The sequence below is a fragment of the Gulosibacter sp. genome (assembly GCF_052090685.1).
Lineage (GTDB): Bacteria > Actinomycetota > Actinomycetes > Actinomycetales > Microbacteriaceae > Gulosibacter.
In genome coordinates this window covers 1-57,671 of the sequence record NZ_JBQDBE010000015.1, presented here as the reverse complement: position 1 = coordinate 57,671, position 57,671 = coordinate 1, and the positions used below count along the sequence as shown (strand labels likewise).

The following is a 57,671-nucleotide window of genomic DNA, read 5'->3' as shown; positions in this document are numbered from 1 at the left end:
GGTCCGGACGCTTATGTTGCGAGTACCACACGGCATTCGACCCGGCCCACTCGCAAATGACAATGTCGGCCCAGTCAAGACATTCTTGTGATGCGGCAGCGTCGTGACGGTGCAGTGCTTCCCAGTGGTCAAAGCGCAGCTCAACGCCGCGCAGTCGCTGCAGAATTGTCACGAGCTCGCCAGCAAATTTAAGGTCGTGGCTCGCCAAGAGCACTCGCAGCGGCCGATTAGACCGGCGGAGGCGCTCGGGCAGCTCAACTGCATCCGAGAAACCTTGGTCGTTCGCGACAATGCCGATTCGGCGCAGGTAGCGCATGAGGTCACTGACGCGGCTCGCCATCCGGTACTGCTCGGTCGCGACATGGACTCGCTCTGATAGCCCGTGCAGTTCAGGCAGCGCATCTCGAATCCGGGATGCGATGTCTGCCACAGAATCGGCACGTGCATCGACCAAGAGCGGGTAGTCCTCGCCCAGGAGGTTCTGGTGCATTGGCGTGCGATTAATGATCGATGGGACGCCAAGTCCACTCGCTTCGAGTACCTTGGTCGACATCTCGAGGCTGAGGTCGAGCTGAGTGCTTCGCCAGCTCAGCGCAATGTGAGAATTCGACACCATCTCGAGGCTCGTTGCTCGATCTTTCCCGCCCGCCCAGTGAACTCGTGGCTGCTTGCGGTTGATCAAAGCGTTCATCCGCAAGGCCCAATTCGGGTCGCTTCGCTCGTTGTGCACCTTGTCGCCGACCATCGTGAGTTCGGCAATGACGCCGAGTTTCTCAAGCTCGGGAACGAGCTCGGGCATCAAATCCGTTCGCCAGTCCTTGGCGAACTTGCCGGTGTAGATAAGGCGAAGTGGATTCTCAGCGGTACCGAGGGCCTCTTGCGCAGCAACTTTTGGCGTCAACGTATCCGGGATCATCGGCCCCAATAGCAGCGCCTTCCCCGCCGCCTCCGGAATCAACGATTCGAGTACCGAACGTGCCTCATCGGTCTGTGCCAGCACGAAGCGCGCGCGGCCAGCGAGCTCACTAAAAATACGCTGGCGATCTTCGTCGAAACTTTCCGAACCATAGGCGTACTCGGTGACATATGCCCAAAGCTTGCTTGCGAGTGATGGCTGCTCGGAAAGCGCCCGACACACTTGCAGGCCGCGAGCCATAACGACGTCATACGGCGCTTGTGCATCACGAGCTTCGGCAATGGCTACGACTTCAGCGTGTGTCAGTGCATCGGCCGATTCTGGAGTGGCATCGAGCACCGTGACACCGGGAATCTTGCGTAGAGGTCCCGACAAGAGCGCGCGCGTCTCGGGAGCCTTGAGCTGCACGTCGACTTGTGCGCCCGTGCCCGCCCAAACCTGTGCCATCGATTGCAGCCAGATTGCGGAGCCGTCGATGATGTTGAGATTGACATCACCGTAGAGAAAAACTCGGACGACCCGCGTCATGCTGCGACCTCCAATGATCGGATGATGTCAACGATTCCCACGGGTGCGTTACCCGGGTTCTCCGTGAAATGAGTTTGTTCGGTTGATTGCTGGCCCGGCAAAAGCGGCTGCAAAAGTGTCGACTCTTGCAACAGAATTGCACCGTGATAGTGCGGCTGATCGCCTCGAACGACGAGCCAGCAGGTAACCCCGCGATAGCGTGCGGCTTCAACGGCGTCGGTCACTTCACGAATCAAGCTCACGCCGGTCGGTTCAAGGGCGCCATCCCAGACACCGGTGAACCCGGCGAGGTCGATCACGAGGACTTCAGCGCTGTCGGCAAGCGCACCGGTAATCCCTGGCACGAACTCACTGACTTCGTGGCCCGCAGTGCAGAGTGCGTCGCGCAAGTCGCTTGCGAAAATACCGGCAACAGGCCTGCCGCCTTGCGCGGTGCGAGCGGGTGCCGCGTGACCGAACATGGCTCGCCCCAGTCGAGCCGAAGCCTCGGGGTCCAGCGTAGTGCCAGCTGCCGCACGACCTGCGATTGGCTGTTGTCTGCCCTTGTCCGAAGCACCGGTTGGCTGTGCTGCAAGGCTCAGCGGATCAAGTGGAGGCTGTGCCTGTGCATTAGACGTTGAATCGGAGACCGGGGCGACGGTTGATTGCGCACGTTGCGGCAGTACTTTTTTCGCGACGCGCTTGACGCCCTTCCGAATGCGAGTAGGGAGGGCCTTGCCAATCGTTCGAACGAATTTCTTTGGTTTCGACATGTCCTCGCTCAATTTAGCCCCGGTCGCCATTGGTAGCGATCAGATTACGCCATAGCCTCTTGGAACCTCGCGAGCCAACTTCCGCTCACTGCGAATTGGGAGGCCTCATGCAATTGCATTCGAAGGTTTGATATCGCTGCGGCGGCGCTCGAATCTTACCGTGTATCCATCACCGTTGCGGCTGAGTCCGATCGCGTAAAGCGGGGCCACGACGAGCACTGAGGCGCCGATCTTCTCTACGAGTTCTTCAACGTGATACGTGAGGTAGTACGCGGTTGAGTTTCGACCAAAGTCCATCAGCATCGGGAACGCTTCGATTGCGATTGCGCCGAACAAGAGCACCGCGATGCCTATCATGAACGCTCGTGAAGACTCCTTCGGAAGTTGCCGTGCACAAAGCCAGATGAACAACACGAGCAGGATCGCGAGCGGTACGCCGATAATGAACCACCCGAATGAACTGAGCGGGTTCTCCCCGACGAATTTCTCCCACACCAGTCCGAGAAGCTGGTGAAATCCCGCGAACTCATCCAGCGACATTGCTCCAAGCATGGCTGAAAGTCCACCCCATGGAAGCCATCCAAGCTTGCCGTCAAATTTTGCAACGACCCGAGCAAGCCCGACGGCAGCGGTGGTTGATCCCGCGATTAACAGGAGTCCCGCGTTCCACCAGGTAGGGAGGTTCCGTTCATCCGACACATCGAAAAACTCCCGGATCGGTGACGTGTAGGAAACGCCGAGCACGGACATCATCAGCGAAGCGAGCACGAGCAGCACACTCACCGCGATGAGCACGATAAGAATCTGATGTTGCCAGCGAACTCGACCTCGAGCGTTCTTCATACCTCGAGTAAACGCAAGGTAAATGAGACGTAAATGAGGAACTCACGGCGTGTCGCCTACTCGACGTGGATTAGCGCACTCCACAATCGTTCGACCTCTTTCTCATCGAAGTTTTCGGCAACTCTGCGAGCGAGAGACCGATACCGCGCCAGCCGCGAAACGTCATCGACTGAATCCAGAACGAATTTTGCAGCCTCATCATTATTTGCGACTACGAAATCATCTCCAAAAATATCCCGCACACCGGGTCGATCCCAGAGCAGTGGAACCGCTCCAGAGGCCATTCCCTCCGCTGGCGCGAGGTGAAAACTCTCAACCGTCGACGGTGAAAGAACCCAGCCAATCTTCCGATACCAGTTGCCCATGTCCGCACCAAATGGCTCAAAGGCAATCGACTCGTTGAGGTCAGAACCGCCAATTTTCGAGAACAAATCCATATAACTCTCGCGCTGGCGAGCCTTTCGCCACTCGTGCGGGTGTTCCCATGGCATCTTGCCTCGCACGTGCAAGGTAAAGCGATCGTCGTGAGCACGCAGCCTCCGCAAGAGCGCCACCGCACGATCGAGTCGCTTGCGCAGCGGCACGATTCCGACGATCCCCAGGCGGAACTCGCGTCCTTCGATTGGCTCGCGATCAAGATCGGCAATGCTGATGGCGTTCGGGATAACCCTGACACGCTCGGGTTCCGCGCCGAGTTCATCGATGATGTACTGCCGATAGTGCTCTGAGACAGCGATGAACTGATCGACCTGATCGACCGCAATCTGCGGGAGCCAGTGCCCTCGCAACTCGAACATATGGAGCCGGACGAACAGGCGCTGTCCCGGCCGTTTGTGCTGGGAGTACCACACGGAATTAGCGCCGGCCCACTCACAGATCACTACATCGGCCCAATCGACGAGCCGCTGCGAAGCCAATTCATCGTGCTTGTGCAAGCCTGCCCATTTGTCGATGCGCAACTCGATGGCGGAATCACGACGGAGCATCTCAATGAGCTCGCCAGCGAATTTGAGGTCATGCCCCGCGAGTCCCACTTTCAGCGTCTTTGCGGTCGCCAGTGATGTTAGCCCAGCAGTAGAGGAAGATGTTGGCGCTGTTTCGGCTCGAGCCTCCCCACTTTCTATTCGGCGCCCTTGCGTACCCCAACGAGAGAGGTACCGCTGAAGATCTTCTGCCCGTCGACTCAGTCGGTAGGGGTCCGATACCGCGCGTACCCGCGCCGATAGCGTCTCGAGTTGCGGCAGTGCTTCCGCAATTTTCCTCGCAATATCGGCAGCTGAGTCCTGGCGAGCGTCGACAAAAAGCGGGTAGTCACCGCCAAGCAGTTCTTCGTGCATCGTGGTGCGGTTGACGATGGATGCGACCCCGACTGCCGAGCTTTCGAGCACCTTTGTGGAGATTTCAAGGCTGAGGTCGAGGTCGTCGGTGCGCCACCCCAGTGCCAGATCCGACTGCGAGACCAGTCGTAAACTTTCCTCGCGACTCTTCGCCCCAGCCCATTTCACGGCAGCATCACCCTTGGCCATAACCGCACGCATGTTTGCGGCCCATCCCGGATGCTGAGGCTCGTTGTGAACCTTGTCGCCAATCATTGTGAGGTGCGCGGGAACACCCAGCGAAGCCAGTTCCGCAACAATGTCTGGCATCAAATCGGTGCGCCAAGCGCGGGCAAATTTACCCGCGTATACGAGTTCGAGCGGCTTATTTCCGCGGGTGCCGTCGGCATTCGGTTCCAGCTCGTCCGGAATCATCGGCCCAAGGATTTCAGTACGGCCGGCCGCTTCGGGCACGCGTGCCTCGAGCACGGATCGTGCCGCAGCCGTTTGCGCGAGCATCACGCGGCTGCCGCGCGCAATGGTTGCGATCTGCGTGCGCTGCACGGCGTCGAACGTCTCACTGGCGTAGCCGAATTCGGTGACATATGACCACAGTTTGTCACTCAGCACGCCCTTATTCGTGAGGGCAAGACACGCATTAATCCCGCGGACCATCACGACGTCGAAGTGATGTTGTGCATCCAACTCAATAAGCCGGTCCGATAAATCGGTCGGTTGCAGCGCAGATTGTGACCGCGGCGGATTCGCCTCGAGCACCGTGACGTTGGGCAGTGCCCGGAGCGGGCCCGTAAGCAGGTCCCGTTTTTCCACGGCCTTGAGTTGCACGTGCACCTCGGAACCCGCTTTCGACCACGCTTCGGCGATCGCGGGTAACCAAATCGCTGACCCGTCGATCACGTTGAGATCGACATCGCCGTACAGCAGCACCTTCGTCTTGCTCATTGTGCACCCCCCAAACTCCGCAAGATGTCGATGATTCCCTCCGGCGCATCCGCACCGGCATCTTCGGTAAAGTGTTCGCGTTCGCGTTCATTGGTGGGGTCAACCACCTCGACCGACTCCAAGCGTCGGAGCTGGAGTGCGCCGAGGCGATGCAGATCGTCACCGCGAAGAACGACCCAGGTCGTAATGCCTTTCTGTACTGCAGTGGTAATCGCATCTTCCAACTCGTCGTACAACGCAACTCCAGCGGCATCCAATGCGCCGGACCACGGGCCGTTGAAGGCCGCCAAATCGACTATCACGACTTCGGCGATCGCGGCGGCAGCCCGTGCCGTGCCAGGTATCAGCGGAACGACGCGGTGTGAACTCTCTTCGAGCACACTGCGGAGATCACGGCCGAGAATTCCCGCAACGGGGCGCCCTCCGGCTTCGGTTCGGGCCGGTGCGGTGGCTCCGAATAGAGCACGATGCAATCGCTCCGGCGCGTCGTGTCGGGATGCGCTGCCCGCCCCGGCCGCGCGCCCCGCGACAGCTGTCTTCCGTGTCGTTGTTTTCTTCTTACGTGCCTTAGTGGACTTCTGTTGCGGTTCTTCGCGCACCTCGAGATCGAGCGGGTCAGCTGGTCCGAGCACGCGAACAGTACCCTTACGTCCAAACGCCGTCCGGACCTGTGATTCGAGCCCGTCGGGCATTGCATCCAGCGCGGCTTTACCGACGGCTTTTGCTCGATTGCGAAGCTTCGTCGGCACGAGCCCTGTTGCTTTGTTCACGACCTTGCGAAATCGTGCCATCGTATCCGTCCTACCTCGTCAATTCGCGGTACACATGTTCGTATGTGAGGGCATTCGCTGACCACGTGCGACCGTCCTTGACCCATTCTCGAGCGGCAGCGCCCATCTTTGCCCGCCGCTCAGGGTCGGCAAGTAGTGATGAGAGTGCGTCAGCGAGCGCGTCGACGTTTTCGGCTTCGAAGAGCAGCCCCGTTTCATCATCGACCACGAGCTCTTGCAACGCGGGCAGGTTGGATGCGACTACGGGCCGACCCACTGCCGAAGCCTCAACCGATTTCATTGGTGTCACGCTCCGCGTCACGCTGAGATCGCGCCGCGGCACGACGAACAGGTCCAGGGCCGCGTGGTGCCAAATGGCTTCGGGACGCTGCACGCGGCCCGGGAACTCGCAAATGTTTGCGATGCCGAGCCGCTCGGCAAGTACTTTGAGTCCCGGCAACGCGACACCGTCACCCGCAATGTGCAACCGCAGTTTCGGGTTCGTCGGCGCCAGTTTCGCGACCGCTCGCACGAGGAGGTCAAGCCCCTCATAGTCGACGATGCTCGAGACTGTGCCGACGACCTGCGCATCCGGCTGAATACCCAAGCGGGCGCGCGCATCCGCCTGCCCTGGTGGGTCATCGGTGAAGGGCACACCGACCGCGTTCGGACACACCGAGATATTGATTTCGGGGACTCCGCCGTCGATGAGCCGCTGTTTCATCATGGCGCCAAGCGTGACGACGTGATCGGCCGCTTTCGCGGCATCGAGCTCGCGTGCTTGGAACTCACGGTAGCGTTGCGACTCCAGCGCTTCCGGCCCGCGAGTGGATGCCCACGTGTCGGCAAGTTGGCCGCGCACTTCGTACACGAACGGGATACCGAATGCGCGCGCCACCGCGCCGACCGCGAGTGCATTCGTGAAGTGCGTCGTAGTGTGCAACACGGCCGGGCGAAACTTTCGGACCTCTTCCGCAAGGAGGCGCGCATGTTGGTCAACGCGCTCCTTCAACCCTTGCCCGAGCGTCGCTGGCAATAACCTGATGTATCGAATGTCCTCAACCACATCCTCACCAGCCGCCCACGGCACCCCAACCTGGACCGGATACCCGGGTCGAGTGACTGCGGCAACCTCGTGACCGAGTTGCTGCACGGATTTCAGGATTGAATGGCTGCGCTGCGCATACCCACTCGAGGTATGCGGTGCCGAGTTCGTGAGGACGTGTAAAACGCTGCCCGGGCGGGGAATGTAGCTCGATTCGGCAGGGAGTTCGGGGACATAACCCGCGAACACCTGCTGTTCCCCGAACATCCGTTTCGCGAGCGATTCGTTCCGGGGGTGTCGGGACGCGAACTCGACGGCACCGCCGTGGTCGCCCCGGTACAGGGCAATGCGGGAAGCGACCGCGAACCACACAGACTTTCGCTCAGCCCTCGGAACGGATGCGAGCATCTCTTGCGCCCGGTCAGGTTGCCCCAACGACAATGCCACATCCGCAAGGTGAGCGATACGACGCGAAGCCCTTGCCCTGCGATCAGTGACGTCAACGTTCACCGCATCGTCGAGTGTTTGGTTGGCTCGCTCACGGTCGCCAGCGATTGCATGGCCAATGGTTTCGAGAACTCCGCCACCTCGATTGGTGATCTTGGCGAGGCCATTGCCGAGCGCGCTGCGAGCTTGCACGGGCAGTCGCCGGGAGATCTGCAGTGCAAGCTGTACCGGGTCATCAACGATGTGTTCACGGACGGTTTGGGCCGTGAGCGCTGCATTCTGCGCCCAGGGTCGACGGAGCTTCATCGCGATTCCTCTCGTTGCGACTCGTTTTCACCGTGAACAACGCGTTCGAGGACTTCCAGGTACGACGCCGCGAGGTCGTCGAACTGCACATTGTTCGTCACCCAAACACGGCCAGAGTCGCCGACTTCCAACCGGTCGCGGTGAGTCGCGAGGTCGCGCCACAGTTCAATGAGTTGTTGTTCATTGCCGGGCGCGACAACGTCACCGCCTCCGGCTTCAAAGAGTAATTCGGCGCTTTCGCCGCTGAGGATGCCGGTGACGTGACGCCCGGTGGACAAGAGCTCATACAGCTTGGAAGGAACCGTCCAGGTGAAAGGCTCCCAGTCACGCAATGACGCGATCGTCGTGTCCGCCCACGCATAGTGTTGCGCAACCTCGTCGCGTGGGACGGCGTCGAGAATTGTCACGGGATTGCCGAGTGACTTGTTCAGATCGACGAGACCCTCACGATCGTGCCCCTCCCCTACGAGTCTTACGTCGACCGGGACGCCTTGTCGATTAAGCTTTGCCGTCGCGCGCACGATCATCTCGAGGCCTTGGCTCCGGCCCATGGTGCCGATATAGAGCGCCCGCAATTCCGTGTGATTATCGGATGCAGACGGCATCGCCCGCATCGCGCGGGCATCCGAGCCATTGCGCACCACCGCGACGTTTCGTATCCCACGGCTTTCGAGCACGCCCGCGAATGTCTTCGTCGTTGACACGACCCGGTCGGCGGAACGCTGCAGCCAGGTCACTCCCGAGTGAATCGCACGCTTCGCAAACGACACCGCGACGTTACTCGTTCCCATGCCTTCGACGTGCGTAATGAGATCGGGCCACGCATCCCGCATCTCGACCACATAGGGAATGCGAAACCGCTTGGCGAGCCACTGTCCGGCAAGCAGTGTGGGTACCGCCGGCGCCGTCGCGATGATCACATCCGGGCGCACCCGGCCTGTACGAATGAGCCTGCCGCCGCGTGTAATCATGCGCTGCGCGGCAAAGAGGTGGTCGAGGGAGCGGGTGACAATATCGCCGCCGTGGCGAAGCAAGCCGACGCGATACACCGCCGCACCGTTATCTGCTCGGTCGGAGGATCCCGGCGCATAATAGCGGTGGAATCGTTCTTCGACCCGGCCATTTGGGTGGTGAGGCGGTGGGCACAGCACTGCTACCTCGTGCCCGGCAGCCACGAATTCGCGGATGAGCGCATCCCATCGCTTTTGCGGGGCCCCCGTCTCGGGAACAAAGTAGTGAGTGAGCAGTAGAACTCGCACCGACGGCCTTTCGAATCATGGCACATGGAAACAGCGCTTAGCCTACTAGGGCGCGATCAGGCACCCTGAGTAGCATTCGCTGTTTACCCCGCAGGACCCGTCAGGAGCAGAATAAGTGGATCGTAAGAGTCAGCGTCGGATGTTTCGCGGCGGGTTGGTCCCTACCCCTGCGAAGTACAATATTGATCCATTCCCGTGGCAGGGCGGCATCGATTACGACGAGTTCGCGGACGCCCCCGAGTCGTTTAAATGGTGGATGGCTTGCTTGGGATTCGTGAGAATCGTCTGCGTTTCAAATCCACTGAGCGAATCTGATGAGGCCGTCGTCACCGAGATTCTCACGGACTGGTTCGAGCACAATCCGCAAGAGAACCCAAAGAACTCTCGTGCCTGGGATGCACACGCGGTAGCGCTTCGCACCGAAGTCTTGGTGACCGCGGCCGAGCGCGTTTCGGACGACACGTGGCTGCGACCCCACCTGCGAGAACACCTCGAGTTCTTGGCCGCCGAAGAAAACTACGCCGGAAACTGGAACCACGGCGTGGACCAGGACAAGGCGCTCATTAGTGTGGGTCGATATCTCGACGACGAAGAGGCCGCTCGACTCGGCCTCAAGCGGCTGGAAGTGTCAATCCTCAGCACCGTGGATGACGAAGGGGTGACCGTCGAGCAGGCCGTTCACTATCACCACTTCAATTTTGTGCAGATACAAAAATACCTCCCGTTTTTGGGTGACGGTGAGCTCTCGGATGCCATCAAGGCGCGACTCAATGCTCGCCTCGAGGCAATGCCGACGTTTTTGGCGCACGCAACCCGCCCCGACGGCACGTGGTTCGAAATAGGCGACACTCCTCATCAACCGGCGAAATCCATCCTTAGAACCGTTGCCGAGTACGCCGCGACGGCAGGTGAGTCTGGGCCGAAGCCCCAGGAGTTGTTCAAGTCGTACACCAATGGCTATGCGTTCGGCCGTTCGGGATGGGGCGATGATCGACCGTTCAATGAGGAGTCTGCATATTCACTGCGGTTCGGACAACCGCGTCAGATTCACGGCCACCTCGATCACCTCTCTATTCGCTTCGTCACAGGCGGTGTCGAGATGATCAAAGACGGTGGATTTCACGGCTACACCGATGATGATAATCGGATGTGGCTGCGCTCCCCCTCGGCGCACAGCACCTTCATCGCGCATACGCGTCGGAAAAAGAGCACCGGTCACCCCAGTACGTTGACGTATGAGGACTGCTCCGCGGATTGGCGGTCATACACAATGACCGCCAACCCGGTCGAGGGCACGTATCTGACCCGAAGCGTAAGCTTCGAATTCGGTCCCGACATCATGGTGGTTTGGGACCGGGTGCAGTCGGAAGGGCAGACCGAAATTGAGCAGCGCTGGCTTCTCCCTGGCGAAACGCGACTCGACGCAACCGGCCAGCTGATCCGCGGCGACGGGCCAGTGGCGTTTAACGCAGTGAATCTCATCCCGACGAGTTCGATGACCGTGATTAATGCCGATCAAGAGGGAGCGCCGCTTGGCGCAACGGAAACCATGTACGAAATGGCTCCCAATGCATCAATCCAATACATGGATCACGGTCCCGACGGCGAATTCGTCACGGTGTTCAAGTTCGGTGTCGGCACCAATGATTCAACGCCGGCGTTGTTGAAGCGCGGTCCCCTGTGGAATCGCAACACTCGGGTCATTACCGGCGCCTCAAGGCTCGGGAAGCTGCTGCTCGACCCGGAGCGCGGGATCGTCCTGAAGCGCTAGACGGGGCTACCGAGTTCGCCCAAACCTATTCGCTATCGATATCATCCCCGACCGCATCGATCCCGTCGACCGGTTCCCGAGTAAGCACCCGTGAGTAAATCTCGGCATAGGTCTTCGCGTTCGCCGCCCACGTGCGAGTTTCGAGCGCCCATTCGCGGGCAGCTGCACCGAGACGGTCGCGCAGTGCTTCATCGCGCAGAATCTCGGCGAGCGCCTCGGTCAAGGAATCAATGTTCTCAGCTTCAAAGAGCATCCCGGTCTCACGGTGGATCACGAGTTCTTCGAGCGCTGGTAAGCGGGATGCGACCACGGGTCGCGCAACTGCCGAGGCTTCGATGGTCTTCATCGGTGTGACGTTACGAGTAACGAGACGGTCGAGTCTCGGGGCAACGAACACGTCGAGGGCCGCGTGATTCCAGATCGCCTGGGAGTGGTCCACTCGTCCGGGGAACTCGCAAATATCCGAGATCCCGAGGCGCTCGGCGAGTAGCTGCAACCCCGGTAATGACACACCATCACCAGCGATGCGCACTCGGAGTTTCGGAAACTCGGGTGCAAGACGCGCGGCAGCCTCAAGCAGGTACTCGATACCCTCGTATTCGACGAGGCTCGATACGGTGCCGATATACAGCGCGTCCTGGACAATACCGAGGGCCTTGCGCGCGGCGTTGCGGGTCGGCGCGGGTGCCAAGAATGCGCCGTCGACGGCGTTCGGGCTCAGCGAGATTTTATCGGCGTCGATGCCCGCTTTCACAAGCCGTTGGACCATGTTGAAACCCAGCGTGACCACAGCATCCGCGTCTTTGGCGACTTCGAGCTCTCGTGCGACGAAGCGCTGGTAGCGCTGCGACCTCGTTGCAGCTGCGCCACGGTTCGACGCCCAGGTGTCGGCGAGCAGTCCACGTATTTCATAGACCCAAGGAATCCCGAAGGCTTCCGCGACCGCGCGCACCGCCAGCGCGTTCGTGAAGTGCGTTGTCGTGTGCAGCACCTCGGGTCGGAACTCGCGTACCTGTTCGGCGAGCATCTCGGCATGCTGTTGCACCTTGTTGTCGAGCCCTGTCGCGAGTCGGCGCGGCGTGAGCCTGACATACGGAATCCCGTCAATCTGGTCGACGCATTTCGACCACAGCACGCCGACCTGCGCGGGGTACCCGGGGCGTGTGACGGCGCGCACTTCGCGATCTTGGCTGACGAGCGAACGCAGGATCGATTGGGTTCGCTGCGCATAACCGCTTTTGGTGTGCGGCAGTGAGTTCGTGAGAACGTGTAGCACCCGGCCAGGATGCGGAGTGTAACCATGCTCGCGGGGCACGGTCGGCACGAAGTCGCTAAACGCTTCTCGTTCGCCGATCATCCGTCGCGCGAGCGAATCATTGACCGGGTGCCGTGAGGCGATCGACACTGCCGCGTCGAGGTCGCCGGTGTCGAGTGCGAGGCGGGATGCCGTGGCGTACCAGGATGCGCCACGGCGCGTTTTCGGGACGGCCTCGAGCAAACGCTCGGCAATATCCAGCTGACCGATCGATATCGCTACATCGGCAACGTACGGCACATAGCGCGTTCGTGCGCGAGGAATATCGCGATCGAGGATTCGCCGCGCCAGGATTCGGAGCACCGTGCGGGCTTCTTCGTGGTTCCCAACGAGTTCGTAGCCGAGCGCGTTCACGCCGCGAGGGCCGCGCACTCGAAAGGACGTGAGTGCCCGGCCCAATACCAGGCGTGCCCCGCCTGGTAGTCGCCGGGCTAGTTGAAAGGAAAGTAGGAAGGGGTCATCGACGATGTGGCCGGACAACGACTGCACGATCAGCGAAAGGTTCGCCGACCAGGGTCTCCGCAGTGTGATTGCCACGACTCAGAGTCTAATTCAGTGCTCCGTTATCGCCAGACACCCTTGGTGTCCACAATGATCTTCTCCTTGAGCAGGTCACGGTCGAGCCCTTTGAATTCATCGTGGTCGACGAGCAGGAGCACGATGTCGGCATCCTGGACCGCCTCGACAACGCCCTGCTTGCGGATGTTCGAGTGTCGGGTCAGCTGCTCGGGTAGTTCGTCCACGTTTGGTTCGACAACGCGAATGTCGACATCCTTCACGTGGTCGGCGAGTTGGTCGACGATGTTGAGCGAGGGTGACTCGCGTAGGTCATCGATGTTCGCTTTGAACGCGATGCCGAGTGCAGCAACCACCGGTGCTTTGAATCGACCGGCAAGTGCTTCAACTTTGTCGAGGACGTGTACCGGTTTGCCGTCATTCACTTCGCGTGCGGTACGAATCAGGCGTGCTTCTTCCGGGGCCGCATTCACAATGAACCATGGGTCGACAGCGATGCAGTGACCACCCACGCCGGGGCCCGGCTGCAGAATGTTCACGCGCGGGTGGTGGTTGGCAAGCTCGATGAGCTCCCACACATCAATATCGAGGCGCTCAGCAATGATCGACAGTTCGTTGGCAAAGGCGATATTCACGTCCCGGAAGGAGTTCTCGGTGAGCTTGGCCATTTCCGCAGTGCGGGCATTCGTCAGCAGCAGCTCGCCGTCGCAGAACGTTGCGTACAGGTCGCGAGCAAGCTCGGCGGCTCGCGGTGTGACCCCACCGATTACGCGGTCGTTGGCCGACATTTCTGCCATGATGCGACCGGGGAGCACACGCTCCGGGCAGTGCGCGAAGTGCACTGTGTTGTCGTGCCCTTGTTCCAGGGTGAGATCGGGGCGCTCTGCCAAAACGAGCTCTGCGAGCTTCTCGGTGGTTCCTGGTGGCGAAGTCGACTCCAGAACGATCAATTCGCCGCCCTTGAGTTGTTCGGCAATCTTGCTTCCCGCCGCCTGGATGTACTTCGTGTCAACGGCGTAGTCATCTTTGAAGGGCGTGGGTACGGCAACGATGTATGCGTCGGCCGCCGGGGTGCTGGTCTGCGCGGTGAGCTTACCTTTGGCAACGACACCGGACAGAAGTGACTCGAAGTCTGGTTCGTAGAACGGCACTTCGCCCGCGTTAATGCGCTGTACGAATTTCTCGTTGACGTCTACGCCGATTACATTCGGGCCTCGCGAGGCAATAAATGCGGCAGTCGGTAGGCCGATGTACCCCAACCCGATGACGCTCACCGTCTCAAACACCGCTTCAGAAACTTCTGATGTCATTATTACCTTCCGTATTGTTCATTCGCACCACCCTCGGACAAGCTGGCGGTACCCTAGGCACAGACACAGCGTCGAAATCATGACCAATTTCGAGGCCGTTAATTTGCTATGCCTGCGAGAACTGCTTGGTACTTCGCTGCGAGTTTAGCGAACGAGACGTGTTCACGTGCCCACTCTCGCCCGGAATCACCGACGTCGAGACACATCCGATCATCGGCAAGTTGTGTCCACAGCGCTATTACTGCGTCAACGTCACCAGGCGCGATCACATTCCCGACCTTTGCCTGAGACAAGATTTCAGCCCCTTCTCCCGCCAAGATAGCCGTGACGTGACGTCCCGTCGAAAGCAGCTCATATAGCTTCGACGGCACTGTCCAATCGAATGGTTGCCAGTCGCGGAGCGTGGCGATCGTGGTGTCGGCCCATTCGTATTGCGTTATAACCTCGGCGGGATCGATCGCCGGAAGAATTTCCACTGGCGACCCCAGTGATTCGTTGAGTTCGATGAGTGCGGGAAGCGCGTGTCCCTCTCCGATGATGCGGACCTGCACGTCCACGCCTCGAACCAACAGTTGATGGGCAGCCCTCACCACGATGTCGAGGCCTTGGCTGCGGCCAATGGTGCCAAGATAGAGCGCCCGAAGGGCAGTATGTTGTGTGTCAAGCGGCGCGATGTTGGCAAACCGTTCAGCATCGGCGCCATTACGAATGACCGCCACACGACTCATCCCACGGTCTTTGAGGATCTCTGCGAACGCGTCTGTAGTGGTCACGATTTGGTTGGCCGCACCTTGCAGCCCGGTCACCCAGCGGTGGATGATCTTCTTCACGAAGCTCACGGGCCCGCCGCGGTCAGCGAGACCCGAAATGTGGGTGACGAGATCCGGCCACGCGTCGCGCATTTCGACTACGAGGGGGATGTGGAATCGTCTGGCGAGGCTTGTGCCTGCAATCAGCGTTGGGATGGCTGGCGCCGTGGCGATAATGACGTCAGGGACAAACTTCTTCGCGCGGATGAGATGACTACCTCGCGCTATCGAGGTGAAAGCTGACACGAGGTGGTCGAGTGAGCGAGTCACGATATCGCCGCGATGCGGCAGATACCCGACACGGTGCACGATCGCTCCGCTGGAATCACGATCCGCGCTGCCGGTACGGTAGTGGCGGCGATATCGCTTCGACACCGTCCCCGAAGGGTGATGTGGTGGCGGACAAAACACACGGACCTCGTGGCCTGCCGCGACGAACTCGCGGATGATCGCATCCCATCGACGCTGGGGGGCGCCGTTCTCGGGAGAGAAGTAGTGCGTTAATAAGAGGATGCGCACGCATTACCTTCCTGGCGGGGCACGGGAAAACTGCGGATAGTCTACTCCGGCAACGAACGTTTGCGGCGCTAGTACAGCCAAGGTGCCCCAACGCTTATGATGTCTATCGTGTAAAAATACTAAATGCGAGCGAGCTACTGCAGAATCGCTCCACCGTCGGAGGCAATCGCACTCAATTGTGCGGATCGCTGCCCGATTCCGGGTACGCGTTGAAGGGACCGAGATTTGGCACTAAGCAAACAGCAGCCCTCTCGGCCGCGGCAAATACCAATGAATGAGCCGCCACGCCATGTGGCCCAATCAATGTCGCGCGATGAACTTCGTCTCCGAAAAGAGATGCAAGCTTCCGACTTCATTTTCGAGGTCGAAGTTGCTTACGGAGACCTCAGCCACCTCACCAAAGTCGGCGGACGCCCTTCTCTCCTACAGTACATTCGCGAGATCTGGGAGCGAAGGCATTTCATTTGGCGCGAGTCTCGAAAGAAGGTCGCCACCGGTAATGCTCAAGACCGACTAGGCATTGCTTGGCTTGTGATTAGGCCGCTTCTGGATGCCATTTTTTACATCGCAATATTTGGCCTAGTTCTTCAAGCTGGCCATGATGTCGAGAATTACGTCGCATTCGTAATTATCGGTGTGTTTATGTTCCAACTCACGAGCGCTGCGATCTCCGGTGGCACTACCGCAATGCGATCTTCGAGAGCAATGATTCGTGCCTTCAGCTTTCCACGCGCATCGATCATAGTCGCAATACTCCTACGGTCCATTCTTGAACGACTGCCTGCAATGGCGGTAATGCTGCTGATAATTATACTGTGGCCTCCGCATGAATTACCGACTCTCGCGTGGGCACTGGTTCCAGCAGTATTTGGACTTCAGACAATTCTAAATTTCGCCCTAGGCCTCATTTTTGCTCGTTTCGGCGCTAGCTTTCCAGATATGGCGAATGCTGTTTCGTTCGTTGTACGTATACTTATGTACACCTCGGCAGTTATTTTTCCCATAACACGGTTCGAGGAGTTTCCGGTTGCGGTGTTATTCATTGAGGCAAACCCCATCTATATTATTCTGGAAATGTACAGAACAATACTTATCGGTGGAACGGTTCCGCTAGCAGACTCATGGATGTCTGCAGCCGCTTGGGCGTTCGGGCTTTGCGCCTTTGGCTTAGTGTGGTTTTGGAAAGGTGAGGAGTCATACGCCCGTGAGCAGTAAGGTCGAGCCGACAAAAGCAACGAACAAAACGAGCCCAACGGAGTCTAAGTACGGTGCAGTGACTGTTCTCGCCGATAATGTCCGTCTCCGCTATCGAACCTCGGAGGACGGCAAACGAGGCGGTGGGTTCCTGTCTCGTTTCCGTCAAAAAACTAGTTTTCTAGCGCTTCGCGGTATCTCTTTTGCTGCCCGAGAAGGCGAGTTCATTGGTCTTATCGGCAGAAATGGTTCAGGAAAGAGTTCGTTACTTCGCGTACTCGCGGGCCTAGAGCCACCCACGAAGGGACTCGTTGTCACCTCCGCAAAACCACAGTTGCTCGGCGTCAGTGCCGCGCTCATGCCTGACTTATCAGGTGAAGAGAACATTCAACTTGGGCTACTAGCCATGGGGATGAGCCCCACCGAAGCGCGTGCGCGACGCCAACGGATCGTAGAATTGGCCGACATCGGTGATTCGATTCGTCGGCCGATGCGCACCTACTCATCAGGCATGAGCGCACGTCTGCGATTTGCGATTTCAGTAGCCGCAGAGCCTCAGATCCTCATGATTGATGAAGCTCTCTCAACGGGCGACGCAGCGTTCATGGAGCGCTCAAAGCAGGCCATGAACGGAATGCTGGAGAAAGCAGGGACGGTATTCCTGGTTAGCCACGCGGCACAAACCGTCGAAGAGATGTGCAGCCGAGCAATTTGGCTTGATTCCGGTCGAGTCATTGCCGACGGTCCAGCAGTCAAAGTCGCTCGATCTTACCGTTGGTATGCGCACAACCTGGCTAAAGGTAATACCGAAACGGCGGCCAAGCTGATGAGGGAAGCCAACAGTGATTTGCGGGACCGCCGGACTTAATTTCGTTGAGTATTCTTATTCGGCTGGCGCACCTCGGTTTTCGGCGTTTAGGCCCGCCATCCGCCGCTAGACCTGACTTGGGTCAGATTAGTGTCCATTTTCTTCATCGGTTGAAGAGCTTGTGCCAGGTCGTCTGGAATAGGGTCGGCTGCGGTAACGGTATGGCCGTTGAGCGTCAGCGAAACTTCTCAACGTCGCGGACGGTGGTGATAAATTGCTTCAACGACCACCCCGCGACCGCCTCGGCTCGGCTCGACACACAATCGCTGTGTGGTGAAGACGAGTTGTTCGAACGCGGTTCGATGGCCCAGGTCGTCGCCGGACCGAAGCGTTCGGCGCGGGCGAGGAACCAGTCGCGGGTCCAGAGCCCGTCAACATCGCGGTGTCGTTCGGGAACGTGGGTGGGGTCAGTGGAAGTATTGGCCTTTTCGCCCCATGAGCAGGGAGTGTTTGGCGATGGCCGTGAAGGTACGGTCGAAGATCGTGACTTTTGTGCTGGTGAGCCTCCCGCAAGCATCCCTTCACAAGGACCAGGACAGCAGACGAAGTCCTCGCACAAGCCAACCCAACCAACAACTCCAGAAACGCGTCACTATAGGTCCAAGGGTCAGGTCTGATGAGTAATTGGGGATTGACTTTCGAGTCGATACTAAGCAATAGCACTCAACTGGCAGAAATTGAGGTCCAAGTCTCTGATTGTTAATAGCGATACTGGTGCGAGCCTTGAGGGAGCACACGATTCTCACAGCGCTGACACCCGACGCGGTAGTCTCGATCTAGATACAGGCTGGCATCTCCCAATATATACGCAGCCCTTAGTCGCACGAATTGAATAAATTCCTAACACGAAACCCTGATAAACAAATCGAGCCAATCTAAAATCTTAACCTAAGGCGGAGCGAAAATCAAAGCCCTGTCAAATAGTCGGTCAACCAAGGTAGGAGAGATGAGAACACCGCTCCGGGTCGACAAATGAGTTTTCCACCAGTTTCAGCTCCTCCAGGATGGTGTTCACTCTCGATAACTCAGCTCGAACACGAGCGGCAGCCCCTTGTGACAAATCAACAAACAGATCTGGATCATTTGCAAGGCGTTCAAGGTGGTTAGAAATCTCCACATAATCTTCACCAGGAGCAAGCAATCCGCAACTCTCATCAACGAATTCAGGTATAGCAGCAATGCTATTGCTAATTGGCACTAGACCAGAAGACATTGCCTCACCTCGAGAAACACCCTGAGTATCCATCCTACTCGGGACGAGGAACACTCCGTGAGTCTTGTGCAACGCCGCAATTTCTACGTGAGTCAAGAATTCATTATGAATTTTAACATTATGAAAATCGCGGATCGGCTCAAGCGTCGACTCAAATAAAGACCCCTCACCATAGAAAGAGAATTCAAACTTATCGAACAGCCTGCTTCGTTTCGAAAGTTCAATAATCGCTTTCACGCTGAGGTCGTTCCCATAAATAGGTGAACTATACGGCCTAATCGAGAGGACTCTAAATCTCTGCTCCGGCCTCTTCTGCTCATAAGTAAATAGTTGTGTGTCGATGTGATTATGAATAATAGAAAATCGACCATCAGGAAGTCGTTGGCCATGATCCGAAAAAGCCTGCTCTGCGAGGTAAGAAGATACGAAGACGAAATGCCAACCCTCAGGAGGAGAGGTGAACACCTCCGACCACATCTTATGCCGTTTCCGCCAGAGTTCTTCAGCCTGTTCTTGTGATTCAACCGTCGAATACTGTGATTTTCTTCGCCACCATGGCTGAATTTCAAAACCATGAATCCAAACGATAACTCGAGCAGAGGACGTGGAGGCCTTAAGTGATTCCCAAATATCCGGAGTAAGGAAGTGTATCATGATGCTTGTATGATTGTCCGCATCCACAGTTTCCCTTAAGGTCGCGATGTTGCCAGTCGCAACATCAAATCCAGCAAAGTCTCGAAATCGCAAATCCCTTTGGTTTGGGATCGCGCAGTAAACCTCAGAGTCAAAGCCAAGTTCCTTATAGGCCCTCAACCGCGATGCGACAAATCCATTCCTATATAATGATTCATAGGAGGGAAATATATTTGTCACGACAAGGTTCTTCTGCCGTGGAACAAGGGGATGAGCGGCTGTTTGACGAGCTGCACGCGAATAGTTTAAAATTGATGAGACCCCAGGACCCATGACGCGAACCCCGACCCTTATTTGGGAAGTTCCATCCGGCCATGACACTGTGGAATTAGCAGAATTGGCAACCATAGAGTGCCCCAGACGAGTGCCCATGCTGTCAAAGAAGATGAGAGTCAACATTAAGTTGAGGCCGGGAGTCGCCTCAAAGTACACTTCCCCGCCGTTTGTGGACGGAAGCATTTTGGGCTCTAAAAGAGATTGAGAATATGCATAAGTATGTTGCCCCTCCGCCAAGGTGGAAGAGATTTCAAAGTTTCCATCATTATCGAGGGAATATTCAACATTTCTCACTTTATTAAGATCTGACAATAACCACTCTATAGAAATTGAATTATCATCGTCAGCTCTACTTAATTCCTTCTCCGGCGACAGCTGATCGGCATAATTCTGAAAATCATCAAACGAAAGGCCTTGGTCTATTGAAGGTGATTGGCATGTCTGTAGTTCATTGTGAGCGCAATGCCTACCGCCCTTCATAAATTCTAGAGTGGAGACCGCCAGCCCCGACACGCAGAATTCGGGTTCTAATAATTCAGGCGAAATTTCTAAGTTGTCTACCTTCAGCATTCCGCGTGCAAGAGGAATATCTCTTTGATAGGTCCAAGACTTTCCAGGATTAACTCGACTAACAAATCCGTTTTCATATTTGAAATGCTCAGCGTGTCCAACCGCTGACACGTCGGCCCAGCGTAGAGCATCTAGAAGGTCCAGCAGATATTCATCACCATACCAAGAGTCCTGTTCCCAGCATGCAAGGTGCGTATGACCGTCTCGAGCAATGGACTCTCTAACAAGGATCTGATCGTAAGAGATACTTACACGCTCGGACGAAAACTGTCTGTAAGCTTGCGTGTCACCTTGCTCACACAGTAAGTAAAGCCTCCAATTCATTACTGTCTGTCGTTCAGCCAGATTGACCAGGTAGGATGCCGCATTCACACTCGACACGTTCGCGATAATCGCAATCGACGGTACAGTGTTCGGAACGAGTGGGAGGTTCACACGTCGCGCGATCTCCTCTAAACGTTGCGTATAGGTATGCTGCCTAACCACTTTTCGGAGCGCAAGTGCCCGCAACCTTTCTGAACCGTTGGGAAGCGCCCTAATCTCCGATATCCTCCGATTGACCTCAGAGGCCCCATCAGTTGATATAGTGAGATCGCCAAAAGCAAGACGTAAACCTCGCGAGAAGTTACTTACAATGACTGTATTGCATGCTAATAATTCAAATACTCTTCTGGCAAACATAGATTGACTGCTTTTAACGGAGTTGAGATTTAAATTATGAGTGTAACCTTTGTACGCGATATCAATATCACGGGGATCCAGAGTGCCAACAATGTGTTTTGAAATAGCGTCCGGAAACTTATGATCAGGATGATCGTCACCGAAGTTCCGATCATATATGTGAAAATCACCCAATTTTAACAACTCGGGCAGCAGTGTATCAAAATCTTTGTTTCGATCTGAATATTTTCGATAGTATGCTCCGGCGAAGGCACATCCTTGAAGTCGTTCGAAAACTTCGACAGGGTTGTGAGTTGCCAATTGTGCAGCGAACGGTAGAAAATAAACATTGTCGTGTTTCAACGTAGCACGATATCGTGGTATGCAATCGATGTCTGTCGTGAAGACATGATCAAATTTACTCGCTGTTTTGAGGAAGGTCGAAAAATGAACAGGATCTTCCTTGTTCCAGAACACTGTAGGAATATATCGGTCTCGACACCATTCCAGGATGCCTAACAACTCGGGCCCACAACGATGCACTTCGTTCCACCATGTGTTGTTGTGCCCCCGCCAAGCAGATTCCACAAATAGCAAATCAGGCTGCGACGCGGTCAGCTCAACAAGCCAGTCCCTCATGGTCAGCTGCTGAAAATCAGCCTCAGGCTCGAATGATCCAAAAGAGAGATTATCAAGAATGCACGCAACGGTTAAATTTCCTGCCGCACCTTGCCTCTTACGAATGGAGAGGCCTGAGTCTTTCAAACGTCGTTCGGTTATAGTCGCTGGAACAACCGAAATCAGGTCTTTCCCCATCCTTACAATTCATCCTTATCTCGAGAAATTTTTATAATTTTGGCAGGAAGTAGAAGTATTTTGAATAGCGAAGTTGACTCTCGCACCGCGACCCCTGTTTTATAAGTCTTACTCTTACGCAATCCATTTAGTATGGACCGATATTTGGAGTACTGAGCCAATGCTTCCCTAGTCTTATTGAGCTTAGATCGAAGAAGCTCACATTCGTCATTAGCGCTGATAAGTTCTTGCTCAAGGCCTTCGACCGTCTCCTGGAGGTTGAGAGCTTGTGCTCTCAGTGCTTCCACCTCAGACTCCACTTGAAGCTCACGTTCCTGAGCTGAGGCGATCCATTCACGTAGGACTCCCAAATCCTTCCGAGATAGAGTTCGTGCCGATGATGTGGGTCGTGATTCTAGCCTCTGTGGTTCTCCTGTCAACCCGTGACGCACAGTGGAACACTGGTGTTTAGTCAAGCCATAACTCCTTAGGACATCGGCGCAGTTCGCAACCTAATGAAGTAAAGTTCCGATCAGTGTACTTTGTATCGTCAGTCGGTACGGCTACGGTCCGGTTCACAGGGTACTAGGCCGTGGAAAAAGATTAGGTGGGATTCGGTGGTTAATTTTCCGGCAAGCGTGTCGTTAGCAAGTTTCATCGAGACAGCGCAGTCGGTCAGGAACGAGTGGCGACAGGCTACAGTTCCGCTCGGGGACGAGATGTCGCTGGACATGCTCCTGCAATTTCGTCAGGCTGGTGCGCCTCTACTTGTATTGATGCCCGCAGCGCAGTCAAGAGGATCAAGGCAGAATCCGGTCTTCCACCGCTGGGCTTGGGCAGACAGTTTCCCCAGCGCGAATATCCTTGTACTTAGCGAGCCTACTTTGTATAAATCGGACTCAATCTTGGGTGGTTGGCTAATGTCCTCAAGTCAGGATTTGGCAAAATCCATCAGCCGTGAAGTGAAAACAATTGCACATGCGTGGGGGACCGAACCAGGAGCCACGCTCTACTATGGCTCGTCGATGGGTGGCTTTGAAGCAATTCAACTAGCAGCGCTGGACCTCCACGGTAACTGTGTCGCGGAAGTTCCTCAACTTGACATGATGACTTATGAGTTTCCTCAGTCTCTTGAAGAAATTGAACGGCATTTGTTAGACACTTCGTTTTTGCAACATAGGAAGAGGTTCCCTGAGCAGGTATCTGTAGTGGATCGGATTAGGAGCACACAACGGATACCAAGAATGAGACTTCTCACGAACTCGGCAGATTCTGAGTTTGAAAATGTGCTGAGTCTTGGTGAGCGATTGAGCAATGTTGTTGCGGATAGCGTGGGTTCCTTGAGTATCGACGTCGCCTACGAAGCTGTTGGCCACAAACCCCTTCCTCGGGACGTCGTCGTGCCAATCATAAATGATGAACTCGATCGCATATCAAGTAAACCGAATTCATCGACCCTCAACACACGTGGCAATGATGAGATTTCTGATAAAGTTGGATTCAGAGAGAGACTGCAACAGGGTCTCGATCTGGCAAACAAGGTTGAGTTCACACGCACGCGTGCTGATAGGACAATTTATCTCGCTGCGTTAGATTCCTTGTATGCAGCAGCTGACATTGATGAAACTCAAGACATTCCACTTCGCCGGGCGTGTGCTTTGCTTAAGTCTTGGGAGCTACGCTACAGTCCTGAACTTTTTGAGACTGCGAAACGCGCTCTCGCACGAAAAGAGTCTATCGAGGCGGCTTCATATGTTTGCCGAGGAATCCTATCAAATGATGAATTTGAAGATATTGATACGCACCTGTCGAATCTCCGTAGCACGCTAATGAATCCGGAGGTGTTGTGTGTTGTTGACATTTTCCGTGCGATTGCAGCATACAGTGCCGGAGATTTAATCGGCTACGAGCGCTCCGTTGATCATATTCGAGATTCACTGGAGCCGTCCTTTAGCACGTACATGCTAATCCCTTTTTCGACTGTCGCAACTACAGCATCAATAGAGCAGACAAGAAATAAGAAGCACCAGTTTACTTTCGAGATAGATGCATACTTAGACGACGTCAATCAGGTTGAGTACAGCCTTGTTGCCTCTTGCGACCTCGTATATCTGGAAGCATTTGGTCAATTCTTAATCAGCTCATTCGATATCGCATCTCGGAATAACTCTATTTTAGTGATAGTAGTTTTGGGAAGTGAAGAGGACGCTCGTCCAATCATCTCAAATTACGGGGTAAGTTCGAAACGAGTTAAATTCGTTTTTATTGATACCGACTTAGGAGCCAATGTCGGTCCGGTCTCATCACTCGTTAGATTTTTGGCGGTCCCAGAGCTGTTAGCCCGAACAAATGCGCCAGTTCTTTTACTCGATATCGATGCGGTAATCAAACAAGATCCCATGGAATTAATTAATGCGTCCACTGACGGCGATATCGCGTTACGCATACTTGGCGGAAACCTTGCTCCATGGGAACGGTATGCCGCAGGCATCGTCGTATTTCAATCCTCCGAGGCAGCCATGGACATCGCCAACTATGTTCGTGAAGCCGGACTAGCGTTGATCGAACCTGGCTCGCCACAATGGTGGATAGATCAGAATGCGCTGGAATATGGTATTCGTAAGTACACTACTTCCGGGCACGGGGCGCCTAAATTGGTTAATTTACTTGGAGTGTCGACTGATTCCCTTGTCCTACCAGTCGGCCCAAAGGACACGAAGGTGACGGTACTGCGGAATGCTTTGAGCGATCTCCAGAACGCCACGTCTCATATCGGGGAAATCTAGACAATATCACTGTCGTGTGTCGCGGTTACATGGTAGTTATCCCGTTGTGCTGGAGCGAGTACCTACAATATTGGGAAATATTCACTGATTACAATCAATTCTTGTGGGGTTATCCTTCGCGTAGGATGTAACTGGCTTTTTCTTTCGAGGAGACGATGTTCAGGCGCGACTGCCAGGATCGGACAGGAGCGTCAATCGTTCGAAGTCAAAGGGAGGGTGGGAAATTGCTAAAGAAGATTTCTGTCCCCTATTTAACTCGGTATAATTCAGGTTATGTGACTAACCTCAGTCAAGGTCTGCTGTATAAGCCTGGATTGATCGCTGAGTGTCATGACCTTTGGCGGTTGGAACGATCATGTCGGTTGTTGACATCGGATCGTGCGGCGCGGCCATTTTTTTATCGCGAGCTGGACTCGTTCAAAGCCCACCTGACCGTCGTTTTTGCTGCGTTACCTGGCCGAATCCGCGACTGGTCGGTGATCAGCGCGGTCGTGAAAGCGGTACGGTCGTTGCGCAGCGCTCGGATTGCCGTCAACGGTGATGAGCAAACCATCCCTTTACAAATCCCCAGCGAGCTCGCGCCCAATATCAAGGCATTGCTTGAAGTCGCAATGGGGCACTGCGAGGATGAGGCAAGTTAGGCCAATTGACCTAGGCAGGGTTTATTCTTGGCTCGTCCCAACGCCACGAACTCCGCAAGTTGCCCTTGTTTACTTCTGTAGCAACACGCATTCTTAAGGGCACTCCCTCACTGTGAATAAACGGCATTGGCTATGCTCATGCCGTTACGTGCCCTTCATTGTAACCGGCAGATTCTACTCTAGAATTTGCAAGAACTTCGAGGTCATTGACTTGCCATGTGTGCGATTGCATTCCTCGATTCTGGATAAAATTAAATCGATCCGATGAATATATTTGTCCACCCTGTTCGATCACTTTGAGGAGAAAGCCCGAGTCTTCTCCTCTTGTAACGTTTGCGAAACGAGACTGTTTAAATGTCGCGCGATTGCCGACGAACGTCGGTCCAGCTAGAAATGTGGTCCATCGATGCTCACGTTCTGGGCTGCGTAGAACGATCCTGTCTTGAGCAGCAAGGTAAACATAGACAGCTTGTTTTCCGAGAAGATCAGCGTTCGTGAATTTTAGGGCATTACTGGCGTCCAAGAGATAGTTCGCACCATAAAAATCATCATCGTCGAACTTGGCGACAATCTCCCCATCAGCAAGATCAACTAGGCGGTTCAAGCATTCACCAAGTAGGACATCATTCGTGGCACTTGTCAGAACTACATCATCGAGCCCGAGGTCGTTCGCCTTAGCACGGAAGTCTTTCTCATTTAGCTCAAAGTTGTGTGTCAACATCGCGAGTTGCACAGGTACGCCGACTTGTGATGCCACCGTCTCGAGTACATGTTCGACTTGATAGGGACGGTTTGTGGACACCATGACAGTCACTGGTTTTGGAGCGGTCGCGGTCTCATCGAACTCGACCTTACCTGCACGAAACACCTGCGATGCACGGTGAGTGTAGGTGTGTGAATTCCAAATTCGTCGCTGTGCTTTATGTACCATCCGGTCACGCATTTGCGGGGACCGCTCGAGCGCCCGCAACAACCAGCCAGCTTCTTGCTGCTCGCTCACCACTGGTACCTCATCCTGAGGGAAGAACTGCGGAATCGCTGCGCTTGGCGCGGATACGACCGGGGTGCCCGATGCCGCAATCTCAAAGACACGTCGGGCACACATGCTCGGACTGTCCACGACCGAATTCACGTTGAGGAATACTTTGTGCATCCGATACGCCGTGAGCATCTTTTGGTACGGCAAGGAACCGCGCACACGCTTGTTCAACGGCTTCGGGAACTGGTACCGCTCATCACCACCGTCGAATCTCGAGTAGATCTCCAGTCCGCGTTCCATACGTCCAGACACCTGATCTGCGGCACCGAGAAGCATCTCTATCTGCTCGCGTCGCTCGGGAAACTTGTGGCTGAAGTACATGCCCGCGAACGCCACGTCTCGTTTCTGATGAAATTGTGGGAGGCGAATCGGATTGTGTATTGCTGGCGCAGCCGCAAAGCTGAGCACGTCTATGCGATCGTGATCAAGCGCCTCCTGATACTTCGGCAGCATGTTCGCGTCACTCGTGAATACGACATCAAAGAGCCTCGCAGTGTCGAGGAAGTCGTCGAAGTGTGGGGGGTCCTCTTTATTCCAGAACACCGTGGTGATGCCCTGTTGTTTGCAGTGCGCCACGAGCGCGCGGAGTTCAGGAGCGGGTGCCTTCGAGCCGGTCAACTTGTACTGCCAGGCACCACCGTTGCCGTTCCATGCTGACTCGACGAACAGCAGGTCTACGGGTTGCTTGTCGAGTTGCTGGCGCCACCACTTCGGGGTGACCTGCACCGTTTCGAACTCGTGACCCCAGGCTGCGAGCGAAAAGTCGTCCATGATGACCGCAGCGCGAACGTCTGGGAAAGTGAGCGGCAGCTCTACGGGAATGTAGTCAGGAATCGAATTCGCGAGCGTCTCCGATGGAGTTGCCCCGCTCTTGGGTTTTACCGGACCAACGAGGGCCGTGCTCTTCGGGAGTTTCCGAATTGCGCGTTCGCGCCGTTCGAATTCCACGACACGTTTGAGGCCCCCATCTCGAAAGTGCCAAATGGCCCGGCGCCACCGCGCGCCAGGTGGACGATCAGGCAATCTCAGACTCCTCGGGTTAGCTTTACGCGGGGCAAGCCGTCAAGCCCCGACAACAGCGACCAATTCTGAGATTGGTAACGCCTACGAATTTCCTGTACGAGAGTCAACTATAGGGGCTGTAGCGCGGTATATAAAGATTTTGACTCTCGATCCCGCATCGGCACAGCCAACGCCGTAAGGAGCAATCTACGAGAGTTCAGCACCGGAGCGGGCGTCGTGGCGAGGTCATACTCGGAGTATCCGGCTGCTCCCCACTTACTCATTCGATGTTCCCAGTGAAAGAAATCGTAAAAGTCGTGACCGGCCAGTGCTTCGGTTGAAAACTGAGTCACCACCTGCCATTTTTCAAATTCTTGAAGAATCTCTGCATTTTCAGCAAATTTTGAGTATGCAAATTTCTTTGCAAGGACGGCCGGTGTCGGTTCCGGCGCACTCTTATCGGTGAACATACCCGTGATGATCCCGCCGCCCACGCCAAATATCGTTGCCGCCTTCGCGGGTGCACCGAGATACAGTGCATTCGCGAGATTTGCATAGCGCTGCCAGGTTGGGAACGTGCGGCGATAGAGATCAGCCATGGCAGATGTCGGTTTCATCTGCCCGACATCGAGCACAATCTGGGGCAATCGAGCCGCTGCTGCCAGGCGGTTGGCCGTCACGAGATCCTCATACGTGCTCTTTGAGGACACGTGAAACGGGTGATACGTCAATGCGACTGCCTTCGCATCCTGAAGATCCGAGATTCCCGCGCGCAGGATCGCCTTTGAATCACTTCCCGCGGTAAGCGCGAGCACCGTCTGCGGTGCAACGGCGATCCAATTGCGAACCTGCTGCTGCAGTTCTCGACGAAACACCGCCGCAGCCTCCTCAACAGACAGCTCACGTCGGTCTTCTCGAGGGAAGAACCGTTCGTAGCTGACGTCCCGGCCCTGGATAGTGAGCCGACTGTTCGCGAAGACCTGCCCGACATCGTCGTGGGGTGTGATGAGACCAGGCAACCACTTCCCCGCCGGCGACTTGTAGTCGGGATGCCGCAGGACCCAGCGCATCCGTTCTGATGAAAGACCGCCCGCGAGCTCCGAAAGAATCGCCGTGTGTGAGGCTAGCGCAATGCCGCTACCGATGTCGTGCCAAAAACATGACCTCGACGCCATCGGGTCGCCGTAGACATCGAGGACGTCACCCCGCATCACGAAGACGATAAACCGACCTGACAGCCACGTAATCGCATCATCCGCTGCTCGCCGGGAGACTTCGCGCCCAGCACCCGCCTTCGTGATCGTTTTGAGCAGCCTCGACGCAATCTCGCCGCGCCGTGCAGGTCCACGATCGTCAAAGACCTGACCGAGGATCAGGACTCCGGTTTGCTCGCCGTCCTGAGCTGTCGTCGTTGACAGGGCAATTTGATGCTCAAGCACCGAGTCGAGGCACACTCGCCACTGGCCGAATTCCAGGTAATCCCACTCTTCCCGCGGGCTGTAGCCGGCTGCACCGCGCGTGATCAGAAACCCCTTCGCAAAGATGTTCTTGTAGCCCCAGATCTTGTAGCCAGGAAGGAGCTCATGCTGTCGACGCTCGAGATCCTGTAGTGCTCGCAGCCGTTTTGTCTCGGCACGTCGTTCGAACATGCTCCCGATCATTCCTTCGTCGTCGGCCGGTCTGCAGCGATCACTTAGCCGCGGCGTTGTCGCACATGCTCGTCGATCGCTTCGTGGATTCGCGCGTATACGTCAGAAGTGTAGTGGAAAGGGGCTGGGCCCCAACGATGATCGGGGTCAGCGACCGCGTCATCGATACGAAACACCGGCAGCCCAAGCTCTTCGAGATACGCGTAATAGCGTGCAAACATCGAATTGGCTTGCCCAGAGCTCTTCCCCATCGACAGAGGCGTCGGCATTCCCTCGACGTCGACAGCTGCCCAATTCACCGCGAGTACGAGCACGCGGTCGCGATAGCCTAAAGCATCCAATTCGGAGAGGAAGATTTGCGCGGCATCCGTCCAACGGTTGAAATGCTCATCACTGCCGAAGCGCACAACCCGCGCCGCTTCCGTTGCTTCCGAGAACTCCGGGACGCCGAGCACATCCACGCTGCGAGTAATTACCGCCCCATCACCAAACTCGAAAATGCCATGTCGCTCATCCACGAGGTCCCAAAGCAAGACCTCGGGTTCCCCCGCTGCCACAATCGTGTCGAGCTGGTGGCCCTCAATATCGCGCCGGACATTGCGGAGTTGGAATCGATTCGAAGTCGTATAGTGCTCGGGAAGGTGTGCCGATGCATCCGTACCCGCAGTTAGCAGCGATTGACGTGAGACATACGCGAGAATCGGATACACGGTCCGGTCCATCGTCTCAAGCGTGTCGCGACTCACGCAGCTGCCAAAGATGGTGACTGCCACCGGTCGCGAAGGGTTCATTTGACCATCATAGGTAACCACCTGCAAAACAATGGGTGAACAGGTTTGCGGTAAGTACCAGCCATGTGGTGGCAGCAACGCGCGAAAATCACCGTTTGCCGCTACAACATGGGACAATGTCGCTCATGACAACCGGAGAAACTTCGTCACGCCGACGCCGTCTCAAAGTCTGGCAGATCGTACTCATCGTTCTGCTGGTGTTAGTCGTCGCTGCTGCGGGAGTCGTCTGGTGGAGCGTGCAGTCGAAACTGAACGAGATCGAAACAATCGAATCCGCCTTCCCCGACGAGTCTCTTCGCCCAGACGCCGTTGAGGTGCCCGAGGGTGAGAACGCCCCGTTGAACATCCTGCTGCTCGGCTCTGATTCACGCGCTGACTCCTCCCAATCGCTCCTCGAAGACCTGGGGAGTCGCGCCGATACGATCATGGTTGCGCACATCCCTGCCGACCGCGAATCGGTTCAGTTGATGTCGATTATGCGTGACTCATGGGTAGAAATCCCCGGTCACGGTGAAATGAAAGTGAACGCAGCCCTTGCGCTTGGCGGCATGCCGCTGATGGTGCAGACGGTGGAAGGTCTGCTGGACCAGCGCATCGACCACGTCGCGATGATCGACTTCAACGGGTTCAAAGGCGTTACCGATGCCCTCGGTGGTGTGACCGTGCACAATCAGAATGCGTTCTCCCAGGCCGGCTACGACTTCCCGACTGGGCCGATCACTCTGGATGGCGACCAAGCTCTGGTCTTCGTGCGCGAGCGCCAATCCTTCACTGACGGTGACTACCAGCGCGTCGAGAACCAACAGCTGTTCCTGAAGGGCGTGATGTCCGCGGTGCTGTCGCGTGACACACTCACCAACCCCGGCAAGCTCAATAATCTGCTCGGCTCGGTCACGCCCTATGTCGCAACCGACTCTTCGCTCAATGGCTCGGTGATGTTCGATCTCGCGCAATCAATGTCCTCGGTGCGCATCAGAGACGTTACGACGTTCACGATGCCGACAAACGGTACCGGCATGATCGGTGACCAATCGGTCGTACATGTCAACTGGGACGAAATGGAAGTCCTCCGCGAGAAATTCGCGACCGATGACCTCGCAACATACGATCCGCCGGCGCATCCCTAACCGCCGTGATGCTGAACGAGGACCCGATCGAGTTTCACGATCTCGAAGGGGAGACGATTGAAGCGGCCGCGCCGGTGCCGCTTACCGCGCGTGAGCGACTCTCGGCACTCATTCGAAAGCCGCTGTTTTGGAGCGGCGTGGTGGTGGTGAGCGCCGGTGCTGTGGTCGGTTCCGCGGTTGTTCCGACCTGGTTCGACGAGCACAGTGCGACGGTTCCGTTCTCGACCCACACGGTTGCACCGACGGCCGCGGCCACCGCTTCGCCGACAGTGCCGCAGTCGCCATCTGCCTCGCCGACATCGACGCCCACTGCGCCGGAGGAAACGACCGTAGAGCCGTCCGAAGACAGTTCGGGCATAGATGCGGCGACAGATTCCTCGACCGATGCCGTCGGTGATGCCGAAGGGGCGGGCGGTCCACCCGTGAATGGTGACGCCGGAACCGGAGGAAGCGGGCCCGATGGCGGTGGTGGAACTGGCGGTGGAACCGGTTCTGGTTCGGGTGGCGGATCTGGATCCGGTGGCAGTTCTGGGTCAGGCGGCAGTTCTGGGCCCGGTGGCGGTTCTGGGTCCGGCTCCGGTTCTGGATCTGGCTCCGGCGGGAGCGGTAGTGGCTCAAGTACGTCGTCGAGTGGTGTCGATGGCGTCGGTAGCAACGCATCCTCGGGGAGCAGCGACACGAATACGTCCGCCGATGGCGACACGATGGGTAGCTCCGACGCAGGCGCTGACCCAAGCTCCAGTGCAGATGCTAATGCCGATGCAGTCGGCGATTCTGACTCTGACGGCGACCCGGCGCCCTCCGGAGACGGCGGACCGAACTAGGCCGACGAATTCTCGCGAAGAGAAACCGATGCGGTTTGCCTTGCAGCGAAGCGCCGATTAGCTCGGTGAAAGCGTTTCAGCACCTTCGCCGTCCTCCGGTGGTAGGACACACCAGGATTCGGCAATAATCCCAGCGATCACGAGGACCGCCGCAGCGATCGTCGCGAACACCGACTCTGCCACTCCCGAGCCGACCACCGTGCGGGTCAATAGCCAGGTCAGCGCCGCAGCCGAACCGCCCATGAACAAGCTTCCGGCCAAGCTCGAAGCCTTCGCGAGTGCAACCGCGAACGTGGCCCGAAATGGGTCGACGCGAAGCCGACTGACCTCGCGCGCCGCTGCCTGCGCATCCTGAGTCTCGGCCGCGCCGTTTCCGTGCCGGTGCGAACGGTCCAGGGCTTCATTCGCTTTGCGCACTGCAACCGTGTATCGACGAACGGGCCACGCGATCGCGAGTACCACCACCGCGAGCCCGAGCAAGGTGATAGAAAAAGGCATCGAGGGCAGCAGCGTGCCGCTGCCGTTCGAGGTCAGCCATGTCTCTGCGGCCCAGCCGACGGCGCCGCCCGCGAGCACAAGCAGCAGAAGCAGCCACGGGTTCGTGCGTGTCATGCCTGATACCGCTGCACTTCGTCATTCGTTTGCTCGAGCAGCTGTCGAATCGGACCTCGGTTCGTGAGCGCGGCTTCCGGTTCGATCTCGGCCCAGGGCGCGAGCACGAAAGCACGCTCAAAGGCGCGAGGATGCGGCAGCGTGAGCCGGGCATCCTCGAACTCGAGCCCGCCGTGCTCGATGAGATCGAGGTCGAGAGTCCTGCTCCCCCACCGTTCCTGGCGGACGCGACCGTGCGCATCCTCAATCGCCTGCAATTGATCGAGCAACTGGTGTGGGGCCAGATCGGTATGCACCGTGATAACAGCGTTGAGGTAGGAAGGAACGGTCTCATCAATGCCGTGCGTCGTGAGCGCGGGTGTCTCATAAAGGCTCGAACGGCGGTGTGGCCACACGCCTTCGATCGTCTCAATCTCATCCATCGCGTCGCGTATCGCCGCTTCACGCGCACCAAGGTTGGCGCCGAGCGCGATCACCGCGCGCGAGTGCGGCAGACGTGGTACCTCTGGCTCGGCGCCCTCGGGACGGTAGCGAAGTACCGACACCGTGACATCCTCAAATCGCAACTTCACGGGAGCCTGCGGTTTGTGCACCGTGATGCGCACTGCTTGTGGGCCGGAAAACGCGAAGGTCACCGCGGCGAGCCGTTCCGCGAGCGTCTCGAGGAGGTCGACCGGCTCTTTCATGGCGACTTCGTAGAGCGCGCGCATGAGGTGCCCGTAGTGCAGCGTGTCTTCGATCTCGTCCGTCTGCGCCGCAGCCCGCGTGTCGATCCAGACCTCGGCATCGATGTAGAAGTCCTGCCCGGAGGCGCGCTCGTGGGCGAAGACGCCGTGGCGACCGTGCACGTGCAGCCGCTTGATCGTAATGCGATCAAGTTCCGGTGCGGGCAAGGCCGGATGCGCTTCCGGACCCGGGCGGGTCGGCATCAGCCTGATTGCTTGCAGTGCAGGGTGCACCTGGGCGCCGTTGGGTCCGACTGGCGTGGAGCTCGCGGCAGTCGCGTCACCGTTCATGAACGCTCACCGAACTCGTACCTGTGCTGCCGTGGAGTCATGCATCCATCCTGCCCCATCTATGCTTGATTGCTGAAGTTCTCGATCGCTCCGTGTCAATTGCTCGTCGGCTCGAGAACGAGCATCGTCGTGGATCCCGGCTCACTGGCAACCGTGAGCGTTTGATTGCTGCTCAATTCGAGTGCCGCGAGCTCATGATCAACCGGCACCAGGGCGCTGAGCGTGCTCGCTTGCGCAGATAGCGCATCGCCGCTGAGCTGGGAACCGCTGACGGGAGACCAACTGCTCGGTGCATCCTGATCGAGCCCCTCGGGCGCTGCCACCTCAACCGGTATCGCGTTGCTCGTCGAGGCCGGATCCCGAAGATCACTGATGACCACCGTGATTGAACCATCGTTGCCAAGCACGGCGTGCACCATGATTGTGCCGTCGCCGTCGACCGTGGGGGACAGCATCACACCCTCGGGAATCCAGCTCAGTTGCATGAGCGCCAGATAGCTCGTGCGGCCCTCGAGGAGCACCCCCGGGTCGCCGTAACTGCCAGTCGCACATACCGGACTCATGGGGGCGCCACCTTCGCAGGCCATCAGTGTGGAGTGGAATGCGATGCGCTCAGCTCCCAGTTGCGCCGCGGTGAGGACGTAATCCGTAGTCCACAGTGCTTGAGCGTGGGTGCGCGAAGTTTCGTTGCCCCCTGGGCACGAAGTTGGGCCCGTTTCTTCGATCCACAGCGGTAACCCGTATTCCGCTGCGGTCGCAGCCCCCATACCGACAATCTTGTTTGCGCTTTCGCGCAGTTGTGGTGAAACGAGGTCTTCCAACGTCGGATTCGCGGTTGAGGTATCCGGCCCTGCACAATCCCACAGCGGATACCAGTGCATCGACAGCGACTGCTTATTCGGCAGATTCGAGTCGGCATACGCACGCCACCACGGCGCGTCGTAGGCTCCCGGACCGCTGAAGGGAGTTCCCGGCGAGGCCTCCTCGATCGTTGCACCAAACTCCTCGAGAGACTCTTTGTATTCCGCTGGACCCCAATCTTCGCCCCGCGTCGACCTCTCCGGGTCGGTTGGCTGGAAATAGCCATTGGGCTCATTGCCGACCGTGACGGCGACGAGGCGCTCGCCAAAGATCTCGCGCGCGTGTGCCGTCATATCAGCCGCACGATCAGCGTCTTCGCGCGCGAGACTCACGACCAAGCTGACCGACGCATCCGCTTCTTCGGCAACGGCAGCGACATGCTCGAGATTTTCAGGGGTGACGGTGACTTCAGCCCACTCAGGCATCGGTTCGTTCGAAGACGTCCACCACAGGTACTTATCGCCGCGGATTCCACCGAAGCGCAACACGGGATTCTGCACGCCCGCCAGCATCTCGCCGATATTCGAGTCATTGGAACCCCACATCGGCGATGCTAAATCGGTCCCTTCAAAACTGAACCCCACGGTGCCGTCGAAGGGTGTCGTTTCAGACTCAAGAGCGAAATCCGTGGTGACCGCACCCTCTGTCAGCGTGGACGCATCGGGCAACTTAAACGTGGGCGGATAGGGATCAAAACCAGGAGCATTTATCTGGTTCGCCGGGTCTGAAGCCCAGGACTCTTCAATGTCTTGCGGATAAGAAGGCCCCGGCGTCGAGGTGCTTTGTCCAGTATGCGGCTCATCACTTCTGGGGAACACCGCCACAATTATGATGAGTGTCGCAACTGCCGCCGCCGCGATAATCGCCAGGTTTCGGCGGCGAATCTTCGTGCGTTCGGTCAGCGGGAGCGATGCCGAGCGTCGTTTTGCCATCCGTACGACGATATCAATGCCCGCCTGTCGAGGTGCGTGGGGGCTAGCTTTGCCTCCCCTGCTGCCAGGCGGCCACGACATCCATCGCGATTTTGGTCGCCTCGACGTTGTGTACCCGAACGCCCCACACGCCTCGTTCGGCGCAAAGGGCCGAGACGATCGCGGTGGGCAGATCCCGCTCGTGCACGTGCGCATCCGGCTCGAGCAGCGCACCCATGAAGCGCTTGCGGCTGACGCCGATGAGCAGTGGATGCCCGAGTGTCAGGAATTCGTCGAGCCGTTGCAGTACCGACCAGTTGTCGTCTCGGTCCTTCGCGAACCCGAGGCCGGGGTCGAGCACAATCCGATCGGCCGCTATCCCCGCTTCGACGGCCCGATCCCGCATCTGCAGCAACTCTGACTTGATTTCAGTTGCGGCGTCTTCGTACACCGCGAGGTCATTCATCACCACTGAATGGCCACGCCAGTGGCTCAGGATGAAGCGACCCTCGCGCTCGGCGACGGTGCGGAGCATGGCGTCATCGGCGAGGCCGCCCGAAACGTCATTGATGAAGACGTCTCCGGCTTCAAGGCAGGCGGCTGCGGTAGCCGCATACATCGTGTCGACCGAGACCGTTACTCCGGCACGAATGAGTTCGCGCACCACGGGCACTACGCGTGCGGATTCTTCCGCCTGCGGTACTCGCTGGGCGCCCGGACGGGTCGATTCACCGCCCACGTCGACGATCGTCGCGCCCTGTTCGACCATGGTCAGTGCCTTCTCAACCGCGCGCGCCGTGCGCTCCGCCTCGCTCGGCGCCTCGACCGAGCCACCATCCGAAAACGAGTCGGGCGTGACGTTCAGCACCGCCATGATCTCGGTATTGGCGGAAGAGGTCTGCGAGGAATCAGTCATGGTGTTTATCTTCTCGCACTATCTGACCAGGGAATTCACCTCGCGAGCCGGCACGGCCGGTTTGCTTCGCACTGGACGCATTTCCTCTCGGAAGCACTCAGGCGGCACCGATCCCTCGACACTGTTGTCCGCAAATCTGCCGAGAATCACAGTTTTCTCGTTGACTTAGGTCAGCCTAACTGCCTTAATCGCTCCGAGCGTTTGTTGAGTTCCTCTCAACTTTGGTTCACTCAAATCATCAATTCGGCCTAGGGCTTGCCAGTGACTACCTCCATCGAAACCATCCGGGCCGCCGGGCTGCGCCTGACTGCCACGCGGGCCGCGGTGTACGAAGCGCTTGAAGAGCATCCACACGCGCGGGCGGAGGACGTGTTCGACTCGATCTCGGCGAAGCTGCCGGCGACCAGCATGCAGTCGATCTACAACGCGCTTACCGACTTCACGAATGCGGGACTCGTTCGACGCATCAAGCCCGCCGGTTTGCCGATGCTCTTCGAGCTGCGCATCACCGACAATCACCATCATCTGATCTGCCGAGCCTGCAATTCCATCGTCGATATCGACTGCGCCGTCGGCCACGCTCCCTGTCTCGAGCCCTCGGACACGCACGGCTACGTCGTCGAAGAATCCGAGGTCACCTACTGGGGCGTCTGTCCGGACTGCACCCAGTCCAACGCAGCCGAATAGCCGATGCCGACCCTACATCCGCCACCCCGCGCATCCACCACCCCTGCGCCCGCATGCTCCCACCGACTGAACCGGTAGCCGCATCCCGCATCCAACAACCACCACCCCGAACGACCACCCGTGATCATGGAAGGATCTGAAATGTCCAACCCCGACGAAGCCGTCACCGAAATCGGCGAGAACGACACTGACATTGACCAGTCAGTTACCGTCTCCGACGCCGCCGAAGCGCAGGCCGAAGAGGCCACCTGCCCGGTCGTGCACAATCAGCCTCACCCCACCGCCGGCAACGCCAACCAGGTGTGGTGGCCAAACCAGCTCAACCTGAAGATCCTTGCGAAGAACCCCGCCGTCGCGAACCCGATCGGTGAGGACTTCGACTATCGCGCGGCCTTCGACACACTGAACCTCGACGAGGTCAAGCAAGAGATCGCCCAGACCCTCACGACCTCGCAGGAATGGTGGCCTGCCGACTTCGGCAATTACGGTCCGCTGATCATCCGCATGGCCTGGCACGCCGCGGGCACCTACCGCATCTACGACGGTCGCGGTGGTGCGGGCACCGGCCAGCAGCGTTTTGCTCCGCTCAATAGCTGGCCCGACAACGTCGGTCTCGACAAGGCGCGCCGCGTCCTCTGGCCGGTCAAGAAGAAGTACGGCAAGAACATTTCCTGGGGCGACCTGATGATCCTCGCTGGGAACGTCGCGCTCGAATCGATGGGCATGAAGACCTTCGGTTTCGGCGGCGGTCGCGTGGAAGCCTGGGAACCGGACGACGATGTTTACTGGGGCAGCGAAACCACGTGGCTCGGCACCGACAAGCGCTACACCGGTGACCGTGACCTCGAAAAGCCGCTCGCCGCGACCACCATGGGTCTCATCTACGTGAACCCGGAAGGCCCGGAGGGCGAGCCTGACCCGCTCGCCGCGGCCCACGACATCCGCGAAACCTTCGCCCGCATGGCGATGAACGACGAGGAAACCGTCGCGCTCATCGCCGGTGGCCACACCTTCGGTAAGACCCACGGCGCCGCGCCCGACTCGAATCTCGAAGACAACCCCGAAGCGGCGGGCCTGGAAATGCAGGGCCTTGGCTGGAAGAACAACCACGCCAGCGGCAAGGGGGATGACCAGATCACCTCGGGTATCGAGGTCACCTGGACCTACCACCCCACACGCTGGGACAACGAGTTCTTCCACATCCTCTACGCCTACGAGTGGGAACTCATGAAGAGCCCGGCCGGCGCCTACCAGTGGCGCCCGAAGGACGGCGGCGGTGAGGACATGGTGCCAATGGCGCACGGTAGCGGCCGCCGCGAACCGCGCATGCTCACCACCGACATTTCGCTGCGCGTGGACCCCGAGTACGCGAAAATCTCGCGTCGCTTCAAGGACGACCTCGGGGCCTTCGAGGATGCCTTCGGACGTGCCTGGTACAAGCTCACCCACCGCGACATGGGCCCGAAGATTCGCCTGCTCGGGCCGGAAGTTCCGCAGGAAGCCCTCATCTGGGAAGATCCGGTGCCGGCCGTCGATCACGAGCTGATCGACGCATCCGAAGCCGCCTCGCTGAAGCAGCAGATTCTGGATGCGGGGCTCAGCATCGGCGACCTCGTCGCGACCACCTGGGCGGCAGCATCCACCTACCGCGGTAGCGACAAGCGCGGCGGTGCCAACGGTGCGCGCATCCGCCTCGAACCGCAGCGCAACTGGAGCGCGAACAACCCCGAGCGACTCGGCCGCGTGTTGGAGGTGCTCGAGCGGGTGCAGGCTTCGTTCAACGAGGGCCGCGCCGATGGCAAGCGGGTTTCGCTCGCCGACCTGATCGTGCTCGCGGGCAACGCGGCCATCGAAAAGGCGGCGGCGGATGCGGGTCACGAGGTCACCGTGCCGTTCCACCCGGGCCGGACGGATGCTTCTGCGGAGCAGACCGATGTGAATTCCTTCGGCGTGCTCGAGCCGATCGCGGATGGTTTCCGGAACTACTACGGGCCGAACGCGGTGCTCCCGCAGGAGCACGCGCTCGTGGATAAGGCGAACCTGCTGACCCTCTCGGCGCCCGAGATGACGGTGCTCGTGGGTGGACTGCGCGCGCTCGCCGCGAACTGGGACGGCTCGGACTACGGTGTGTTCACCGACCGCCCGGGGCAGCTCACGAACGACTATTTCGTGAATCTGCTCGACCTCGGCACGACTTGGAAGCCGCTCGATCCGGACTCGCAGGCCTTCGAGGGTCGCCGCGAGGGTTCGGGAGAGCTCGTCGGCCGTGGCACCCGCGTTGACCTGCTCTTCGGTTCCAACTCGGAGCTGCGCGCGGTCGCCGAGGTTTACGCGAGCGATGACGCCACCGAGAAGTTCGTTGCGGACTTCGTCGCCGCCTGGGCCAAGGTCACCGAGCTCGACCGCTTCGACCTGGTGTAGTCGACTTCGGCTTTGGCCTTGTCCGAAGCGAAAAGCGCTACACCCGGCCCCGTGATGGGGTCGGGTGTAGCGCTTTTGTTGGGAGGTCGCGGTGCCGCGGTGTCTAGCCGGTAGCGGCTAGACCGTGCCGCGGCTCAACTATGCCCGGCGACGCTTGTTTGCGGCGAAGGCGAGGCCACCGGCCAGCATGAGCGCTGCGCTGAGGCCGATCAGCAGACCCATGTCGCTGGCACCGGTGGATGCGAGCGCGTCGTCATCCTGGTCGCCCTTAGCTGGCTTGTCGCCCTTGTCCGGCTTTGGCGACTCTGAATCGGTCGCGGTGGGAACCGACGTGGCCGGGTCGGTCGTCGGAGGCGTGGTGGTTGGTGCCGTCGTGGTCTCAGTTGGGGTCGGCGTCGGCGTCGGCGTCGGGATGACGGTGCCTTCCTCAAGCACGGTAACCGTTACGGTTGCCGGCGCCGAGTTCACCGAGCCGTCGTTCACGCGGTAGGTGAACGTGGCATCGCCGGTGAATCCTTCGGCCGGAGTGAAGGTGACCTTGTTGCCGTCCACAGCCGAGACGGTGCCCTGCTCAGCGGCTGGTGCATCGACGATTTCGTAAGTCAGTGCATCCCCGTCTGCGTCGGTGCCGTCAAGCGTGACGTCGACTGGAGTGTCAAACTCGGTTTCCTTGGCGACGTCGTTTGCGACAGGCGCGGTGTTCGACTTGAAGCTGCCTGCGGCGATGAGCACCGCGGAGTCGCGAGACCGGTCGGAAGTATCCGCGATGGCCAGCTTGATGTGATTGACCTCGCCAGCATTTACCGGTGCTTCAAAGGTGAGCACAACGGTGAAGCCGTCGAGTTCCGTGTTGAAGTTGGTGTTGTTTTCGCCGTAGTTATCGACGTAGAACGATGAGTTCGTCTTGTGGTTAATCGAGTTGATCGCAACTGGAACGACACCGTCCGCGGTATTCACGGTGGCATAGTTGGTGCCGTTTACGAAGAAGCCGAAGACATCGTTGAATGAGCTATCTACATATTCTTGGTACTCATCCGAGCCGAAGACATACGAGAACGTAATCGTGCTGCTCTGCGGTACGAAGTCGAACTCGAGGACTGAAGCGTCGCGTGTCGAGTTAGGGGCAACGATAGCGTCGAGGTCAGTGTCACCGGGCGCTCCCAGGCTGACCGAAGTGCCGTCACTCGTGTTCGGCCCCAGGATGATGCTTGACGATCCGGCAACTGCACCACTGGCAAGCACGACACCGCCGTCGATACCGAAGACGTCTTCAAAACCGCTCGCGACACCAGCTCCCCGCGGGTCACCGGTAAAGGTCACGTTACTGACCTCAGTGTCGTCACCCAGAAGGCTCTCGACGAGTGATTCGGCAGTCAACGATGCATCGTTCAGATCAGTGACGGTCTGGTCAGCAGCAAACGCTGGAGTCGCAACCGCTCCTGCGAGAAGGAGAGCTGCGGTGGCGGCGCCGGCGCCAATCATGCGGCGAGTCTTCATGGATGTCCTCACGGGCTCAGATGAAATTCACAAACATCCGTAATCTATCCGTTACCGAAGTCTTTTCCGGTCCGGGTTGCAATACTTGAGTGAAGCCCGCGCGTTCACTAAAGTGCACAAACCATTGGCTGACTTCGGGAGATTCGCTCGTGAGTTTCCAGTTTTAGGCGCTTGGGTAAGCACAGCGCGCTAAGGAGCTATTCCCGCGATAAGGAAGTTTCGACACCAGGATTGCCTAGATCCTCTGTGGATAAAGTCGCAGCACTCGGTAAATGTGACCAGGGGATAGAGAGTAGTGGTGCTATTGCTCGGACGAGGATGTGTTCCTTCAACTGTGCAAGATGCCTTGTGGTGAGCCCACGCGGACGACGGCTTTCCAACACGATCGCACCCAGCTGGTCACCGTTGTGATCGATCCGGAGAGCAAGCATCGACCGAGCATGCATAGTGAGTTTCAGAACGCGATCTCTCGACACGTTGTATTGCTCCTCTTGCATGATTCGCCACTTTTCAAGGTCTTCATCCATGTCTTGCGTACTCGCAAATCCGCGTTCCCATGCCTCAGCAAGTACACCCTGGTCATCAGAAAATTCAAGTGTCCCGATCTTGTGCAGTTTCGGGTTCTCCGACCAACGCGAAACCAACAGAAAATCGTCATTCCGATGCCTGTACACCGATCCTCGCGTTTCTGCACGGTTCACTCTTAGATCATCCATAATCTCCTGGACAATATGATCCAATGCTCGCCTCACCGCATCCGCCCGTGCTTCAGCACGTTCATGTGCACCTGCCGCGTGCCGCTCAAGTTCTGCGGTGCTTCGCCGCTGACGTACACCCCAGATTCCTCCCGCAAGAGCCGCGAGAATGGAAGCTATCAGGAGCGGCCAAGCCCATTCGGAGTATGGACTGCTCTGTGCGAACCCACCGGGAACGAAACCGATTCCTACGGTTGCAATAGCCTGCAGGACGATGGGAGCGTATTGCTTCGTACCTCGCCATATCGCCAGGTTTACTCGTTCATCTGTCGACAAAGCGATGGCACGGCGCGCGGCAGTCATGCCGGGGTGAGCAACGCGCCCCTGCGATGCAGAGGCTTCTGAAGATTGGTGGCTAACTCATCGTCTTCATCATTAACGAGGACGAACTCCCCCGATGAGCCAATTTCCAACGCATCGCTGAGGACACTCTCGATCAAATCATCGTCAGGTGGGTCCATGGCGAGCGTAATTTGCACTCTCACTCGGTGGAGTGCCTTCATAACTGTAACGTCAGGATCGATTAGAGACTCGCGCTTTTCGAGTTCTTCGAGCCCGTCACGAAATGCCTTAACCACCCCTACGGTCGGCACTCCTTCTGGAACGTCAATAAAAGCTGTAATTGCTAGCAACATGTAGGTCAGCCCTCTTCCCCGCGCAATAAAGGTAATTGGCCACGCACGGCTGATATCTTCTGCACACTTTAGTCCAGCCTTCCGACAACACGCGGATTACGGCTCTACGACGTCGAGGGTCTCAGCAATGTTCAGCCTACGGAGTCTGCTTCATCAAAAATCTTGTCCCGGCTATCTGGGACCGTGGCCACGCTCAGTGGAGTCGGCATCCCGGTCGCTACCGCCAAGCGCGATCAGTCGCAGCGCATCCGCGCGGATCTGCGGGTCATACAATTTGCCGCGTGCGGCCAAGGTGACCGAGTCTGAATCTGACTGCCGGGGGCCTCGGTCTGCCACGCATCCTTGTCGAGCTTCGATCACCGCGAGCGCGCCGTGAGCGTCGAGTCCGGACATGACGGCATCGACGAGCTCTTCTCCGAGGCGCTCCTGCAGGGTCAGGCGGCTCGAGCAGATCTCGACTAGATCGTAGAGTCGGCCGAACCCGATGATGGAGTCGCCGGGGAGATAGGCCAGGTGAACCCAGCCGTCGAAAGGCAGCAGGTGGTGCTCGCACATCGAGCGGAAGCGGATGTTCCGGAGGAGAACGAGGTTGCCGTCGGTGTATTCGCGGCTCGATTCGCTGCCCGGTTCGCCTCCTGCTTCGCGGCTCGGTTCGCCGTCCAGGTCTCCGCCCGCTTCACCGCCCAGATCTCCGCCCGCTTCACCGCCCAGATCTCCGCCCGGTTGGCCGCCCAGATCTCCGCCCGCTTCGCCGCCCGTCGCCGCTCCTGAATACCACCCAAAACGCAGTTGACCACTTTCTAGAGAGTGGTCAACTTCACTTTCGGTGGTATCCGGCGCTGAAGCGGTGGCACCGGGCGTCGAAGTGAGGGGACCCGACGAAGATGCGGGAGCACCGGGCGTGGGGCGGGTCGTGCCCGAATTTGAGGACCACCCGAAATGCAGTTGACCACTTTCTAGAGAGTGGTCAACTTCACTTTCGGTGGTATCTGATGAAGAAGCGCTGGTATCTGACGAGGAAGCGTTGGTATCCCGCGCAGAAGCTGGGGTACCCGGCGCGGCGTCACCGCCACCACCGCTGTCACCGCCACCACCGCTGCCGCTGCCGAGGTCACCGCGGTCACCATCTACGCTGCCACCACGGACCTCGGCGTCGCCGCTGACCGAGATTCGCCCGGCGCGCAGCATGGGCACCGGGTCGACGCCCTCGCCGCCGAGTAGTTCTTCGGCGGCAGCCGCGACGCGCTCGGGTGTGCGAGCTAAGCGAGGGTCATCGGCGCGCAAACCCGCGGCTGCGAGGAACTCTCGAATCGCAGCCGCAGCACGCTCCCGGTCTACAGTCACTGACTAATCAGCCCGCGTATTGCTCGCCGAACCACCACCGTGGTGACCACCACCCTGGCCGAGTTCATCCACCGGCAGGTGAGGCTTCAACTCCACTGGCGGCTGGTCGCTGACCGGACGCTCCGGGCTCGACAGCCACTGCGGACGCTCGGGCAGCTTGACGATATCGGCGAAGATCACGTCGAGGTGCTCGTGGCTGATGGTCTCTTTTTCGAGCAGTTCAGCTGCGAGGCGGTCGAGGACGTGGCGGTTGTGGTTGAGCACCCAGTACGCCTCCTGCAGCGCATTCTCGAGTAGCTGCTGCACCTCGTGGTCGATCTCGCGCGCGGTGCCGTCGGAGTACGGCGCGCCCTGCGACTGCGAATAGGGCGAGTCGCCCTCGTTGTCACCGAGCTTCATCGCGCCGAGCTTGTTCGACATGCCGTATTCGGTGATCATCTTGCGGGCGGTCTTCGTTGCCTTCTCGATGTCGTTGGATGCACCGGTGGTCGGATCGTGGAACACGATCTCTTCAGCGATGCGGCCACCCATGGCGTAGGTGAGCTGGTCGAGCAGCTCATTGCGAGTCACCGAGTACTTGTCCTCGAGCGGCACCACCATCGTGTATCCGAGGGCGCGACCGCGAGGCAGGATCGTGATCTTCGTCACGGGGTCGGTGTGGCGAAGCGCCGCTGCCGCGACCGCATGGCCACCCTCGTGATACGCGGTGATCAGCTTCTCCTGGTCATTCATGACCCGACTCCGTCGCTGTGGCCCGGCGATCACGCGGTCAATGGCCTCTTCGATAGCTCGCGCATCGATGATCTGCGCGTTCATGCGCGCAGTGAGCAGCGCCGCCTCGTTGAGCACGTTCGCGAGATCCGCACCCGTGAATCCGGGGGTCTTTCGCGCCACCGAGCTCAGGTCGACATCGTTTGCGAGCGGCTTGCCCTTGGCATGCACTGAGAGAATCTGCGCGCGACCCTGCATATCCGGCGCATCCACACCGATCTGGCGGTCAAAGCGACCCGGGCGAAGCAAAGCCGGGTCAAGCACATCCGGCCGGTTGGTAGCCGCGATGAGAATCACGTTCGTCGTCGCGTCAAAGCCATCCATTTCGACGAGCAACTGGTTCAGGGTCTGCTCGCGCTCGTCGTTTCCGCCACCCATGCCGACGCCACGCTGGCGACCGACGGCGTCGATCTCATCGATGAAGATGATCGCTGGCGCGTTTTGTTTCGCCTGCTCGAAAAGGTCGCGGACACGACTCGCACCGACACCCACGAACATCTCGACGAAGTCCGAACCGGAGATGGAATAGAAAGGAACGGCAGCCTCGCCCGCAACCGCACGGGCAAGGAGCGTCTTACCGGTTCCCGGCGGGCCGTAGAGCAGCACGCCCTTGGGGATGCGCGCCCCCACGGCCTGGAATTTCGCCGGTTCTTTCAAGAACTCTTTTATTTCCGCGAGCTCTTCTAATGCCTCATTCGCACCCGCGACATCGGCGAAGGTCACCTGCGGGTCTTCCTTCGAGACGAGTTTCGCCTTCGACTTCGCGAACTTCATCGCGCCGCCCGCGCCCCCGCCCTGCATGCTTGAGAACATGATCCAGACGAAGAAACCGATCAGCATCAGTGGCAGCAAGAGCGAAAGTGCCGTGGAGAGCCAATTCGGGCCCGGCACCTCGTCGTCAAAGCCATCGGCGGGTTCTGCCGCGGCGACCGCGTCGATGACCTGATCGGCGCGCGCCTCCACGTAGTAGAAGAAGACATTCTCGCCGTACTCGTCGTCGGCTTCGGCGAGCACCATGGTCACGCGGTTATCACCCTGCGTGATCGTGACTTCCTTCGCCTTCTCCTCGGCGAGCATCTCGAGGCCCTCTTGCGTGGTAACTTCACTCGTACCCTGCGAGGTGAAAAAGCTAAACCCAACACCAATCGCGATGAGCGCGATCAGCACAATGAAAATTGGGCTCTTGATGATCTTCTTAAACGTCTTCATGGATGAGGGCGAGCTCGCTCGCGACCTTTCGATTTGGCGGCATGCTTCGGTGCTTCAAGCACAGATGGCCAAATCTTACCCGGGCAAGGCTGCACCATCCCCTCTTGCCTGCCGAGAATCGACGTTTGTCCGCTGAGGGCGTTCAGTTTAGAAATTTCCAGCGGAGGTGCGAGCTCAACCCACGCAAGCTTACGCAGACGCAAGCGAGCGAACGTGCTCGACAAGCGGCGTGATCGTGTCGCGGTCGAGTTCACGATTCGGGTGCTTGATCATGTTCAGAATGCCCTTGTCGGCCGGACTTGGGTTCCGCTTGCGCCGGATCGCCGCACCCATAGAGCTCATGATCAGTTTGTCGGTGCCGCGCAGCAAACTCATGTCAAAGCCGCCGCGAAGGTAGAACTGTTCGGTGTGCTCGAGCTGATCTTCCGTGAGCACTTTGGCCCACTGCTTCGCATTGCCCTGCGGGTTTGCCGGACTCGCACCGGTGTACCAGAGTGCGACGTGCTTGCGGTTGAGTTCATCCCAGTGCTTCAAGAATTTCGACAGGCCGCCGATATTGCCAGCGCGGTTGCCGCCGCCGTGGACGATCACGTCATGGCCCCGGATGAGTTCGCGAGTGAGTTCCTTCGTGGTGACAAGCTCCGCGCCGAGGTCCTCGGCAATCCACTCGGCGTAGGTCTTGGTGAAGCCGGTTTTCGACGTGTAGGCAACCAGAATGCGCATGCGGCCAGCATACTTCGTTGCGGTTGCCGCGACTGCTGCAGCGCACCGCCCAAGACTCAACGAGTCCGCGTATCCGGCAGCCCCGGCGTCAGCACCTTCCGCGCCGGCTCAACCGGACCTTCGGGATCAACGTCATCATCACCGAACACCGCCGGATGCAGCACCGCCACATCACGCAGGTTCCGGTAGCGCTCGTCATAGTCGAGGCCGTAGCCCACCACGAACTCATTCGGCACGTCGAAACCGATATAGCGCACCGCCAGGTCAGTCTTAAGCCGCTCGGGCTTGCGCAGCAGCGTGCACACTTCCACCGACGACGCCCCGCGCGACGCAAGGTTCTGGGTCAGCCAGGTCAGCGTCAGCCCCGAGTCGATAATGTCCTCGACGATGAGCACGTCGCGCCCCGAGAGGTCGGTGTCGAGGTCCTTCAGGATGCGCACCACACCGGTGGATTCGGTGCCTGAACCGTAGGAAGACACTGCCATCCAGTCCATCTCGATCGGCATGCGCAGCTCTCGTGAAAGGTCGCTCACGACCATTACCGCGCCTTTGAGCACACCGACCAGCAGCGGAACTTTACCTTCGTAGTCGCGCTCAATATCGCGCGCAAGCTCAGCTATGCGCTCCTGAATCTCCTCCTGCGTGAGTAGAACCTGGCGAATTTCCTCGGTGCAATCGCTAGCGCGCATCTAGTCCTCGTTAGTCCTCTTCGTATCCTCGTGCCGCGGCTCCGAACAGTAGTCTTCCCTCTGCCCGTTCCACGCGGATTCCCGGCAGGTCGATCGGACCCTGCCCGCGCCACTCGGTCGCGAGCGCCGACACTGCCATGGTGTGCGCCCGCGAGAGCGAAACGCCAAAGCCCTGCTCCGCCACGATCCGGCAGATTCGCTGCCGCAGCGCGGCCGGTTGCGTCACCAAGCCGCCGACATCGAGCGTGATGCGACCTTCCGCATCCGTGTCAATAATTTCCTGCGCCCACTCGAGGGCCAGCGCATCCAGGGTCTCTGAATCTTCCCGCAGCGTCGTTGCGGTGCGGGCCAGCGCCTGCGCAATGCCCGGGCCGAGCTCGCGCTCGAGCGTGGGCATCACGTTCTTGCGGATGCGCACCCGTTTATAGGACTCATCCTGATTCATCGGGTCAAACCAGGGATCGAGCCCCTGATCCTCGCAAGCCTGATGCGTTTCCTTGCGCTCGATACCGAGCAGCGGCCGCACGAGGTAGCCGTTGACGACCGCCATCCCGTGCAGTGATTTGCCGCCCGAACCGCGCGCGAGCCCCAGCAGCACCGACTCGGCCTGGTCGTCGAGGGTGTGGCCGAGCACAACCCACGAGGCGCCGACGCGAGTTTTCACATCGTCAATCACGTCGTAGCGGGCGACGCGGGCGGATGCTTCTGGTCCTGCACCGGTGTCGATCACGGCTGTTGATTCCACGACGACGGGGTCGAGGCCGAGTGCGCGGGCTTGCTCGGCAGCGCGCTGCGCCTGCTCGGCAGAACCCGGCTGCATCTGGTGATCAACAATCACCGCACCGGCGCGAAGGCCAGCCCGTGGCGCCTCAAAGGCGAGGCCTGCTGCTAATGAAAGCGAGTCAGGTCCACCAGAGAGCGCAACGAGCACAAGGTCTCCCTCGGTCGCATATCCACGAAGCGCATTGCGCACTGCTCTCCGGATGTTTGCGACCGGCGGCGTTAGGCGAGGTCGATCAGTCACGCAGCTAGCCTAGTCGTGCCCAGCGCTTCGGGCTACGCCGACGCCCAAAACTCGTGACCTCAACTCGGGGTCGTCCCCGAAACTCGACCGTGCATCCCTCTCGATGCGCGGTTCATGCCGATAATCTCCACCTTCGCATCGTGCGCGGCATACTTCTGCTCGATCGCATCCAGCGACACCACCGAGGATGCATCCCACACGTGCGATTTCGACATGTCGATCACCACGCGCTTCGGGTCATCGGCGTAATTAAACTGCGTCACGAGGTCGTTACTCGAGGCCCAGAACAGTGGCCCTTCGACCCGATACTTGGCCACCGCATCCTCACCCTCGCCCTCGATCTCACGGGTGACCGTGGTGAAGTGGGCGACGCGGCGCGCAAAGGCGACCATCGCGGCGATCACCCCGATGATCACGCCAACTGCGAGGTTCTCGGTCACGACCACCACAACCACGGTGAGCACCATGACGAGCGTCTCTGCCTTGGGCATGCGGCGGAGCGTGGACGGCTTGATCGAGTGCCAATTGAACGTGCCGATCGAGACCATGATCATCACCGCGACGAGGGCCGCCATTGGGATCATGCCCACGACGTCTCCAAGCACGAGGATCAGGATCAGCAGCCACACGCCCGCCATGAATGTGGAAATTCGGGTGCGCGCGCCGGAGCCGTTGACGTTGATCATCGTTTGCCCGATCATCGCGCAGCCGCCCATTCCGCCGAAGGCTCCCGCCGCGATATTGGCAATGCCCTGGCCCACCGATTCTCGGGTCTTGGATGAATTCGTTTCGGTGATGTCGTCGACGAGCTTCGCGGTCATCAGCGATTCCATGAGGCCAACTAGGGCGATGCCCACTGCGACCGGACCGATGATGCCGAGCGTTTCGAGGGTCCACGGCACGTCGGGGAAGAATAAGTTCGGAAGGGCCCGAGGCAACTCCCCCTGATCGCCGACTGTCGGGACGTCGATACGCAGGATGAGCGCGATTGCGGTGACTACGACGATCGCGATGAGCGGCGCCGGCACCGCTTTGGTGAGTTTCGGGAATCCCCAGACGATCAGGATGCCGACGGCGACGAGCACGTAGACCTGCCAGCCGACGCCGATGAGATGGGGCAACTGCGAGAGCGCGATCAAGATTGCCAGTGCGTTCAGGAATGCGGTCATCACGCTGCGCGGGATGAAACGCATCAGCTTTCCGACGCCGAGGAGTGCGAGCACGATCTGCAGGATTCCGGCGAGCAGCACGGTCGCGACCACGTAATTCATGTCGTATTCGCGCGAGACCTGTGCGAGTACGAGCGCCGTGGCGCCCGCCGCCGCGGTCACCATCGCGGGGCGACCACCCGTGAATGCAATCGTGATCGCCATGATCATCGACGTATATAGACCCACCGCAGGGTCGAGTCCGGCGATGATCGAGAAGCCCACCACCTCGGGGATTAACGCGAGGCAGACCACCAGTCCAGCGAGCACCTCGCGAATCAGGATACGCGGATGCCGAAATGCGTAGGTCACTCGTTGCTCCGCAACGGGTGAAATGGAGGAGCTCATGCCTGCCCTTCTCGAGGTCGTGCTCGGTGACTTACCGGGGTCATTTTGCGTTGTCGTCGCTATTGGCGCCTGCCGGCAGTCATTCGTGGGTTGGTTTCGCCGTTGGCGTCTTGCAGCCGTAATTGGTGCGTTGATGTCGAAGCTCGCGAATGACTGTCGTATCTCGCCACATACCGCGCCAAATGGACACGGTGTCCGCTTTGCCAGATGCATCAATCTTAGGTGAGTTGGCGCTGCCGGTGGCGATCAGGTTCCTTTCGGACGAAAGCATTAGCCGGGCCACGCTAGCCTGGACCCTACGCATCCATTGCAATCAACGACCCAGAGGAGCACCCTTCATGGCCGCATATGACGTCGTCATCGAGATCCCCCGCGGAAGCCAGAACAAGTACGAAGTTGACCACGAGACCGGTCGCGTCTACCTCGACCGCGTGCTGTTCACACCGTTCGTGTACCCGGTCGACTACGGATACTTCGAGAACACACTTGCTGACGACGGCGACCCCCTCGACGCGCTCGTACTGCTCGAATACCCGGTGTTCCCGGGTGTCGGACTCAAGGTTCGCCCAATTGGCGTGCTGCGGATGTCCGACGAAGCGGGCGGCGACGACAAGATCCTCTGCGTCCCTCACAAGGACCCACGCTTCTCGCACCTGCAGGAGCTCGAGGATGTTCCCGAGAACACTCGCGACCAGCTCAAGCACTTCTTCGAGCACTACAAGGACCTCGAGCCTGGCAAGTGGGTCAAGGTGGATGCTTGGGGCAATGCCGCTGAGGCCGACGAGATCGTCCAGCGCTCGATCGAGGCATTTCCCGGCGAGTAGTCGTTTTCGCGTTCCGCTCGGGGCGTCCCGGGCGGAACGCGTTTCATTTGGGGCGCCGAGCGCCTCGGTGCGACGAGTTCCGCGTTCGCCATCATGGTTGGCAGCGCTCATCATGGTCGGTACTCGAACCATGATGAGCGCTACCTGCAATGGCTACAGCGGCCACCAGCCACCAGCGCGCGACTGTCGCGGCCGCTGGCGTTCACAAAACTCGCTAGTAGTACATACCCCGGTTTGCCAGCCAGAGAACGGGATCGACGTAGCTGCCGTTCTGCTTGATCTCGAAGTGCAAGTGGCAGCCGGTCGACGCGCCGGTGGTCCCGGCGTATCCGATGACGTCACCCGCGCTGACCTTTTGGCCAACCCAGACGTTTATCCCGCCCGGTGCGATGTGTCCGTTATTGAACACGGTGCCATCGGATGAGGTGTAGGACACCATGTTTCCGTAGGAGCCGACCCAGCCCGCGAGGCCAACGGTGCCCGAGGTCACTGCGTAGATCGGAGCCCAGCAGGTTCCACCCGGCACAACAAGGTCGATACCGTTGTGCATCCGCCAGTAGAAATACACGGGATGCAGACGCATTCCGTAGGGGCTGGTGATCCAGCCCGAGGAAGACATCGGGTAGTGATAGCCGGCACTCGCGGTCGAACCGCCGCCTTCACTGGAGCCGCCGCCACCGCCGCCGCCGCCGCCGGTCGAAGGTGGAGTTGACGAGCCGCCGCCTCCACCACCACTGGAGCCACCGCCACCGGAGCTATTCGAGCTGCTGCTTCCGCCGCCCCCGCCGCCGCTACTGCTGCCACCGCCATTGTTCTGGTTCTGTCGTGCAGCTTCCGCTGCCGCTGCCTCCGCGGCGGCAGCCGCAGCAGCAGCGGCTTCGGCGCGTTCCTTTTCGATGCGCTGGCGTTCGATCTCGCGAAGGCGCTCGCCCTCTTCGAAGTCGGACTGCACCACATCGCGGTGTTCCATCAGCGGGATGAGCATCGCTTCGAGCTCAGTTCCCTGCGTGATCGCGGCATCACGCTTGGTCTGCAAGTCTTCTTGCGCCGCAACCGCAACTTCGTAGGCTTCTTGCGACTCAGCTTCGAGTCGTTCGAGTTCTTCGAGAGCAGCGGTGGCCTGCTCACCGAGCTGCTCGGCGTTGTTCCGAGCGCTGAGCGCATCCTCGTACACGGCCCCGTTGTGGGTCCCGAGCTTCGAGAGGGTCGACATGCCCATCAGGAAGTCGTCCGCCGAGCCCGGCTCCGTGAGCAGCTGAACCGTGGGGTCAACTGTCACGCGGTTCGACATCGCGGCCGCCATCGCGCCCGCTTCCTGCTCCGCATCCGTAGCGGTCGCATCCGCATCGTCCGCCTGCTCCTGCAGGTTGAAGACGGTCGCGTTTTGCTCAGTCGTCGCATCGGCCGCATCCGAGTAAGCCTGACCGGCCTCTTCCGAGACTATTTCCGCGTCAGCAACATCATTTTCAAGCTGCTCAATTTGGGCATTGATTTCTTCGATAAGCCGGTTCTGCTCATCCACATCACCCTGCGCCGCGATGACGTCATCCCACGTCGCGTAGTCATCGAGATCTTTCGCGGACGCGGTAATCGCAGTCTGTGCAATGAGTAGAAACGAGAGCACCATGACCGCGCCGGCTCGGAGGCCAAAGCGGCGGGTTCGACCCCACAGGCCGCTAGTCGAAGTCATCCGTTCCTCTCGTTTCCTACTTTTCCGGATGCAGTGATCCGGCTCGTGAGCGCAAGTTACGCCTCACACATGCCCCGTGAGAGTGCATTCGTAACACAAGTCACGTTAACAACATGAGTAACGGTAGTCACTCTAATCAAACTAATCAATGATTTTCACAGGGAAAGTGGCCTATTTACTAGGAAGTTCACCTTCGGATCCGCGAGGGCCGAAAAATTCTTGCGCTCTCAAGTTGCAGCGCGGAGCGGTTTGACCCTAAGCTTGACTCTTGGCAGTCAGCACGACAGCCTTCTTGGCCCCATCGTCTAGTGGCCTAGGACACTGGCCTTTCACGCCGGCAACACGGGTTCGAATCCCGTTGGGGTCACTGTGGTAGCCCAAGTGGCACCCGAGTCAAGAAGTCTGTTACTGTTGGATGTCTCAAAAAATAAATAAGGCCCTGTAGCGCAGTTGGTTAGCGTGCCGCCCTGTCACGGCGGAGGTCGCGGGTTCAAGTCCCGTCAGGGTCGCGAGTGCGACGCCCTTGTCGAAAGATGAGGGCGTTTTCGCTCAGCGGAGTTCAACTCCGCTTGGCTCTGTAGCTCAGTTGGTAGAGCGCACGACTGAAAATCGTGAGGTCACGGGATCGACGCCCGTCGGAGCCACCACTGCCCCGAGTCTTTGGCTCGGGGTTTTTGCATTTCCCTTTGCCGCAGCATGACCCGCGCGCTGGCCGCCGCCGGCGCATCCATCACAGACGCGATCAGCACTCGTGTGCTCGTCGCGTCCTCGAAGCAAGCAGATTTGGTGACCGCCTGGGAAGTAGTCAGAGATGCTTTTGGCGACCACGATGGCCCCAGCACCCCTCTTGGAGTCACCGTGCTGGGCTACGACAACAACTCGACGAAATTGAAGCCGTAGCGGCTGTGCGTTACTGACCGGGGAGAGACGCCCCATTGACCCGGAACTCAAGAAGTGCAACTGTCACGCTGCAGAGAAAACCTCCGGGGTTCCGTGGCTGAACCACGAAACCAAAACCCGGAGGACTACAGCTTCGAGAGTATCAACCTTGGCTTTAATCGCCCGCGGAAGAAATCAAGTCTTCGTAATCTTGCCCACCGTAGAAAATGCCAAGAATTTGGATTGTTTGCTCATGTTCAGCGAACGCAATTACGACGCGGCGACGGAATCCAATGGTGCGGAGCCCTGGACGCAAATCACTCCTATCAGCACCTCTCAATGGGAAGTCCCCTAAGTCTTCGCAATAGTCGACGATCGCGGAGACATACCCATCGGCGCGATCAGGAAAGCCCGACTGTTCAGCAACCCAAAGATAGAGCTCGGTGAGTTGTTGCAGGGCACGCGGCGAGTAGGTGACAGTTCTTGTCACACATCGTTTCCTGACACGTGTCGCTGATGCAGTGAAGCGAGGTGAGCGCGCACGTCTTCGGAACTGATCGCACTAGACGGATCGGCGCGCATCTCATCGTAGGAGGCTACAACCTCAGCATGGAGCCATCGTTCGACCGCTTCCTCCTGCGAGAACAACGCACGAAGCCCTTCGCGGATGACTTCGCTTTCGCTTGCATATGCGCCGGACGCGACGCGCTCCTTTAGCGCGTCAGCCATGCTATTGGGAAGGGTAATGCTGAGTTGCTTCGTAGTGCGCATGTTCCGGCCTCGCTTTCGATATGACTCAATCCTACTTTGTAATACCCAAGCCGAGACGGACGCTCACCAACCGAAACAGTATGTTTCGCAGTTCACATCGAACTCGTTATTGCTGAGTGACAACGGCACGTCTTAGATTCGTGAGGTCTCGGGATCGATACCGGTCGGAACCACCACTTCCCCGGCAAACCATTGGGATTGATGAGCCCCAACACGTTCGCGCGGCGGCACGACTGGAGCCGCGAACGTTCAGTTGTCGGCTGCAATACTCGATTAATGCCTTCCGCAGTCCAACTCATCCGCGCATCCTCCCTATCATCCGCCGCCGAATACGCATACGCCGCAACAGCTCCAAGTAACGCACGCCTGATTTTTCTTGCCGGCTCATGCCCGCTGAATTCAGACGGAAGCACCGCTGCAATCGGCGACTACGCCGGTCAGGCTGCCGCCTGTATCGAAACCATGACTGGCGCGCTGGCAGCCGCCGGCGCATCCATCGAGGATGTAATCAGCACCCGAGTGCTCGTAGCATCCTCGAAACAAGCAGATTTGGTGACCGCCTGGGAAGTAGTCAGGGATGCATTCGGCGACCATGACGTCCCCAGCACACTGCTCGGGGTCACAGTGCTCGGCTACGACGATCAGCTCGTCGAGATTGAAGCCGTAGCGGCTGTCCTTGACTGAATGCACGGAGACAGCCAAATGAGGGATCCCACCTCTCGCTGAATTTTCGAATATTTCGAGTATTCTGGCGATTCGATACCACCACAGGAGGCCCACCATGCGCAGCACAATGGATGGTGACCGCGGGCGCACCTACGTGCCGCAGGCAGAGGAAGCGCAGCAACTCGGCAACATCATCACCGAAATGGAACGGCAGGTTCCACACGGCGGCACCATGCGCATCATCTCGGCCGATCACCAGGAGATCGAACTCCCGAACAGCTTGTTCACTGTCATCCGCCAAGTCGCGCAAACCCTCGCCGAAGGTCGCGGCGTAACAGTAATACCCCACGACGCTCAGCTAACTACTCAGGAGGCTGCCGACTTCCTCGGTGTCTCCCGCCCGACCCTTGTAAAGCTCCTGCGCGAAGACCGGGTCCCACACACAACCGTTGGCCGCCACCGTCGTGTACTCCTCGCGGATATCATCGCCTACCAGGAGCGCGAACGCGCCGAGCGCCAAGCGCTTCTACGCCGCACAGTGCGGGAAGGTCAGCAGGACGGCTTGTTCGATGTCGTCTACGAACCTGACGACGAATAGGCAGCGGCACAGTGGCGTTTCCTGCGTTCCTTGACACCTGCACAGTGTTCGGCGGTGCACTCAATGATCTCTTGCTCACACTCGCGGAGCGCCGCACGTTCCGACCACTTTGGTCACGCGGAGTACTCGCCGAACTCGAGCGCAATCTCGTGAAGAGAGGACTATCGCACGAGGCCGTGCGGCGAAGGATTGACGCCATGCAGGCAGCGTTTCCCGACGCCGAAGTACACGGGTATGAGGCGCTCACCGAACAGATGCTCTGCGATGACGATGACAAACATGTGCTCGCCGTTGCCGTACGAAGTAACGCGGCGGTGCTCGTCACTTTCAACCTTCGGCACTTCCCCGCCCCAGCACTGCACCCGTATGACATCGAAGTTGTTCACCCTGACGAGTTCTTGCTCGATCAGCTCGATCTTCACAGAGCCGAGACGCTCAGTGCAGTCAGACACCTTCTCGATATCTATGAGCACCCTCCACTGACTCTTCAAGATCTGCTTGAACAGCTCCGTCGTGCTGGCGTCCCCCAGGTCTCCCATGCGCTCCAGAACTTGATGTAAGACGCCCATTTAGCCCACAACCACTCCAAGGCACCGAACGGGTGCAACTTATGCTCCCTCTCCAAGTATGCGAAGTGCAGCCGACTGAAAATCGTGAGGTCACGGGATGGACGCCCGTCGGAGCCACCACTACCCCGAGTCTTAGGCTCGGGCTTTTTCTTTGCTCAGCACCCGTGGTCGCCACCGCAACGACCCCTCTCCCGCGCGGGCAGACATTTGAATGTCGCTGATGCATAGGTACCGTCAACGCCAATGAGGATCGCAGCCTAGCGGCTTACAATCCTGGCATGTCCATGGATCGGTCAGAGGTTGAGCGAGTGCTCCTCGCTCTTGATCAGCGTGATAGAACTGCCGTAGTTCGTCGAAGGCTGCGAAGCCTTGAGGTGGACGAGAGTGTCGCGGATCAGTCGAGAGTTGACGCCAGCTGGCGGGCGGAACTTCGCCTCCGGACCGATGACGTCGAAAGCGGCAAAGTTCAGCTATAGGACATAGATGAATCGCACAGCGAATTGCGCGACGAATTGGCAGCCCGACGCAAGTGACACTCGAAAAATGTGAACATTCTGAGGCACGCGCTGAGCTTCGTGAAGCCGCCTTCTGCTATGACGACCGGGGTCGATGAACGCGTTCAGTGCGCCTCCGAAAGCCAAGCACCCTTAATCCAGACGTGAGGTCATCCTAAGCGCGTCCCAGGAGAGTGAATTCTATGGAAAGCCACCAGAATAGCGATGCGGCACGTGCTGGGTTACTTGCGCGAATAACAGACCTGGAATTGCAGCTCAGAACGGCAAGACACGAACTTGACGTGTTGGATTCTCAGCAGGTAGAGATTTCGCAATCAGATAAGGAAATACCTCAAACAGCTACTCCTCCTGCCGTGAACGCACAGTCGTCTAGCACGGAGAAAATCGCGCTCTTCATGGAGAGATTTCAAGGGAGACGTGATGTCTTCGCAACTCGCTGGGTGAGTTCCCGCACGGGCAAGAGCGGTTGGAGTCCAGTGGTTCGCGGAGGCTTCTACACCGATGGCGTGAATCAAGATGACTATCTTCCGTTCAATGAAAAGGTGGTTGATTCGCATCTTCGTGGTGCATCCACGCAGGGTGATCCGTCACGAGAGTTCCACGTAGGTATATACCCGATGCTTAGTGGCGACCTATGCCGACTCCTTGTTTGCGACTTTGACGACTCCGACTGGAGACGTGACGCGGCTACTTACGTAGGAGCCTGTCAAAAGGCGGGCATCGATGTACTCGCAGAAATATCCCGCTCCGGTGAAGGCGCGCATGTTTGGATTTTCTTCGAAACTTCGATTTCGGCATCCACGGCACGCGCGGCGGGAATGTCACTGCTGAAACGAGCGATGGATGACTCTCCTGCTATGAGCTTCGAGAGCTACGACAGGTTTTTCCCCTCGCAAGATACTTTGCCGAGGCAATCCGCAGGCCGAACTCGACTCGGCAATTTGATCGCACTTCCGTTGCAGGGCGACTGCAGGCGTAGAGGCACTTCAGTGTTTGCCGATCCGGGGACCTGGAACATACTCCCCGATCAATTCGCAGCGCTTTCGACAGTTGCCCCCGTGACTCAAGCTCAAATCGATGAGCTTGCGAAATCGGTTCAAGGCATTCGTATGGGTCCGGCCGAAAGCCTCCCGCCACGACCAACTAAGTCGACGTTACGCGCGAACGCAAAGGAACTCGATGGACTCGAGGTTGCAGTGAGCCTCGACTCAACCGTCCACATTTCGACGCATCAATTGCCGGGAAGTTTGATCACCGAGTTGAAGCATCTGGCGTCCATTGCCAACCCGGAATTCTTTCGTAAGCAGGCGCAACGCCTCAGCACGTACGGGACGCCTCGATATGTGACGTGCTTTGAGCACGATGAAGACGAGATAAGAATTCCCCGAGGCCTGCTTGACGAGGCGGTTCAGCGGATGAAAGTCGCTGGACTTTCTGTGAAGCTCTCGAAGCCTCGCGTGAAGCAGGCACAGCCAATCGAGTTGGAGTTCCGAGGAGAGCTTCGAGCTGAACAGACCGAGAGCGTGGAAGCGATGAAAAAGCACGATATTGGAGTCCTCGTTGCCCCGCCTGGCGCAGGAAAGACAGTTATCGCCTGTGCACTGATCGCTAAGCGGTCAGTCCCAACCGCAGTCCTTGTAAACCGAGCAGAGTTATTGGCCCAGTGGCGCGAGCGCCTGACACAGTTTCTTTCCATTGAGGAAAAGCAGATTGGCCAGCTGGGTGCTGGACGACGCAAACGCCACGGCGTGGTCGACCTCATCATGATGCAAACTCTCGCCCATAGAAACAGCGATCCTACAATTTTGAATGAGTACGGACAAGTGATCATTGATGAGTGTCATGCAATTGCCGCGCCCGCTGTCGAGGCTGCGCTGCGCCAAGCGAACACTAAGCGCTGGCTCGGCATGACGGCCACGCCGTATCGCTCCGATCATATGGATGGATTGATCACGATGCAGTGTGGCGCGTTGACTCATAAGAAACCTCCGCGTAGCTCGATACGTTGCCTCATTTGAA

General features: G+C 58.4%; 44 protein-coding genes, 3 tRNA genes and 1 pseudogene (1 of these 48 running past the window's edge). 18 read left to right on the top strand and 30 right to left on the bottom strand.

Annotated elements, in window-relative coordinates:
• The 7 genes from ACTHXA_RS10870 to ACTHXA_RS10840 all read right to left on the bottom strand — a co-directional run.
• Nucleotides 1-1,444: the 5' portion of a glycosyltransferase gene (locus tag ACTHXA_RS10870; RefSeq protein WP_441672246.1), read on the bottom strand. 773 nt of this gene lie to the left of the window's left edge; only the first 1,444 of its 2,217 coding nucleotides appear in the window; it begins with the start codon at nt 1,442-1,444; its stop codon lies beyond the left edge, outside the window.
• Nucleotides 1,441-2,196 carry a hypothetical protein gene (locus ACTHXA_RS10865; RefSeq protein WP_441672244.1) on the bottom strand — a complete coding sequence of 252 codons (756 nt, stop codon included), beginning with the start codon at nt 2,194-2,196 and terminating at the stop codon, nt 1,441-1,443. Before ACTHXA_RS10865 ends, ACTHXA_RS10870 begins: the two co-directional genes overlap by 4 nt.
• A 105-nt stretch (nt 2,197-2,301) precedes the next feature.
• Nucleotides 2,302-3,039 (bottom strand): hypothetical protein, encoded by a 738-nt coding sequence (locus tag ACTHXA_RS10860; RefSeq protein WP_441672242.1) that lies wholly within the window; start codon nt 3,037-3,039, stop codon nt 2,302-2,304.
• A 56-nt stretch (nt 3,040-3,095) separates the two neighbouring features.
• Nucleotides 3,096-5,318, bottom strand: a complete 2,223-nt coding sequence (locus tag ACTHXA_RS10855) for a glycosyltransferase (RefSeq protein WP_441672240.1) — start codon at nt 5,316-5,318, stop codon at nt 3,096-3,098.
• Entirely contained in the window at nt 5,315-6,109 is a 795-nt protein-coding gene (locus tag ACTHXA_RS10850; protein ID WP_441672238.1) for a hypothetical protein, read from the bottom strand. The genes ACTHXA_RS10855 and ACTHXA_RS10850 overlap by 4 nt, the downstream gene beginning before the upstream one ends.
• Before the next feature lie 10 nt (nt 6,110-6,119).
• Nucleotides 6,120-7,886, bottom strand: a complete 1,767-nt coding sequence (locus tag ACTHXA_RS10845) for a glycosyltransferase family 4 protein (RefSeq protein ID WP_441672236.1) — start codon at nt 7,884-7,886, stop codon at nt 6,120-6,122.
• Nucleotides 7,883-9,145 (bottom strand): glycosyltransferase family 4 protein, encoded by a 1,263-nt coding sequence (locus ACTHXA_RS10840; protein WP_441672234.1) that lies wholly within the window; start codon nt 9,143-9,145, stop codon nt 7,883-7,885. Before ACTHXA_RS10840 ends, ACTHXA_RS10845 begins: the two co-directional genes overlap by 4 nt.
• A gap of 115 nt (nt 9,146-9,260) precedes the next feature.
• Here ACTHXA_RS10840 and ACTHXA_RS10835 point away from each other — a divergent pair, with 115 nt between their 5' ends.
• Nucleotides 9,261-10,916, top strand: a complete 1,656-nt coding sequence (locus ACTHXA_RS10835) for a heparinase II/III domain-containing protein (RefSeq protein WP_441672232.1) — start codon at nt 9,261-9,263, stop codon at nt 10,914-10,916.
• Nucleotides 10,917-10,941: 25 nt separating this feature from the next.
• Here ACTHXA_RS10835 and ACTHXA_RS10830 read toward each other — a convergent pair whose 3' ends face one another.
• The 3 genes from ACTHXA_RS10830 to ACTHXA_RS10820 form a co-directional block, all read right to left on the bottom strand.
• Complete coding sequence (locus ACTHXA_RS10830; protein ID WP_441672230.1) at nt 10,942-12,768, bottom strand: glycosyltransferase family 4 protein; 1,827 nt, start codon at nt 12,766-12,768, stop codon at nt 10,942-10,944.
• Between the two features lie 26 nt (nt 12,769-12,794).
• Nucleotides 12,795-14,057 carry a UDP-N-acetyl-D-mannosamine dehydrogenase gene (wecC, locus tag ACTHXA_RS10825; RefSeq protein WP_441672228.1) on the bottom strand — a complete coding sequence of 421 codons (1,263 nt, stop codon included), beginning with the start codon at nt 14,055-14,057 and terminating at the stop codon, nt 12,795-12,797.
• A 98-nt stretch (nt 14,058-14,155) separates the two neighbouring features.
• On the bottom strand, nt 14,156-15,385 hold the full coding sequence (locus ACTHXA_RS10820) for a glycosyltransferase family 4 protein (RefSeq protein WP_441672226.1): 1,230 nt from the start codon (nt 15,383-15,385) through the stop codon (nt 14,156-14,158).
• A 270-nt stretch (nt 15,386-15,655) separates the two neighbouring features.
• Here ACTHXA_RS10820 and ACTHXA_RS10815 point away from each other — a divergent pair, with 270 nt between their 5' ends.
• Entirely contained in the window at nt 15,656-16,600 is a 945-nt protein-coding gene (locus tag ACTHXA_RS10815; protein WP_441672224.1) for an ABC transporter permease, read from the top strand.
• A complete protein-coding gene (locus tag ACTHXA_RS10810) occupies nt 16,590-17,447 on the top strand; it encodes an ABC transporter ATP-binding protein (protein WP_441672222.1) in 858 nt (285 codons plus the stop codon). The genes ACTHXA_RS10815 and ACTHXA_RS10810 overlap by 11 nt, the downstream gene beginning before the upstream one ends.
• A 928-nt stretch (nt 17,448-18,375) precedes the next feature.
• On the opposite strand, the gene ACTHXA_RS10805 is transcribed toward ACTHXA_RS10810, so the two are convergent.
• The gene (locus ACTHXA_RS10805) at nt 18,376-21,675 is read right to left on the bottom strand and encodes a glycosyltransferase family protein (protein ID WP_441672220.1); all 3,300 of its coding nucleotides are present in this window, start codon (nt 21,673-21,675) and stop codon (nt 18,376-18,378) included.
• Nucleotides 21,676-22,271: 596 nt separating this feature from the next.
• Between ACTHXA_RS10805 and ACTHXA_RS10800 the strand changes: the two genes are divergently transcribed.
• On the top strand, nt 22,272-24,440 hold the full coding sequence (locus tag ACTHXA_RS10800; protein ID WP_441672218.1) for a hypothetical protein: 2,169 nt from the start codon (nt 22,272-22,274) through the stop codon (nt 24,438-24,440).
• A 275-nt stretch (nt 24,441-24,715) separates the two neighbouring features.
• Nucleotides 24,716-25,081, top strand: coding sequence for a hypothetical protein (locus ACTHXA_RS10795; protein WP_441672217.1), 366 nt, complete (start codon nt 24,716-24,718; stop codon nt 25,079-25,081).
• 136 nt (nt 25,082-25,217) lie between these two features.
• Here ACTHXA_RS10795 and ACTHXA_RS10790 read toward each other — a convergent pair whose 3' ends face one another.
• The 3 genes from ACTHXA_RS10790 to ACTHXA_RS10780 all read right to left on the bottom strand — a co-directional run bounded on the left by ACTHXA_RS10790 (nt 25,218) and on the right by ACTHXA_RS10780 (nt 29,562).
• A complete protein-coding gene (locus ACTHXA_RS10790) occupies nt 25,218-26,846 on the bottom strand; it encodes a glycosyltransferase family protein (RefSeq protein WP_441672215.1) in 1,629 nt (542 codons plus the stop codon).
• A 404-nt stretch (nt 26,847-27,250) separates the two neighbouring features.
• Entirely contained in the window at nt 27,251-28,771 is a 1,521-nt protein-coding gene (locus ACTHXA_RS10785; protein ID WP_441672213.1) for a hypothetical protein, read from the bottom strand.
• A 44-nt stretch (nt 28,772-28,815) separates the two neighbouring features.
• The gene (locus tag ACTHXA_RS10780) at nt 28,816-29,562 is read right to left on the bottom strand and encodes a DUF6270 domain-containing protein (RefSeq protein ID WP_441672211.1); all 747 of its coding nucleotides are present in this window, start codon (nt 29,560-29,562) and stop codon (nt 28,816-28,818) included.
• A 125-nt stretch (nt 29,563-29,687) separates the two neighbouring features.
• Here ACTHXA_RS10780 and ACTHXA_RS10775 point away from each other — a divergent pair, with 125 nt between their 5' ends.
• Nucleotides 29,688-30,689 (top strand): LCP family protein, encoded by a 1,002-nt coding sequence (locus ACTHXA_RS10775; RefSeq protein ID WP_441672209.1) that lies wholly within the window; start codon nt 29,688-29,690, stop codon nt 30,687-30,689.
• A 5-nt stretch (nt 30,690-30,694) separates the two neighbouring features.
• Entirely contained in the window at nt 30,695-31,513 is an 819-nt protein-coding gene (locus ACTHXA_RS10770; RefSeq protein WP_441672207.1) for a hypothetical protein, read from the top strand.
• A 57-nt stretch (nt 31,514-31,570) separates the two neighbouring features.
• Here the strand turns inward: ACTHXA_RS10770 and ACTHXA_RS10765 are convergent, their stop codons facing one another.
• The 4 genes from ACTHXA_RS10765 to folP all read right to left on the bottom strand — a co-directional run bounded on the left by ACTHXA_RS10765 (nt 31,571) and on the right by folP (nt 35,829).
• The gene (locus ACTHXA_RS10765; RefSeq protein ID WP_441672206.1) at nt 31,571-32,125 is read right to left on the bottom strand and encodes a DUF3180 domain-containing protein; all 555 of its coding nucleotides are present in this window, start codon (nt 32,123-32,125) and stop codon (nt 31,571-31,573) included.
• Nucleotides 32,122-33,141: a 2-amino-4-hydroxy-6-hydroxymethyldihydropteridine diphosphokinase gene (folK, locus tag ACTHXA_RS10760; protein ID WP_441672204.1), complete on the bottom strand. Its 1,020-nt coding sequence runs from the start codon at nt 33,139-33,141 to the stop codon at nt 32,122-32,124. The genes ACTHXA_RS10765 and folK overlap by 4 nt, the downstream gene beginning before the upstream one ends.
• Nucleotides 33,142-33,236: 95 nt before the next feature.
• Complete coding sequence (locus ACTHXA_RS10755) at nt 33,237-34,934, bottom strand: hypothetical protein (protein WP_441672202.1); 1,698 nt, start codon at nt 34,932-34,934, stop codon at nt 33,237-33,239.
• 43 nt (nt 34,935-34,977) lie between these two features.
• Entirely contained in the window at nt 34,978-35,829 is an 852-nt protein-coding gene (gene folP / locus ACTHXA_RS10750; RefSeq protein ID WP_441672200.1) for a dihydropteroate synthase, read from the bottom strand.
• A gap of 255 nt (nt 35,830-36,084) precedes the next feature.
• Between folP and ACTHXA_RS10745 the strand changes: the two genes are divergently transcribed.
• Together ACTHXA_RS10745 and katG are read left to right on the top strand one after the other, a co-directional pair.
• The gene (locus ACTHXA_RS10745) at nt 36,085-36,516 is read left to right on the top strand and encodes a Fur family transcriptional regulator (protein ID WP_441672198.1); all 432 of its coding nucleotides are present in this window, start codon (nt 36,085-36,087) and stop codon (nt 36,514-36,516) included.
• A 141-nt stretch (nt 36,517-36,657) separates the two neighbouring features.
• A complete protein-coding gene (gene katG, locus ACTHXA_RS10740) occupies nt 36,658-38,937 on the top strand; it encodes a catalase/peroxidase HPI (protein ID WP_441672196.1) in 2,280 nt (759 codons plus the stop codon).
• A gap of 138 nt (nt 38,938-39,075) precedes the next feature.
• Here katG and ACTHXA_RS10735 read toward each other — a convergent pair whose 3' ends face one another.
• The 9 genes from ACTHXA_RS10735 to ACTHXA_RS10695 form a co-directional block, all read right to left on the bottom strand.
• On the bottom strand, nt 39,076-40,434 hold the full coding sequence (locus ACTHXA_RS10735; protein ID WP_441672194.1) for a choice-of-anchor L domain-containing protein: 1,359 nt from the start codon (nt 40,432-40,434) through the stop codon (nt 39,076-39,078).
• A gap of 197 nt (nt 40,435-40,631) precedes the next feature.
• A complete protein-coding gene (locus tag ACTHXA_RS10730; RefSeq protein ID WP_441672192.1) occupies nt 40,632-41,492 on the bottom strand; it encodes a hypothetical protein in 861 nt (286 codons plus the stop codon).
• Nucleotides 41,489-41,824: a hypothetical protein gene (locus tag ACTHXA_RS10725; RefSeq protein ID WP_441672191.1), complete on the bottom strand. Its 336-nt coding sequence runs from the start codon at nt 41,822-41,824 to the stop codon at nt 41,489-41,491. The genes ACTHXA_RS10730 and ACTHXA_RS10725 overlap by 4 nt, the downstream gene beginning before the upstream one ends.
• A 171-nt stretch (nt 41,825-41,995) precedes the next feature.
• A complete protein-coding gene (locus ACTHXA_RS10720) occupies nt 41,996-43,168 on the bottom strand; it encodes a GTP cyclohydrolase I (protein ID WP_441672190.1) in 1,173 nt (390 codons plus the stop codon).
• A 3-nt stretch (nt 43,169-43,171) separates the two neighbouring features.
• Nucleotides 43,172-45,148: an ATP-dependent zinc metalloprotease FtsH gene (gene ftsH / locus ACTHXA_RS10715; RefSeq protein WP_441672189.1), complete on the bottom strand. Its 1,977-nt coding sequence runs from the start codon at nt 45,146-45,148 to the stop codon at nt 43,172-43,174.
• Between the two features lie 189 nt (nt 45,149-45,337).
• Nucleotides 45,338-45,871 carry a flavodoxin domain-containing protein gene (locus ACTHXA_RS10710; RefSeq protein WP_441672188.1) on the bottom strand — a complete coding sequence of 178 codons (534 nt, stop codon included), beginning with the start codon at nt 45,869-45,871 and terminating at the stop codon, nt 45,338-45,340.
• 56 nt (nt 45,872-45,927) lie between these two features.
• Nucleotides 45,928-46,560 (bottom strand): hypoxanthine phosphoribosyltransferase, encoded by a 633-nt coding sequence (hpt, locus tag ACTHXA_RS10705; RefSeq protein WP_441672186.1) that lies wholly within the window; start codon nt 46,558-46,560, stop codon nt 45,928-45,930.
• 10 nt (nt 46,561-46,570) lie between these two features.
• Nucleotides 46,571-47,584, bottom strand: a complete 1,014-nt coding sequence (gene tilS / locus ACTHXA_RS10700; protein WP_441672184.1) for a tRNA lysidine(34) synthetase TilS — start codon at nt 47,582-47,584, stop codon at nt 46,571-46,573.
• Between the two features lie 59 nt (nt 47,585-47,643).
• Nucleotides 47,644-49,140 carry a SulP family inorganic anion transporter gene (locus ACTHXA_RS10695; protein WP_441672182.1) on the bottom strand — a complete coding sequence of 499 codons (1,497 nt, stop codon included), beginning with the start codon at nt 49,138-49,140 and terminating at the stop codon, nt 47,644-47,646.
• 338 nt (nt 49,141-49,478) lie between these two features.
• On the opposite strand from ACTHXA_RS10695, the gene ppa reads away from it, so the two are divergent.
• Complete coding sequence (gene ppa / locus ACTHXA_RS10690; RefSeq protein ID WP_441672180.1) at nt 49,479-49,964, top strand: inorganic diphosphatase; 486 nt, start codon at nt 49,479-49,481, stop codon at nt 49,962-49,964.
• A gap of 214 nt (nt 49,965-50,178) precedes the next feature.
• On the opposite strand, the gene ACTHXA_RS10685 is transcribed toward ppa, so the two are convergent.
• The gene (locus tag ACTHXA_RS10685) at nt 50,179-51,654 is read right to left on the bottom strand and encodes a peptidoglycan DD-metalloendopeptidase family protein (RefSeq protein ID WP_441672178.1); all 1,476 of its coding nucleotides are present in this window, start codon (nt 51,652-51,654) and stop codon (nt 50,179-50,181) included.
• A gap of 294 nt (nt 51,655-51,948) precedes the next feature.
• Here ACTHXA_RS10685 and ACTHXA_RS10680 point away from each other — a divergent pair.
• The 4 genes and pseudogenes from ACTHXA_RS10680 to ACTHXA_RS10665 all read left to right on the top strand — a co-directional run.
• Nucleotides 51,949-52,021: transfer RNA gene (locus ACTHXA_RS10680), tRNA-Glu, on the top strand.
• A gap of 68 nt (nt 52,022-52,089) precedes the next feature.
• Nucleotides 52,090-52,163 (top strand) — tRNA-Asp (locus tag ACTHXA_RS10675).
• Between the two features lie 62 nt (nt 52,164-52,225).
• Nucleotides 52,226-52,301 (top strand) — tRNA-Phe (locus tag ACTHXA_RS10670).
• Nucleotides 52,302-52,347: 46 nt separating this feature from the next.
• Nucleotides 52,348-52,571, top strand: a pseudogene (locus tag ACTHXA_RS10665) (RidA family protein); the annotation flags it as partial.
• Between the two features lie 137 nt (nt 52,572-52,708).
• Here the strand turns inward: ACTHXA_RS10665 and ACTHXA_RS10660 are convergent.
• A complete protein-coding gene (locus tag ACTHXA_RS10660) occupies nt 52,709-53,023 on the bottom strand; it encodes a type II toxin-antitoxin system RelE/ParE family toxin (protein WP_441672176.1) in 315 nt (104 codons plus the stop codon).
• Entirely contained in the window at nt 53,020-53,304 is a 285-nt protein-coding gene (locus ACTHXA_RS10655; RefSeq protein ID WP_441672174.1) for a ribbon-helix-helix domain-containing protein, read from the bottom strand. The genes ACTHXA_RS10660 and ACTHXA_RS10655 overlap by 4 nt, the downstream gene beginning before the upstream one ends.
• A gap of 276 nt (nt 53,305-53,580) precedes the next feature.
• Between ACTHXA_RS10655 and ACTHXA_RS10650 the strand changes: the two genes are divergently transcribed.
• From ACTHXA_RS10650 to ACTHXA_RS10635, 4 genes are all read left to right on the top strand, one after another.
• Nucleotides 53,581-53,988 carry a RidA family protein gene (locus ACTHXA_RS10650; RefSeq protein ID WP_441672172.1) on the top strand — a complete coding sequence of 136 codons (408 nt, stop codon included), beginning with the start codon at nt 53,581-53,583 and terminating at the stop codon, nt 53,986-53,988.
• 97 nt (nt 53,989-54,085) lie between these two features.
• Nucleotides 54,086-54,568 carry a helix-turn-helix domain-containing protein gene (locus tag ACTHXA_RS10645; protein WP_441672170.1) on the top strand — a complete coding sequence of 161 codons (483 nt, stop codon included), beginning with the start codon at nt 54,086-54,088 and terminating at the stop codon, nt 54,566-54,568.
• A gap of 11 nt (nt 54,569-54,579) precedes the next feature.
• Nucleotides 54,580-55,128, top strand: coding sequence for a PIN domain-containing protein (locus tag ACTHXA_RS10640; protein WP_441672168.1), 549 nt, complete (start codon nt 54,580-54,582; stop codon nt 55,126-55,128).
• A gap of 706 nt (nt 55,129-55,834) precedes the next feature.
• Nucleotides 55,835-57,670, top strand: coding sequence for a TOTE conflict system archaeo-eukaryotic primase domain-containing protein (locus ACTHXA_RS10635; protein WP_441672166.1), 1,836 nt, complete (start codon nt 55,835-55,837; stop codon nt 57,668-57,670).
• The last annotated feature ends 1 nt before the right edge of the window (nt 57,671 follow it).

Bases quoted from the DNA above. Each gene is read 5' to 3' on its own strand.
- ACTHXA_RS10865 (WP_441672244.1), bottom strand. From the start codon at position 2,196: ATGTCGAAACCAAAGAAATTCGTTCGAACGATTGGCAAGGCCCTCCCT.
- ACTHXA_RS10860 (WP_441672242.1), bottom strand. From the start codon at position 3,039: ATGAAGAACGCTCGAGGTCGAGTTCGCTGGCAACATCAGATTCTTATC.
- ACTHXA_RS10855 (WP_441672240.1), bottom strand. From the start codon at position 5,318: ATGAGCAAGACGAAGGTGCTGCTGTACGGCGATGTCGATCTCAACGTG.
- ACTHXA_RS10850 (WP_441672238.1), bottom strand. From the start codon at position 6,109: ATGGCACGATTTCGCAAGGTCGTGAACAAAGCAACAGGGCTCGTGCCG.
- ACTHXA_RS10845 (WP_441672236.1), bottom strand. From the start codon at position 7,886: ATGAAGCTCCGTCGACCCTGGGCGCAGAATGCAGCGCTCACGGCCCAA.
- wecC (WP_441672228.1), bottom strand. From the start codon at position 14,057: ATGACATCAGAAGTTTCTGAAGCGGTGTTTGAGACGGTGAGCGTCATC.
- ACTHXA_RS10815 (WP_441672224.1), top strand. From the start codon at position 15,656: ATGAATGAGCCGCCACGCCATGTGGCCCAATCAATGTCGCGCGATGAA.
- ACTHXA_RS10805 (WP_441672220.1), bottom strand. From the start codon at position 21,675: ATGGGGAAAGACCTGATTTCGGTTGTTCCAGCGACTATAACCGAACGA.
- ACTHXA_RS10785 (WP_441672213.1), bottom strand. From the start codon at position 28,771: ATGTTCGAACGACGTGCCGAGACAAAACGGCTGCGAGCACTACAGGAT.
- ACTHXA_RS10780 (WP_441672211.1), bottom strand. From the start codon at position 29,562: ATGAACCCTTCGCGACCGGTGGCAGTCACCATCTTTGGCAGCTGCGTG.
- ACTHXA_RS10775 (WP_441672209.1), top strand. From the start codon at position 29,688: ATGACAACCGGAGAAACTTCGTCACGCCGACGCCGTCTCAAAGTCTGG.
- ACTHXA_RS10765 (WP_441672206.1), bottom strand. From the start codon at position 32,125: ATGACACGCACGAACCCGTGGCTGCTTCTGCTGCTTGTGCTCGCGGGC.
- folK (WP_441672204.1), bottom strand. From the start codon at position 33,141: ATGAACGGTGACGCGACTGCCGCGAGCTCCACGCCAGTCGGACCCAAC.
- ACTHXA_RS10755 (WP_441672202.1), bottom strand. From the start codon at position 34,934: ATGGCAAAACGACGCTCGGCATCGCTCCCGCTGACCGAACGCACGAAG.
- folP (WP_441672200.1), bottom strand. From the start codon at position 35,829: ATGACTGATTCCTCGCAGACCTCTTCCGCCAATACCGAGATCATGGCG.
- katG (WP_441672196.1), top strand. From the start codon at position 36,658: ATGTCCAACCCCGACGAAGCCGTCACCGAAATCGGCGAGAACGACACT.
- ACTHXA_RS10735 (WP_441672194.1), bottom strand. From the start codon at position 40,434: ATGAAGACTCGCCGCATGATTGGCGCCGGCGCCGCCACCGCAGCTCTC.
- ACTHXA_RS10730 (WP_441672192.1), bottom strand. From the start codon at position 41,492: ATGACTGCCGCGCGCCGTGCCATCGCTTTGTCGACAGATGAACGAGTA.
- ACTHXA_RS10725 (WP_441672191.1), bottom strand. From the start codon at position 41,824: ATGTTGCTAGCAATTACAGCTTTTATTGACGTTCCAGAAGGAGTGCCG.
- ftsH (WP_441672189.1), bottom strand. From the start codon at position 45,148: ATGAAGACGTTTAAGAAGATCATCAAGAGCCCAATTTTCATTGTGCTG.
- ACTHXA_RS10710 (WP_441672188.1), bottom strand. From the start codon at position 45,871: ATGCGCATTCTGGTTGCCTACACGTCGAAAACCGGCTTCACCAAGACC.
- hpt (WP_441672186.1), bottom strand. From the start codon at position 46,560: ATGCGCGCTAGCGATTGCACCGAGGAAATTCGCCAGGTTCTACTCACG.
- ACTHXA_RS10695 (WP_441672182.1), bottom strand. From the start codon at position 49,140: ATGAGCTCCTCCATTTCACCCGTTGCGGAGCAACGAGTGACCTACGCA.
- ppa (WP_441672180.1), top strand. From the start codon at position 49,479: ATGGCCGCATATGACGTCGTCATCGAGATCCCCCGCGGAAGCCAGAAC.
- ACTHXA_RS10685 (WP_441672178.1), bottom strand. From the start codon at position 51,654: ATGACTTCGACTAGCGGCCTGTGGGGTCGAACCCGCCGCTTTGGCCTC.
- ACTHXA_RS10655 (WP_441672174.1), bottom strand. From the start codon at position 53,304: ATGCGCACTACGAAGCAACTCAGCATTACCCTTCCCAATAGCATGGCT.
- ACTHXA_RS10650 (WP_441672172.1), top strand. From the start codon at position 53,581: ATGCCTTCCGCAGTCCAACTCATCCGCGCATCCTCCCTATCATCCGCC.
- ACTHXA_RS10645 (WP_441672170.1), top strand. From the start codon at position 54,086: ATGCGCAGCACAATGGATGGTGACCGCGGGCGCACCTACGTGCCGCAG.
- ACTHXA_RS10635 (WP_441672166.1), top strand. From the start codon at position 55,835: ATGGAAAGCCACCAGAATAGCGATGCGGCACGTGCTGGGTTACTTGCG.